The 55,926-nt window shown below is 62.1% G+C and carries 56 protein-coding genes, 1 tRNA gene, 1 pseudogene and 1 riboswitch (2 of these 59 only partly in view); of the genes and pseudogenes, 33 read left to right on the forward strand and 25 right to left on the reverse strand.

Annotated elements, in window-relative coordinates:
* The 3 genes from RX329_RS32870 to RX329_RS32880 form a co-directional block, all read right to left on the reverse strand.
* Positions 1–1,292 carry the 5' portion of a nucleotide sugar dehydrogenase gene (locus RX329_RS32870; protein ID WP_317244842.1) on the reverse strand. 46 nt of this gene lie to the left of the window's left edge, so 1,292 of the gene's 1,338 nt are visible here — the first part of the coding sequence; it begins with the start codon at positions 1,290–1,292; the stop codon falls past the left edge of the window.
* Positions 1,293–1,345: 53 nt separating this feature from the next.
* A complete protein-coding gene (locus RX329_RS32875; protein WP_317244843.1) occupies positions 1,346–2,323 on the reverse strand; it encodes an NAD-dependent epimerase/dehydratase family protein in 978 nt (325 codons plus the stop codon).
* Between the two features lie 106 nt (positions 2,324–2,429).
* Complete coding sequence (locus tag RX329_RS32880; RefSeq protein ID WP_317244844.1) at positions 2,430–3,194, reverse strand: isochorismatase family protein; 765 nt, start codon at positions 3,192–3,194, stop codon at positions 2,430–2,432.
* 288 nt (positions 3,195–3,482) lie between these two features.
* Here RX329_RS32880 and RX329_RS32885 point away from each other — a divergent pair, with 288 nt between their 5' ends.
* The 4 genes from RX329_RS32885 to RX329_RS32900 all read left to right on the forward strand — a co-directional run bounded on the left by RX329_RS32885 (position 3,483) and on the right by RX329_RS32900 (position 7,277).
* Complete coding sequence (locus RX329_RS32885) at positions 3,483–3,659, forward strand: hypothetical protein (protein WP_317244845.1); 177 nt, start codon at positions 3,483–3,485, stop codon at positions 3,657–3,659.
* Between the two features lie 81 nt (positions 3,660–3,740).
* Complete coding sequence (locus RX329_RS32890; protein ID WP_317244846.1) at positions 3,741–4,904, forward strand: aKG-HExxH-type peptide beta-hydroxylase; 1,164 nt, start codon at positions 3,741–3,743, stop codon at positions 4,902–4,904.
* Positions 4,894–6,030 carry a radical SAM protein gene (locus RX329_RS32895; protein ID WP_317244847.1) on the forward strand — a complete coding sequence of 379 codons (1,137 nt, stop codon included), beginning with the start codon at positions 4,894–4,896 and terminating at the stop codon, positions 6,028–6,030. Before RX329_RS32890 ends, RX329_RS32895 begins: the two co-directional genes overlap by 11 nt.
* Entirely contained in the window at positions 6,027–7,277 is a 1,251-nt protein-coding gene (locus RX329_RS32900) for a hypothetical protein (protein WP_317244848.1), read from the forward strand. Before RX329_RS32895 ends, RX329_RS32900 begins: the two co-directional genes overlap by 4 nt.
* Before the next feature lie 345 nt (positions 7,278–7,622).
* Here RX329_RS32900 and RX329_RS32905 read toward each other — a convergent pair whose 3' ends face one another.
* Together RX329_RS32905 and RX329_RS32910 are read right to left on the reverse strand one after the other, a co-directional pair.
* Positions 7,623–8,405 (reverse strand): hypothetical protein, encoded by a 783-nt coding sequence (locus RX329_RS32905; RefSeq protein WP_317244849.1) that lies wholly within the window; start codon positions 8,403–8,405, stop codon positions 7,623–7,625.
* A gap of 106 nt (positions 8,406–8,511) precedes the next feature.
* Positions 8,512–9,450, reverse strand: a complete 939-nt coding sequence (locus RX329_RS32910) for a hypothetical protein (protein WP_317244850.1) — start codon at positions 9,448–9,450, stop codon at positions 8,512–8,514.
* Between the two features lie 1,340 nt (positions 9,451–10,790).
* Here RX329_RS32910 and RX329_RS32915 point away from each other — a divergent pair.
* Positions 10,791–11,033 (forward strand): hypothetical protein, encoded by a 243-nt coding sequence (locus tag RX329_RS32915; protein ID WP_317244851.1) that lies wholly within the window; start codon positions 10,791–10,793, stop codon positions 11,031–11,033.
* Here the strand turns inward: RX329_RS32915 and RX329_RS32920 are convergent.
* On the reverse strand, positions 11,028–13,004 hold the full coding sequence (locus tag RX329_RS32920; RefSeq protein ID WP_317244852.1) for a hypothetical protein: 1,977 nt from the start codon (positions 13,002–13,004) through the stop codon (positions 11,028–11,030). The two genes, RX329_RS32915 and RX329_RS32920, sit on opposite strands and share 6 nt — an antisense overlap.
* 96 nt (positions 13,005–13,100) lie before the next feature.
* A tRNA-Gln gene (locus RX329_RS32925) sits at positions 13,101–13,175 on the reverse strand.
* Positions 13,176–13,433: 258 nt separating this feature from the next.
* On the opposite strand from RX329_RS32925, the gene RX329_RS32930 reads away from it, so the two are divergent.
* On the forward strand, positions 13,434–15,212 hold the full coding sequence (locus tag RX329_RS32930; RefSeq protein WP_317244853.1) for an acyl-CoA dehydrogenase: 1,779 nt from the start codon (positions 13,434–13,436) through the stop codon (positions 15,210–15,212).
* A 91-nt stretch (positions 15,213–15,303) separates the two neighbouring features.
* Here RX329_RS32930 and RX329_RS32935 read toward each other — a convergent pair whose 3' ends face one another.
* Positions 15,304–16,545 (reverse strand): MFS transporter, encoded by a 1,242-nt coding sequence (locus tag RX329_RS32935; RefSeq protein WP_085352688.1) that lies wholly within the window; start codon positions 16,543–16,545, stop codon positions 15,304–15,306.
* A gap of 245 nt (positions 16,546–16,790) precedes the next feature.
* Here RX329_RS32935 and RX329_RS32940 point away from each other — a divergent pair, with 245 nt between their 5' ends.
* The 9 genes and pseudogenes from RX329_RS32940 to RX329_RS32980 all read left to right on the forward strand — a co-directional run bounded on the left by RX329_RS32940 (position 16,791) and on the right by RX329_RS32980 (position 25,914).
* Positions 16,791–17,549 (forward strand): enoyl-CoA hydratase-related protein, encoded by a 759-nt coding sequence (locus RX329_RS32940; RefSeq protein ID WP_018456264.1) that lies wholly within the window; start codon positions 16,791–16,793, stop codon positions 17,547–17,549.
* A gap of 200 nt (positions 17,550–17,749) precedes the next feature.
* Positions 17,750–19,410 (forward strand): annotated as a pseudogene (locus RX329_RS32945) (bifunctional metallophosphatase/5'-nucleotidase).
* Between the two features lie 133 nt (positions 19,411–19,543).
* On the forward strand, positions 19,544–20,473 hold the full coding sequence (locus RX329_RS32950) for a histone deacetylase family protein (RefSeq protein WP_018456262.1): 930 nt from the start codon (positions 19,544–19,546) through the stop codon (positions 20,471–20,473).
* Between the two features lie 73 nt (positions 20,474–20,546).
* Complete coding sequence (locus RX329_RS32955; protein WP_007594646.1) at positions 20,547–20,798, forward strand: exodeoxyribonuclease VII small subunit; 252 nt, start codon at positions 20,547–20,549, stop codon at positions 20,796–20,798.
* Positions 20,799–21,020: 222 nt separating this feature from the next.
* Entirely contained in the window at positions 21,021–21,221 is a 201-nt protein-coding gene (locus RX329_RS32960) for a hypothetical protein (protein WP_085361378.1), read from the forward strand.
* Positions 21,222–21,396: 175 nt separating this feature from the next.
* Entirely contained in the window at positions 21,397–23,325 is a 1,929-nt protein-coding gene (dxs, locus tag RX329_RS32965; RefSeq protein WP_026233122.1) for a 1-deoxy-D-xylulose-5-phosphate synthase, read from the forward strand.
* A gap of 33 nt (positions 23,326–23,358) precedes the next feature.
* Complete coding sequence (locus RX329_RS32970) at positions 23,359–23,913, forward strand: nucleoside 2-deoxyribosyltransferase (protein WP_247391570.1); 555 nt, start codon at positions 23,359–23,361, stop codon at positions 23,911–23,913.
* A gap of 26 nt (positions 23,914–23,939) precedes the next feature.
* Positions 23,940–24,674 (forward strand): TlyA family RNA methyltransferase, encoded by a 735-nt coding sequence (locus tag RX329_RS32975; RefSeq protein ID WP_085384123.1) that lies wholly within the window; start codon positions 23,940–23,942, stop codon positions 24,672–24,674.
* The gene (locus RX329_RS32980) at positions 24,667–25,914 is read left to right on the forward strand and encodes a class I SAM-dependent RNA methyltransferase (RefSeq protein ID WP_204513896.1); all 1,248 of its coding nucleotides are present in this window, start codon (positions 24,667–24,669) and stop codon (positions 25,912–25,914) included. Before RX329_RS32975 ends, RX329_RS32980 begins: the two co-directional genes overlap by 8 nt.
* Here the strand turns inward: RX329_RS32980 and RX329_RS32985 are convergent, their stop codons facing one another.
* Positions 25,915–26,517: a hypothetical protein gene (locus tag RX329_RS32985; RefSeq protein WP_317244854.1), complete on the reverse strand. Its 603-nt coding sequence runs from the start codon at positions 26,515–26,517 to the stop codon at positions 25,915–25,917.
* A gap of 168 nt (positions 26,518–26,685) precedes the next feature.
* On the opposite strand from RX329_RS32985, the gene RX329_RS32990 reads away from it, so the two are divergent.
* The 3 genes from RX329_RS32990 (at position 26,686) to RX329_RS33000 (ending at position 28,530) form a co-directional block, all read left to right on the forward strand.
* Entirely contained in the window at positions 26,686–27,744 is a 1,059-nt protein-coding gene (locus RX329_RS32990; RefSeq protein WP_317244855.1) for a class I SAM-dependent methyltransferase, read from the forward strand.
* Positions 27,745–28,012: 268 nt separating this feature from the next.
* A complete protein-coding gene (locus RX329_RS32995; RefSeq protein WP_317244856.1) occupies positions 28,013–28,390 on the forward strand; it encodes a hypothetical protein in 378 nt (125 codons plus the stop codon).
* The gene (locus tag RX329_RS33000; protein ID WP_018456253.1) at positions 28,366–28,530 is read left to right on the forward strand and encodes a hypothetical protein; all 165 of its coding nucleotides are present in this window, start codon (positions 28,366–28,368) and stop codon (positions 28,528–28,530) included. Before RX329_RS32995 ends, RX329_RS33000 begins: the two co-directional genes overlap by 25 nt.
* A gap of 4 nt (positions 28,531–28,534) precedes the next feature.
* Here RX329_RS33000 and RX329_RS33005 read toward each other — a convergent pair whose 3' ends face one another.
* Together RX329_RS33005 and RX329_RS33010 are read right to left on the reverse strand one after the other, a co-directional pair.
* The gene (locus tag RX329_RS33005; RefSeq protein WP_018456252.1) at positions 28,535–29,167 is read right to left on the reverse strand and encodes a hypothetical protein; all 633 of its coding nucleotides are present in this window, start codon (positions 29,165–29,167) and stop codon (positions 28,535–28,537) included.
* Between the two features lie 175 nt (positions 29,168–29,342).
* Positions 29,343–30,227: a DUF1194 domain-containing protein gene (locus RX329_RS33010; protein ID WP_018456251.1), complete on the reverse strand. Its 885-nt coding sequence runs from the start codon at positions 30,225–30,227 to the stop codon at positions 29,343–29,345.
* Between the two features lie 285 nt (positions 30,228–30,512).
* A riboswitch (Fluoride riboswitch) is annotated at positions 30,513–30,590 on the forward strand.
* Between the two features lie 123 nt (positions 30,591–30,713).
* Here RX329_RS33010 and RX329_RS33015 point away from each other — a divergent pair.
* The 8 genes from RX329_RS33015 to RX329_RS33050 all read left to right on the forward strand — a co-directional run bounded on the left by RX329_RS33015 (position 30,714) and on the right by RX329_RS33050 (position 35,505).
* Complete coding sequence (locus RX329_RS33015) at positions 30,714–31,925, forward strand: MFS transporter (RefSeq protein WP_247565635.1); 1,212 nt, start codon at positions 30,714–30,716, stop codon at positions 31,923–31,925.
* A gap of 40 nt (positions 31,926–31,965) precedes the next feature.
* On the forward strand, positions 31,966–32,331 hold the full coding sequence (gene crcB / locus RX329_RS33020) for a fluoride efflux transporter CrcB (protein WP_035969403.1): 366 nt from the start codon (positions 31,966–31,968) through the stop codon (positions 32,329–32,331).
* Between the two features lie 6 nt (positions 32,332–32,337).
* Positions 32,338–32,766 (forward strand): fluoride efflux transporter CrcB, encoded by a 429-nt coding sequence (gene crcB / locus RX329_RS33025; protein WP_247565637.1) that lies wholly within the window; start codon positions 32,338–32,340, stop codon positions 32,764–32,766.
* A gap of 2 nt (positions 32,767–32,768) precedes the next feature.
* Positions 32,769–33,110, forward strand: coding sequence for a DUF190 domain-containing protein (locus tag RX329_RS33030; protein ID WP_317244857.1), 342 nt, complete (start codon positions 32,769–32,771; stop codon positions 33,108–33,110).
* Between the two features lie 45 nt (positions 33,111–33,155).
* Positions 33,156–33,461, forward strand: a complete 306-nt coding sequence (clpS, locus tag RX329_RS33035) for an ATP-dependent Clp protease adapter ClpS (RefSeq protein ID WP_007594672.1) — start codon at positions 33,156–33,158, stop codon at positions 33,459–33,461.
* Positions 33,462–33,639: 178 nt separating this feature from the next.
* On the forward strand, positions 33,640–33,834 hold the full coding sequence (locus tag RX329_RS33040) for a hypothetical protein (RefSeq protein ID WP_219678576.1): 195 nt from the start codon (positions 33,640–33,642) through the stop codon (positions 33,832–33,834).
* Between the two features lie 189 nt (positions 33,835–34,023).
* Positions 34,024–34,275 carry a hypothetical protein gene (locus tag RX329_RS33045; RefSeq protein WP_247565638.1) on the forward strand — a complete coding sequence of 84 codons (252 nt, stop codon included), beginning with the start codon at positions 34,024–34,026 and terminating at the stop codon, positions 34,273–34,275.
* 60 nt (positions 34,276–34,335) lie between these two features.
* Positions 34,336–35,505, forward strand: a complete 1,170-nt coding sequence (locus RX329_RS33050) for a sensor histidine kinase (RefSeq protein WP_410706135.1) — start codon at positions 34,336–34,338, stop codon at positions 35,503–35,505.
* Positions 35,506–35,546: 41 nt separating this feature from the next.
* Here RX329_RS33050 and RX329_RS33055 read toward each other — a convergent pair whose 3' ends face one another.
* From RX329_RS33055 to fabI, 6 genes are all read right to left on the reverse strand, one after another.
* Positions 35,547–36,737, reverse strand: coding sequence for an adenylate/guanylate cyclase domain-containing protein (locus RX329_RS33055; RefSeq protein WP_085361370.1), 1,191 nt, complete (start codon positions 36,735–36,737; stop codon positions 35,547–35,549).
* An 80-nt stretch (positions 36,738–36,817) separates the two neighbouring features.
* On the reverse strand, positions 36,818–37,906 hold the full coding sequence (aroC, locus tag RX329_RS33060; RefSeq protein WP_018456243.1) for a chorismate synthase: 1,089 nt from the start codon (positions 37,904–37,906) through the stop codon (positions 36,818–36,820).
* Between the two features lie 37 nt (positions 37,907–37,943).
* Entirely contained in the window at positions 37,944–38,231 is a 288-nt protein-coding gene (locus RX329_RS33065) for an HU family DNA-binding protein (protein WP_085361385.1), read from the reverse strand.
* Between the two features lie 503 nt (positions 38,232–38,734).
* Positions 38,735–39,151, reverse strand: coding sequence for a hypothetical protein (locus RX329_RS33070; protein ID WP_317244859.1), 417 nt, complete (start codon positions 39,149–39,151; stop codon positions 38,735–38,737).
* 402 nt (positions 39,152–39,553) lie between these two features.
* Positions 39,554–40,153 carry a histidine phosphatase family protein gene (locus tag RX329_RS33075; protein WP_317244860.1) on the reverse strand — a complete coding sequence of 200 codons (600 nt, stop codon included), beginning with the start codon at positions 40,151–40,153 and terminating at the stop codon, positions 39,554–39,556.
* A gap of 14 nt (positions 40,154–40,167) precedes the next feature.
* Positions 40,168–40,983, reverse strand: coding sequence for an enoyl-ACP reductase FabI (gene fabI / locus RX329_RS33080; RefSeq protein ID WP_085361367.1), 816 nt, complete (start codon positions 40,981–40,983; stop codon positions 40,168–40,170).
* 173 nt (positions 40,984–41,156) lie between these two features.
* On the opposite strand from fabI, the gene RX329_RS33085 reads away from it, so the two are divergent.
* Together RX329_RS33085 and RX329_RS33090 are read left to right on the forward strand one after the other, a co-directional pair.
* Positions 41,157–41,645, forward strand: coding sequence for a sigma-70 family RNA polymerase sigma factor (locus RX329_RS33085; protein ID WP_007594679.1), 489 nt, complete (start codon positions 41,157–41,159; stop codon positions 41,643–41,645).
* Between the two features lie 106 nt (positions 41,646–41,751).
* Positions 41,752–42,522, forward strand: a complete 771-nt coding sequence (locus RX329_RS33090) for an anti-sigma factor family protein (RefSeq protein WP_247369231.1) — start codon at positions 41,752–41,754, stop codon at positions 42,520–42,522.
* Positions 42,523–42,851: 329 nt separating this feature from the next.
* Here the strand turns inward: RX329_RS33090 and RX329_RS33095 are convergent, their stop codons facing one another.
* Both RX329_RS33095 and RX329_RS33100 read right to left on the reverse strand, forming a co-directional pair.
* Positions 42,852–43,817, reverse strand: a complete 966-nt coding sequence (locus RX329_RS33095; protein WP_247369232.1) for a DnaJ C-terminal domain-containing protein — start codon at positions 43,815–43,817, stop codon at positions 42,852–42,854.
* Positions 43,818–43,926: 109 nt separating this feature from the next.
* On the reverse strand, positions 43,927–44,328 hold the full coding sequence (locus tag RX329_RS33100; protein ID WP_247290981.1) for an RT0821/Lpp0805 family surface protein: 402 nt from the start codon (positions 44,326–44,328) through the stop codon (positions 43,927–43,929).
* Positions 44,329–44,441: 113 nt separating this feature from the next.
* Here RX329_RS33100 and pdxH point away from each other — a divergent pair, with 113 nt between their 5' ends.
* Entirely contained in the window at positions 44,442–45,083 is a 642-nt protein-coding gene (gene pdxH, locus RX329_RS33105; protein ID WP_317244861.1) for a pyridoxamine 5'-phosphate oxidase, read from the forward strand.
* A 72-nt stretch (positions 45,084–45,155) separates the two neighbouring features.
* Entirely contained in the window at positions 45,156–45,908 is a 753-nt protein-coding gene (locus RX329_RS33110; RefSeq protein WP_007607375.1) for an SDR family NAD(P)-dependent oxidoreductase, read from the forward strand.
* A 205-nt stretch (positions 45,909–46,113) separates the two neighbouring features.
* Here RX329_RS33110 and RX329_RS33115 read toward each other — a convergent pair whose 3' ends face one another.
* Together RX329_RS33115 and RX329_RS33120 are read right to left on the reverse strand one after the other, a co-directional pair.
* Positions 46,114–46,332: a hypothetical protein gene (locus tag RX329_RS33115; RefSeq protein ID WP_026233114.1), complete on the reverse strand. Its 219-nt coding sequence runs from the start codon at positions 46,330–46,332 to the stop codon at positions 46,114–46,116.
* A 186-nt stretch (positions 46,333–46,518) separates the two neighbouring features.
* The gene (locus RX329_RS33120) at positions 46,519–47,496 is read right to left on the reverse strand and encodes a magnesium transporter CorA family protein (protein ID WP_018456234.1); all 978 of its coding nucleotides are present in this window, start codon (positions 47,494–47,496) and stop codon (positions 46,519–46,521) included.
* Positions 47,497–47,832: 336 nt separating this feature from the next.
* Here RX329_RS33120 and RX329_RS33125 point away from each other — a divergent pair, with 336 nt between their 5' ends.
* Entirely contained in the window at positions 47,833–48,519 is a 687-nt protein-coding gene (locus tag RX329_RS33125) for a L,D-transpeptidase (RefSeq protein ID WP_018456233.1), read from the forward strand.
* A 37-nt stretch (positions 48,520–48,556) separates the two neighbouring features.
* On the opposite strand, the gene RX329_RS33130 is transcribed toward RX329_RS33125, so the two are convergent.
* On the reverse strand, positions 48,557–49,678 hold the full coding sequence (locus RX329_RS33130) for an extensin family protein (protein WP_317244862.1): 1,122 nt from the start codon (positions 49,676–49,678) through the stop codon (positions 48,557–48,559).
* A 65-nt stretch (positions 49,679–49,743) separates the two neighbouring features.
* On the opposite strand from RX329_RS33130, the gene RX329_RS33135 reads away from it, so the two are divergent.
* Positions 49,744–51,372 (forward strand): fatty-acid--CoA ligase, encoded by a 1,629-nt coding sequence (locus tag RX329_RS33135; RefSeq protein WP_085352551.1) that lies wholly within the window; start codon positions 49,744–49,746, stop codon positions 51,370–51,372.
* A gap of 242 nt (positions 51,373–51,614) precedes the next feature.
* A complete protein-coding gene (locus RX329_RS33140; protein ID WP_085352553.1) occupies positions 51,615–52,469 on the forward strand; it encodes a DUF1499 domain-containing protein in 855 nt (284 codons plus the stop codon).
* A 7-nt stretch (positions 52,470–52,476) separates the two neighbouring features.
* Here RX329_RS33140 and RX329_RS33145 read toward each other — a convergent pair whose 3' ends face one another.
* The 3 genes from RX329_RS33145 to ribB all read right to left on the reverse strand — a co-directional run.
* Positions 52,477–53,400, reverse strand: coding sequence for an MBL fold metallo-hydrolase (locus RX329_RS33145; protein ID WP_085352554.1), 924 nt, complete (start codon positions 53,398–53,400; stop codon positions 52,477–52,479).
* A gap of 149 nt (positions 53,401–53,549) precedes the next feature.
* Complete coding sequence (locus tag RX329_RS33150; protein ID WP_317244863.1) at positions 53,550–54,764, reverse strand: acyl-CoA dehydrogenase; 1,215 nt, start codon at positions 54,762–54,764, stop codon at positions 53,550–53,552.
* Positions 54,765–54,924: 160 nt separating this feature from the next.
* Positions 54,925–55,926, reverse strand: the 3' portion of a protein-coding gene (ribB, locus tag RX329_RS33155; protein WP_317244864.1) for a 3,4-dihydroxy-2-butanone-4-phosphate synthase. Its footprint extends 75 nt past the window's final position; only the last 1,002 of its 1,077 coding nucleotides appear in the window; its start codon lies beyond the right edge, outside the window — the gene reads right to left on this strand; its stop codon occupies positions 54,925–54,927.

Genomic DNA, 55,926 nt, shown 5'->3' on the forward strand with positions numbered 1-55,926 from the left:
CCGAAACCGAGCACGATGTGCTCAACCGACGACGGCAGTTCGCCGAATTTGAAGACACGCCATGGATCGATAACGGTAATATTTTGTTTGTCTCGCATGAAATTGGCCATCGGGATATTACGAAACTGCGGCCACTGAGTCATGATCGCCACGACGTCGGCGCGCGCGACCGCCTCAGCAGCTGAAGCGACGGAAACGCCATGACCTAGTATGGCGGCCGCATTCTGCGCGGCAGCGGGATCGGCGATCAGGACATTAAACCCACCGTCGAACATAGCCTGCGCAAGTGCAATCCCCTGGCTCGCTTCAATCACGTCGGTCCCGGGCTTGTAGGACATACCCAGTATTGCAATCGTCGCTCCCGTTTGGGCTCTGGCCTCGATGACGGCGCAGAGGCGCTGAAGCTGGTGCCTGTTGGTGGCATCCGTGGCCGCGGCTAGTTCAAACTGAAGTCCAAGATCGCGCCCCATAAGAGTAAATGCAATGTTGTCCCGAGGAAAGCAGGGGCCGCCATATCCGACGGCACCACGAAGGTAATCATGACCTATTCGGCTGTCGGCGCCCGCCGCCCTCAAGACCACCTCCGCGTCTGCAGAGGGAAGATGATCGCATGCTTCCGCAATCATGTTTGCGAAGGAGATCTTCGTCGTCACAAAACTATTTACGGCAAGTTTGCAGATTTCAGCATTAACAAAATTCATGCGGTGTATTTCAGGCTTTGTCTCGATGATCGCGCGGTAGATGCCCAAAAGAAGATCACCGGCTGCGGCATCCGATTCGCCGATAAGGAGGAGATCAGGCCGCGACATGTCTCTGATTACCGAGCCCAGCGCAACGAACTCGGGACTGTAACATAAACCTAATCTATCTCCGACCTTTCGCCGCGCGGCTTTCTCCAGTGCGGGAGCGATGACTTCAGTCATCGATGTTGGCATCACGGTGCTGACGAGCACCACCAGATGGTAGCGATCGGTCGCGCGAAGGGCGTTTCCAATCTGCCGTATCGCAGCAATAACGCTATCGTTCCGAAAACGGCCATCCGGCCCGCTCGGTGTCGGAACAATTATGAAAGTGACGTCAGAGATAGCAATGGCTTGGTCGGATATCATCTCCAGGCGCAATCGCGACTCTGCATCCCGGATCAAGCTCTCCAACCCCAACTCTGATCCGCCAACCAAACCCGCGTTGATTCCGTCGATGCGGCGCCGATCAGCATCCAGACCGACAACCTCGAAGCCTCTAGTGGCTAATAGCGCAGCCAATGGCAAGCCAAGTTTGCCAAGCCCGACCACAGCAATCCTCGGTCGGACAGGTGGGTTTTGCGGGTACGGTTTGTGGGCGCGACTCACGGGGGGAAGGCTTCCACAGTTTGAATCTGCTGCTGGATCCATCCATAGGTCACGCTTAGACCCGCGCGAAGCGGTTCTGCCGGAGCCCAGCCCAACCGTTCCTTGATGAGACGGTTGTCGGACGTCCGCCCGCGGACGCCGATCGGTCCCGACACGTGTTTCAGCTCCAGCTGCTTACCGGCGATTTCCATGAGCATCGCCGCCAAGCCGTTAATGCTAACCATCTCATCCGATCCGATGTTGAATGGGCCGGAAAACTCGGAGCGCGTCAGCCTCAACGTTCCCTCGATGCATTCATCGATGAACAGAAATGAACGGGTCTGACGACCATCGCCCCAGATCTCTATCGCACCACCGTTCGGTGCTTCCGCAACTTTACGTGCAATTGCCGCGGGAGCTTTCTCCCTGCCACCTCTCCATGTGCCCTCCGGTCCGAAAATGTTGTGATAACGAGCGATGCGACAGGCCATGCCGAAATTCCGAGCGAAGCTCAGGTACAAGCGCTCCGAGAATAATTTCTCCCAGCCATATTCCGAATCCGGCGCCGCAGGGTAAGCGCTGCTCTCGCTCGTTATCGGATGATCGATCCTCTCTTGGTTGTGCAGCGGGTAAATGCAAGCCGACGAAGCGTAAAAAATGCGCCTAACACCCGCTTGCCGGCACGCATGAAGCACATTGAGATTGATCGCGGCGGAATTGCTCATGATATCGGCGTCATGATCGCCCGTGAAGATATAGCCCGCTCCGCCCATGTCTGCTGCCAACTGGTACACCTCGTCGAATGGCCGGTCGACAACCGCGAGGCACTCCTTCCGATCACGAAGATCCGCTAACACAAATTCATCAGCTACCGTCGCCGAAAATTCGGGAAATTTCAAATCCACGCCCCGTAACCAAAATCCATCCGCCTTCAGACGCTTGACTAGGCGACTGCCAATGAACCCGCCTGCGCCGCAAACCAATGCCGTTCTCATATGGTCTCCGAAACTCAACAGCAGCAATAAGGTTTGCAATCGAGGTCCTCGGCCGCAAACACAATTCCATCAACCCTTATAGCAAATCGGACGTAATCGATCTTGACTACTGATTTTGAGCAGCCTTGAACGCGGAAATCAGGTCGGCGCTGACAATTGTGGAACACCAATACTGCTCGATGTATTCTATTATCATTTCAGCGGCTCGCGCCCGAGAAACGTATGGCCATTTCCTAGGGCTGTAGATGGCGTCCGTCAGATCTCGGACTAACGTGCAGTTCATGCCGAAATTGACCATCTGCCGAATCCCGAAACTTCGATCCAGAATACATTTGTTCGAGTGAACCCCAACGTACAGAATATCGCGGATGCTACGCTGGGAAAGAAAGCCATAGATTTCATTTCCATCGTCTGAGATGATGTCATCCCCTGCAATGGTTATGTTTATGTTTTGCCGCGTCACCAGACGGTCGCCAATCTCAAAGACCTCGTCAGAATCGTCGATCGGAACCCGCACCGATTGCAGATTTACCTCTACCGGCAACAAGACGTGCGAGCTGTTCTGCGCGCGCCGTCGTTCTGGGTAATCTTTATAGAAGGGCATGCAGCTTGACGGCGCATGGATAATTTGAACGCCCGCCGAGCGCGCGAAGCCCAAGACGGCTTCTATCCGCGGAACGAGCGAATGCATCCGGATCGCGGCTCGCGCACACCAGTGCCTGTCCCACATATCGCAGATCAAGAGTGCGGTTCGGATGGCTGGCAGCTGCTTGCGAAATTCGATTTGCTGCCACCCGTCAGGCGTGCGCGAGCGCCGCCGCAAAGAAAGTGAAAGGGCATCGTTGGATTGCGCAGACGCCGCTGTCATCATCGCCCACTCATAGTTCTCCGCGAGCTTTCGACTCTAGCATGAGACAGAGATGCGCGGCGGGAATTGGTTCAACGAATGCCCGCCTTGTCCAGTCGGACCACTCTGGCGCAAGTCGACGCTCCTCCCCGAAAGAAGCCTATAACTTTAGCGCCAGATTTATAACCGCGCTATTGACAACCTGACCGGGAGCGTGACACGATCTGCTCGTGACGTAAACTGTCGTTTCCCTGGTACCTAAGCTGCCAATGCTCGATCGGCGTTGCTTTACCTCGACCAAGGAGTTTTGGAATGACACACGATCATCAACAATTTGAGCGCGAAAGAGAAGAAGCGACGACGATTGAAGCTGAAGCAGCCGTCGCTTCCACGAAGCCCACGAGCCTGAAAGGCAACATCCTAAAGAGGCTCAAGGAAGATATCGATCGCGGCCCGACTGAATACAATTTCGGCTCATATTCGAAGTAACGAGACAGACGGAGGCAGATCTGCGGGACCTCGTTTCGACGGGGAACGCTGATTGTATCTTTCTACTGCCTCGAATACAGCATGGTCGAGGTTTGCAAAGAGTTTCGCGGCTTCTCCTGTCCGTTTGAACGGCTGGACGATGCAGCCCTTGATTGGGCTGTTTCGGAATATGCAGCTTGTCTGTTGGATGTATTTCTAGAGGAATTTTCGGCTTCGCTGCAAGGTGAAGGCGTAGTTCAAGGATTAACTGCGCTGCGCAACAGCGCACCGCAAATTCATTCAATTTGGTCGCGAGCGCTCGGAGCTTCACTGGAAGCGCTGCAGATGGATTCCATCCCCATCGCGCAGCATGCGGCGGCAATGCTTTTGATACAGCGACTTGCCGCGGGACACCCAAGCTCATGGTCGCTGCAATTCCTAGAGCCGATATCCCTGCTGTACGATTGCTGGCTGTTCGAAGGATGCGAACGCATCGAGGTCAAGAGCTCTGGCTCTCATACGGAGATCATCACTTTTTCGCAGGGACGCACCCAACATCAGAGGCTTGACTATGGATCATCCGTCGAGAAGTCGGCAGCGGATGGGCCCGAGAGGCTTCCTAAGGTTGTCAGCGACAACGGGCCAATCATTATTCTGCCAGCCCGGGCGGTGAGCTCCCCGTCCGCAAGCCAGCTTTCATTGAACCTCTGCGCGAACATCGACGGGGCAGACTTCGGTGCGCTAGAAGAATGCTTTCGTCAAATGAAAGCATGGTCGCCTGAGTATTATCGCTGGGTATCCCGGGTTGTGCGCAGCGTTGCCCTTGTTGAAGCGCCGCAGAACAGCCTCCGAAGCGCCAGCGCGAACGAGTCGTGCAGCATGCTGTATATTTCCAACAACCATGACCCGCTTCTGTTGGGCGAGATGCTCGTCCATGAGGCTTCGCATCAATACTACTTTATCGCGACACGGCATGGTCCGGTTGTCGACCCAAGCGACGAGCAGCAGTTCTACTCACCTTTTGCCTCGCGGTTTCGTCCGCTGGAACGGATCGTGCTAGGATTTCACGCCTTTGCCAATGTATATCTCTATTATTCGATGATGCTGAAATCCGGCGCAGGCCGACAGGATTTCTGTGCCGAACAGATGGCGAAGTGCCATCGCGACCTTTCGCAGGTCGCAACGTTGATCAAGGAAACGGATAAGCTCACTGAAATCGGCCGCTCGATTGCGCATCCACTGCTGGGAGCGCTGGATGAACTATAGTCGTAAGTTGTCCTCAGGACGGGTGCGCCGGCTCGTCATAAAGACCGTCGAGCGCTGCAATCTGAACTGCACCTATTGCTATATGTATCACCATGCCGACCAGAGTTACCTTCATCGTCCACCGGTGATGTCCGAGCAGATATTCGACTGTGTCTTGGACCGCGCTGCTGAGTATTGCCAATCACGTCCAGGCCATACGATGGCTCTCCACTTTCATGGGGGTGAGCCGATGCTGATGAGACCCGAACAGTTCGATGGAATGGCGCGGCGCGCGACCCAGCGCCTAGGCGAGCACCTAGAAGGGTTTTCCCTGCAAACGAACGCCACCTTGGTTAACTCAAAATGGATCGCCGTTCTTCAGCGGCATCACGTGGCGGTCAGCGTGAGCATGGATGGCCCGGCCGAAGTACACGATCGGTCACGCGTCGATCATTTCAGGCAGGGATCGTACGAACGGGTCGTCGATGGCCTCAAGCATTTGACGGAAAGCGGTCTCGCCCCGAAAGTGCTCTGCGTGATCGATCCAAGCGCATCCGGATCACAGGTATACAGACACCTGAGATCTCTTGGCGTTCGCGTGATGAATTTTCTGCTGCCTGACGCAACGCATGACTCCTGGCCGGCTTTGTACCGCGAGGTGAAGTCTCTGGCTCTGTCGGAGTTTCTTAGTTCTGCGTTTGACGCTTGGTATACCGAAGACAATCCGGACATTCATGTAATTCTGTTTGAGGAACTGCTTCGAACCCTCGCTGGTGGTGTTCCCATCACAGACGCTATCGGCAGCCCGATTCCCGACTATCTGGTCATCGACACTGACGGTTCGATCCAGTCCAATGATGTCTTCAAGGTTTGCGACGAAGGTGTCGCCGAAAGCGGACTGACGGTGCTGAATCGTGGTTTCGACGACGATCACGGCGCCAACGAGACGTTCCAGGCGCTTATTTCCGGTCAGATGGGACTACCGACGGCGTGCAAGGGCTGCCCGGAAGAAAAGATTTGCGGTGGCGGCTATCTTCCGCACAGATATTCGCGCGCCAACGGCTTCAACAATCCGTCCGTATGGTGCGCCGACTTGCTGGCCTGGATCGGCCACGTTCGCGACATCATGAAGCAAGATGCCGCATGACGATAGACGACGAGAGCCGCCTCGGTTTGAGGGTGATTTCGGTCGAATTGCTCGCCGAGTTCGTCAAGCCTCCGTTCCCATACCAACCGATAGAAGATTTTCCGGGTTGGGCCGAACCGGGCATCTTTCGGCCATCCGTCAAAGATCGGCCGTCCGATCAAATACGTCCGCGATTGCGCAATGACGTCATTTACACGCCATACAGAGATGGAGTGCTGTTCAGAAGCGACCGCCAGGGATTCTTCTTGCGGGGTCCGCGCCTCTATCAGTTGATCAGCTATTTGGCTCCGTGGCTCACCGGCGAGTTTTCGCTATCGGAGATCGCTTCTCCACTTGACCCGGTTTCGCAAACGAAGCTCGATGCAATTATCAGGCTGTTGATCGAGGGCGGCATCTTGAGCGCGGATGCGCCCGCACTCGATTCAGGGACAGATGCCAAACTCAGGGCGCAATTCCGCAAGTCACTTGAGGTCATAGATGCGATCGGCGGTGATGGTTCGGGACGATTTATCAGGTTTCGCAGCAGCCGCGTGCTTCTTGTCGGCTCTGGCATTTCGTTTGGAACATGTGCCGCATCGCTCCTGCGCGCCGGAACTAAACAACTGTACGTCATAAATACCGAAGGCAACGGCGAGGATTTGACACCCGCAATCCGCCAAGCCGAAACTTTCACCGCAAACGGCATCGACGTCTCGATCGTTACGTTACACGATATTTCCGCGCTGGGCGGCCCGCGATTGGGCCAGTTTGACATCGTCGCTTATTGCTCGGATTGTGGAACTTTCAACGATGCTCGTTTCCTCAGTCGCGCCGCCTGCCAAGAGGGCCGGGCCTTTCTTCCCGGCCTCGTGGTCGGATCTCGGAGCTATATGGGTCCGACTATCCAGCCATGGGCATGTGGATGCTGGCCCTGCACCGTCCTCAGGGTTGCGGACGACAGCAAGGGCGACAACCGCTTGGACTCTCGCTCCTTCATGACCGCTCATTTTGCCAACCCGGCCAGAGCGAATGACACCATAGCGACTGCGCTCGGCAAGGACGTGGCGTTCGAATTATTGAAGATACTGAGTGGCCCACTTCGGCATCAAACAGACCATGGTCTGGTGATGCAGACGCTTCGCCACGACGACCATATTAAGGTCGAAGTAGTGCCGAACGCCCTGTTTCCATGTTTCAATTTCTGCAGCCAGTTGATCGATCCGGCTGCTGATTCCACGCGCACTCGTATCTTGCGCTCAAGGAATTGAACAGACGAACCTTCCACGCCATGAGGATTTCAGTGCCCTCACGTCTTACGGATACGGAGATTGTCCAGACGTCAAGAAACTTCTTCGAGTCCGCGATTTCGATCGAAGCCAGACAGCTCCTATTTCGCTTGGCAACCGATGGCTGGGGCAGGCGTGATGGGCGCGTGAGAATATCGCGTCCTTGCCGGCTTTTCGCTCATGCGCGACGCAAAAGCGCGGCACCGACCGGAGGAACTGGAGCGCGAGGTTTGCTTCTGCATGGTTCGGCAGGCAATCTGCCAGACGCGCGATGGCAACCCGATCCCGGTTCCGCTGCGGCACGATGATATTTTGAAAAGCCGAAAGCTAATCGAGATCGGGGTTACAGACGCACACCGGATCACACGAGCGACATCGAACTTTTAGACCAGCAGAGGTTAGCGCGTGCGTCGATTCAGTCGTCGTAAAAAATCTTGATCCAGCCATCAACTCGCGATTACGCTGGGATTCGAGGCCTCCGAGCGCGCCCTTCGCGTGCTCGTGATTTTGATGAACCGCCAGGACAACGGCGGTCGCATCAATCGTGGCCGCCTTTTGCAGGCGCGCTGCATACGGTAGCCAATTGTCCCAGTGAAGGCGTCCAATGGCAAAAGGAGGGATGTAATCCCACAGTCCCCTCGGATAGACGAAATAGTCGATACCCGCGTATAGTTCGCCGGTCCGATGCGCCAGTTGGCGGAGCCGCCCCTCCCAGTTCTCATCGAATATCAGGGGCTCGTTGACGAAAACGTCAACTCTCTGACCCACCATCAAGAAGCGCTTCTTCATCGAGGCAAGTCTCAGAAACGCCTCCATGAAATCATTCATGAGTATGATGTCGGAATTGACATAGCAGAGATACGGCGACGTTGCGAGTTTGTCCGCCTGGTGGAAGAGATCGTCCAGAAGCGGCGTTCCGTACTCGTTTCTTGCGACGTCTGCGTGGTGACGGACAGAGCACCGCGTGGCCGCCCTAGCGGTGCCATGCTCATCGCCAAACAGGATAATCTCGGGAGACGGCCTCATGCTCTTCCAGCTCTTGATGGCGTTCGTCTGAATGACCTTGAAGTGGCCCTTGAAATCCTTGGGGATCGAGAAAACCGTCAGCATCGCGGCGTCGCTCCGTACTGTTTATGACGTCACTATCGCAATTATCGAAGTCAATTTCGACGGCTCCGGGCACAGATAGTCGGGCACGTTGGTACCCTGCGCCAGACTAGAACTCGCTTTCTCCTCTCGAATTCCGCAAGCGCCTTCGCTGCCATCGAAACCATTCCCTTATCTCCGGTTCCGTAAGTTGCGGATCGTTTTTGACGCTATGAATAATGCCATATCCGCGGTCAACCAAGTCTTGAGGGGCGTAGGCTAGTCCGGAGGACTGCGTTCCGAACACCTGTTCGCGATCCGAAAAATCGCACGGTTGGAGGCCACAAAGCGCACAGTATAGTCCCATCATTCGATCTTCAGAGTATGGGAATTGGGACCACATCTCGCGGTCGGCAAACAGTTCGAGAGATGCCATGCGATTGATCATCGTGGCGGACACGGCATAGGCGCCTCCATTACAATGCTTGCCGATGAAACGTGCCCCCGCAAGCTGCTCAAAGCGCTTGCAAAACTGCCTTAGCCCGGCAACAGTTCTTCGCGCTCCTGACGGCCATCGCCTCAGCAATTGCTCTGCCGCAGCATCATCACAACTGCCCATCTTCAGCAGCTCCTCCATGAACCCTTTGAGTTCATCTTGCGCGTGGAACGAGCTTCGTGATCGATTGCAGGAGTTGCTGAGCAAGCCAAGCATCCCGGCGTCGGGCTGCCCGCCCAGTCTCGTTGCGATTCTTGCCGAGAACGGCGAGATCACCAACGCATCACTGTCGAGTTTTACTATGAATTGCACCGGAAGCGAACTTTTGATATATTCAAGACCCATCAGCACGTTGCGGCCGAGCGACAAGAAGTCGCGACTAGAATTAGGATTTCGTAGAAACACAACTTCACACCCGTCCGGTACGCGGATTTGCGTTTTCAGGCGAGAACCAGAGTCTGAGTCGTCAGCCACGATGATCGCGGCGACGTGCGGCTCATAAGTACAGAGGCTGTCAATGAGATCCAGAAATCGGGCCCCATCGTCTGGATGTGGCCCAATCAACGTCAACACGCAAAATCGACTATCAAAACAAGTCATGCGGCCGACCTGCCTCCCCGCAAAATAGAACGCGCGTATCAACACATAACATAGCGATTCAATGAAGCGCGCGGAAAAGAGCGAACACGACCTCGCCGAGGCAATTTCTCCCGCGCTCCCCTTAACAAAGTACGCGGATTATCGATGGGATCCAATTTTGCGTCCCGTTCTGGATCCCACCACCAAGTCGCAGGAAATCCCGAGTCTCCATATTTTGGCAACAAGTTTGGACGGCCGAAATAATTCCACAATAATACGCGGACTGCTTTGCTTGGCTGGGTGTTTGCTCCTTTATACGTCGCCTTCTCTTCTATAGGTCGCGCCGCGAAGCGCCTGCTCGCGCGTCGTCCTGAAGGTGTGTTCGTTAATGCCTTCGAGCGTGGCGAGCTTGGGCCTGATCTGTTTCGAGCTGCCCGCACATTGGGGCTGGAAGGGCTGGTGTCTAAGCGTCGAGACCCGCCCTATCAGGCTGGCCGCAACATTCCTGAGACGTGGCGCGGGATGTTATGGTTGCCGGGCTTCACGACGCTACCTACACATACCGTGCTTCTCCTTTCCAACCGTACGGCTTCCGTTTGGCTCACTGTCGAGCCTGATGACTGTGCATCCACGCAGACCGCTGTAGCGCGCTCCCAGAGCTGATGGGTACCGGTGGTCTCAAGAATGCATTTGACGAGCGTTTCGCTTCAGCTATCGCGGATATCATAGGGAGTCGTGGCGAAACACTTGCCGAGCGGGGATGTAATCAATCTCTTCCGAAAATACCTTGCTCTCGCTCAGGTGAGCTGAAGGTCAGTCACGGGCCATGATCGGAAGCCGTAACTCAATCAGAGAGATATTGGCAAACCAGATCACTAGCGGGTGATTTGTTTTCAAAATTTCCTCGGCTGCAAGCCGTCGCGTCAAGGAATGACTTGATGACAATCTAAACAATACGTGTCATGAATTGACCACTTAAAGCGCCTCCCGTGCTTTGCCTTGGGAGATACTCAGTGAAAGCATTTTTGGTAGCCTTTTTATGTTTGTTTATGGTCGCCTTGAACGCACGGGCGGACACAACGAACTTTTCTTTCGCAAAAAATTTTACGCGATCCGCGCAAAATACCTGCACGCCTGCAGCTGGAGAGGCTTGCGCAAATACGAATGCAGCCTGCGGAGCGACATGTCGTCAGAAAAATCCTGACGGTGGATTAGGTTTAAAGACCTGCTACACGTTTTGTTGTCACGACTGGGTCCATTGCTTGGTTACCCACTTCTGCGACGCTAGTAGCATTAATTGCAATTCATTCTGATCTTAAAAGTGGAGTATTCATATGTTGGTGCGAAAGCACCCCTTTGCAGTGGTTTCAATGCTGGCTCTGTTTTCGATGCTCTTTCTTTCGAAAGAAGCGAGCGCCGGGGGTGCCGGAAGCAAAGCTAATGCAGAAGATGACCGGAGTGTGCGGATCGATATCAAGGGGCGTCTCGCCGCGCTCTGCGACAACCCGGCCCTGTTCCCGAATACTGCTATGTTGGTAGCGGGAGAGGTACTCGACCCCCCGACCCAAGGATTATGATTCCTTTGCTCTCTTAGTTTGCCTCCTAGGACGAGCCGACGGGCGTGCACTCTTCTTCAGAGTGTCTCGCCGGAGACAAATCTCCCTCGTTTCAATTCCCCCGGTCACTATGGGGAGCTTCTGAAGCGCCTCAAGCATCTGATGCAGCTTAGCAGTACTGGCGTATCGTTCTTCGGTAATGTTCTCGCCGCCATGCCCAAGAATATCGGCTCTCAATTCAGAGACAACACCGGCGTGCTTCAGATCTGCCCCGCCTGCCTTTCTGAATGAATGAAAAACCTTGCGTTCTTCGGCGGCTCTCGGGACCGCCGCATCTTGAATTTTGATCCAATCACCATAGAAGACATCACCCAAGGGTGTGCGATCACTCGCCGCGCGAAGCTCGGGGAACAGCAGTTTGTAGCCAAGAGCTTTAATCTCCCCGTGGTAGCGGAGAAATCCGAGGCGGGCCACTTCGCCAATCAGCGGAATTTTTCGTTTGGACTGCGGGTTCTTCAAGGTCCGATGTTCGTTTGGACGAATAAAGATGTAGTGAATCCCATCCTCTTCCAGCACATCTTCAACATCGAGCCCGCAGAGTTCCTCTCGGCGTCCTAACGTGTATCTTGCAAGGTAAGGCACGACCGACAGAGCGTCGTGATAAATCATTGGCCCCGAGACCACCCGTTTTTCGAGACTTTGGCATCCCGTCCATGGCGGTTGACGGAAAATTGCAGCGAGATCTTCCGGAGAAAATGGATTGCGCTCGTCGCGAGCCCGGCCCTTCTTCTTCGACAACAGCTTTGAAACGCCAGAAAACTCGGGAATCCTATGACCGCACGCCTCGATGTAGACGAGCACCTCCTGAAGCTGCGTGAGATGACGATTGAGCGTGCCTGACTCGCGTCCAACTTTATTGTCTGGCAACCCTTTCGCTCGTTCGAGCCAGACCGAAAGCGGAGTCTTCCGGTCATTCTGGCCCTTGCCGTAGGTTCGCGGCAGAGCAAGCAGGAGCGAGCGATATTCAGCAATGCGGCTCTGGGCGAGCGATCGCACATGATCGTTGCCGATCATCTCGACGAAGGTCGCGACAAGAGAGCGAACTTGTCGCTGGGTTTTGGTATTCCACTCTCCGAGCTTGGCCTTCTCGTTGATGAGTTTTTCGGCCAGTTCGGTAATTGAAGCCTCTTGATGAGCTGAGGCTAGAGCTACAGGAGTATCGTCCCGCAGCGTCGCTAGCGTTACAGCCTCTTGTGCGCCCGGTGTAGGGCGCTCCTGCGGAATTTGGCGCGCGGTTGCTATGGCAATCGAAGCGGTCTCATTGGCCGACAGAAGCTGTTCGACCAGATTGTCGTCTTCCCGATATTCGCCTGACCATCGCCGGTTGACCGACAGCAAGGCCGCCGCCTGTCCGCGGTAGTAGATCCGTTCGGCCTGCTGGATATCGCCCTGGCCCTGGGGCGCTCCGCAATCTTCCAACAACGCGATGAGTTTCTGACGCGGAAAAGTGCCCCGCGAGCTCTTCCGCAGCAGATCGAGCGTCCAATCGACCTCTTCGATTTCCTGCTCGGTCAGGCCGTTAGTGGTGAGGATGCCGCGTTCAGCCGGTCCGACCCTTGCCGCGATGCCTTGGGACGCCTGAAGGCGCCTGGCCCAACCCATGACGCGATCCGATGCGCGACCGTCGTCCGGAGTGATGCCGTCGGCCGTCTCCAATGCGGCCAGCCGATCGAGCTTCGCCAAGTGGGCGCGCGCAACGGACTCCAGCATCGATCGAACCTGCACAGGCGATAGCACGTCCCATCCCTCCTGGCGCAAGATGCCATCGCTCGCCACGGCCAGATGGGCAGCAATGGTACGCGCCTTGGAAAGGTCACGCGTTCTCAAGCTGATCGCAACGGGTGCGAGTTCTCTCTCCCCGGTTTTCTTGAGAAGCCGTCGCCGCCACCAATAGACGGCCCCGCGTCGGAAGACATACTGAACCACGCGCACACTGATCTCCTGTGCTACAGGCGCGTGATACAGTCGCCGACCAACTCCCCAGCCAATGCTGGGAGGTCAAATCTTCTCAATGGGTTAGGCGTCCACTGGCTGGGGCGGGAGGGATCGAACCTCCGAATGGCGGAATCAAAATCCGCTGCCTTACCGCTTGGCTACGCCCCATCAGGCTGACCACGGAACGGGGCGGAAGAACTGGCTACCGCAGATTCCCGTGGTCGCAGCCGGTCTATAGGGAGCGAAGCGGCATTTCAACCGCCTGGAGACGCAAAATACCAGGCCGCCAGCTGGGGCGTGCCAAACTTTATTTTGGCCTATGGCAACAGCCCGTTCCGGCCCAGCGCGTTCCCTTTATCCCCACGGTTGAGACCTCCCCCGTTTCATGGGAATACGGCGGCCAAGAACTGTCCCCGGGAGTGAGCCATGACCTACCGCGCGCCGATCTCTGACATGCTGCTGTCGCTCAACCACGGCGCCGGCCTGAAGGCTGCCATGGAGGCCGGCCATTACGGCGATTTCGACGGCGATATCGTGAGCGCCGTGCTGGAAGAAGCCGGCAAGTTCGCAACCGACGTGCTGGCGCCGCTGAACAAGGTCGGCGACGAGCACGGCATCAAGCTCAGCGACGGCAAGGTCACGACCGCGCCGGGCTGGCCGGATGCCTACAAACGCTGGACCGAGGGCGGCTGGAACGCGGTCTCCGGCCCCGAGGATTTTGGCGGCCAAGGCCTGCCGCTCGCGATCAACGCCGCCTGCACCGAGATCTGGAGCGCCGCCAACGTCGCCTTCGGCCTCTGCCCGCTGCTGACGGCGTCGGCGATGGAGGCGCTGGACGCGCATGGCAGCGACGAGCTGAAGAAAATCTATCTCGAGAAGCTCGTCTCCGGCGAATGGACCGGCACGATGCAGCTGACCGAGCCGCAGGCCGGCTCCGACGTGGGCGCACTGCGCACCCGCGCCGAGAAGCAGGCCGACGGCACCTATCGCATCAAGGGGACGAAGATCTTCATCACCTATGGCGAGCACGACATGACCGACAACATCGTGCATTTCGTGCTGGCGCGTCTGCCAGACGCGCCCGCCGGGACCAAGGGGATATCGCTATTTCTCGTTCCCAAATTCATGGTCAACGAAGACGGCTCGCTGGGTGCGCGCAACGACATTTTTGCCTCTGGCGTCGAGCACAAGCTCGGCATGCATGCCTCCCCCACCTGCACCATGACCATGGGCGACCATGGCGGCGCGATCGGCTTCCTGGTCGGCGAAGAGAACCAGGGCATGCGCTGCATGTTCACGATGATGAACCAGGCCCGCCTCGGCGTCGGCCTCGAAGGCGTCGGTGTCGCCGATCGCGCCTATCAGCAGGCATTGTCGTACGCACGAGAGCGCAAGCAGGGCCGCGCCCTCGGCAAGAAGGGTGACGGCTCCGATGCGATCTTCGTGCATCCCGACGTCAAGCGCATGCTGATGCGGATGCGGGCGCAGACCGCGGCGGCGCGTACCATCTGCTACGCGACCGCGGTGGCGATCGACGTCTCGACGCGCGCCAGCGATCCGAAGGTCCGCGCCGACGCTGCCGCGCGCGCGGCGCTGCTGACGCCGATGGCCAAGGGCTATTCCACCGATATCGGCAACGAGGTCGCCTATCTCGGCGTGCAGGTGCATGGCGGCATGGGCTTCATCGAGGAGACCGGCGCGGCGCAGCACTATCGCGACGCCCGCATCACCGCGATCTACGAGGGCACCAACGGCATCCAGGCCATCGACCTCGTCACGCGAAAACTCGCGGCCAACGGCGGCGCCTCGGTGTGGGCGCTGCTCGACGAGCTCTCGGCCATCGTGAAGCAGGTCGAAGCCTCCAACGATCCCGCCTTCGGCACCACGGGCGTGAAATTGCGTGAGGCACTGGAGGCGCTGACGCGCACCAGCAAATGGCTGCTGGAGCGGCTTCCTTCCGCGCCGAACGAGGCGCTGGCCGGCGCGACGCCGTATCTGCAACAGTTCGGCGCCACGCTCGGCGGCTGCATGCTGGCGTCTGAAGCGCTCGCCGCGAAATCCGACGGCATCGCGGACGCCGGGCGCTACGTCTCGCTGGCGCGCTTCTTCGCCGAGAACATCGCCGTGCAGGCCGGCGCGCTCGAGCGCACCGTGACGGAGAGTGCGGAGTCGGTCGCGGCAGCGGATGCGGTGCTGTTGGGGTAGCTGGGACGCGTAGCCCGGATGGAGCGCAGCGCAATCCGGGGCCATCATTGCTGGTGACACGAATTCCGGATTGCGCTGCGCTCCATCCGGGCTACGAAGCCGCAAGCTTCGTACGTCGCCCCGGCCGCCATAGTACGACGCTCGCCGCCACCACGTCGAGCACCACGCACATCGCAAACGCGCTCGTGTAGTCGCCGGTTACGCTGCGCACGAGACCGACGATGCCGGGGCCGAAGGCGCTGACGATGCCGCTGATCGAGGTGCCCAGCCCCATCGCAGCGGCGAAGGCGCTCGCGCCGATCTCCCGCTGGATGATCAAGGGCGGAAACGTGATCATGTTGCCGATCGAGAAACCGTAGACGGCGCAGCACACGAGCAGCACGGTCGGATTCGTGCTTTGCAGAAGCACGAACAGCGCCGCCGCCTGGCTCGTCATCGATGCCGCGCAGGCGAGCCGCGGATCGAGCCGGTCCACGAACAGGCCGAGCGAGAGGCGCCCGACCACCGCCATCGCCGCCATGACGGTGACGGCAAGGCCCGCACTGGCGCGGCCGATCAGCGGTTCGAGGAACGTCACCTGATGGATGATGAATCCCATCTGCGCCAGCAGCGCGACCGCGATCGGCAGCACCATGGTCCAGAACGCCGCGTTGGCGAGCAGCGTCTTGCGTGAGTGAACCGAAGGCAAGGCAGTGCCGCCAGTGGATGAATTCCCACCCGACGTCGGCGGCATTTCGGTTCGCCACCCGGTGAAGATGACCACCACCGGCAGCACCAGCACCACCATCGCCAGCGTGGCCGCCAGCATCGCGGAACGAAAGCCGATGCTGCCGCTCAGCGACAGCAGCAGCGGCACGAGCACGATGCCCCCGCAGGTCGCGCCGTTGTAGGCGAGGCTGAGCGCGAGCCCGCGGCGCCGTTCGAACCAGGAGTTCAGCACGGTCGCGATCACCACCGTGCCCATGCCGGTCCAGCCGACCGACATCAGCGCATAAGCGAGATAGAGCTGCCACGGCGTCTGCAGCAGCGCCAGCAGCACCGTCGAAGCGCCGAGCGCCGACAGGCCGCACAGGATCAGCGACCGCAGCCCGATGCGGGCGAGCAGATCGTCGGTGAAGATGACGAGGACGGCAGTCAGGAGAAAGGAGAAGGTGCTGGCCGCGGAGACCAGCGTGCCCGGCCAGCCATGGGCGCGCTGCAGTTCCGCGAGATAGACGCCCTGACCGTACAGGCCGAAGCCGAACATGAAGAAAGCCATCAGGAAGCAGGCCAGCACGACGCGCCAGCCGCGATAGTGCAGCGAGGATTCGTCAACACGAGTGGCGGCAATCATCAATCGGGCAATCGGCCAAATGGAACGGCGCGAGGCGATCGTGCACCACAACCAGTGGTTTTTCAATCGAAAATGGCGGTTGATCATTGCAACGCGGAACACGGCGGCGAGCGTGATGCGCCCGTCTCGGGCGAATTCGGTCTCCAAAAGGTCGCGCTAGCGCATTGGCACGCCTGCAAGATGATGTAGGCTGACGTTTCGCGAGTCTAGCAATGTCAGTATCGCGGCGACCGTAGGGGCCCCTCATGCCGAATGGCAATATCGTCGTCAGCGAAGAGCGCGGAACGCGCGTGATCACCCTGCGCCGCCCGAGCAAGAAGAACGCGATCACGCAGGACATGTATCGGGAGATGAGCCGCGCGATCGACACCGCGCAGAACAATCCCGACATCCGCTGCATGATCATCACCGGGGGCTCCGGCGTGTTCACCGCCGGCGACGACATCGACGATTTCATGCACGCCGACACGTCGCGCCCCGAGACGCTGTCCGACGGCGCCAAGTTTCTCTATTCGCTAGCTCTCAACGCCAAGCCGGTGATCGCGGCCGTGGACGGCGCGTCGATCGGCATGGGCACCGTGATGCTGTTCCATTGCGACTATGTGCTGGCCTCGAACGCGGCGACCTTCTCCGCGCCCTACATCCATCTCGGGCTCGTGCCGGTCGGCGCGTCCAGCCTCTTGATGCCGAACACGATGGGCTACCAGCGCGCCTTCGCCATGCTGGTGATGGGACGGACTTTTACGGCCGCGGAAGCGCATGCCGCCGGCTTCGTCAACACCGTGGTCTCGCCGGGTCATACCGAGGTCGAGGCACGCAAGGTGGCGCGCGATATCTGCCGGCTTCCCGCCGAAGCGGTCGCGATCTCGCGCAAACTGCTCCGCGTCGCATCCGAGGAGCTCACCCGCCGCATCGATCAGGAGGCCCATCTGTTCGGCGAGCGGCTGAAGTCGGAAGAAGCCACCGCCGCGTTCAACGCGTTTATGAATAGGAAGAAGCGGTAGGCTGTCTTCCCTCTCCCATGGCGGGAGAGCCTGGCTCGCCGCAAAGCGGCGAGACGGGTGACGGGTTCTATCCGCGAGTCGAACTCACATTTGAATTTGCGGAGACACCCCCTCATCCGGCGCTTCGCGACACCTTCTCCAGAAGGGGAGAAGGAAGAAAGCTTCGTGAAATCTTCGTGCGGAACGACTAGTCTGGTTTCATGCAACATGTTCTCCGGCTGACCGTCTTCTCGCTCGCGCTCGCCGCCCTGCCCGCGTCCGCCCAAACCGCCGCACCCGTCGAGCTGCGCATCCTGGCGATCAACGATTTCCACGGCAATCTGCGCCCGCCGCCGGGCGGCATCCGGATCAGCGATCCCGAGGACAAGGCCAGGAAGGTGATGGTGGCGGCCGGCGGTGCCGAATACATGGCGACGCTGGTGAAGCAGCTGCGCGAGGGCCACAAGAACACGATCTTCGTCGCCGCCGGCGACCTGATCGGCGCGAGCCCGTTCCTGTCGGCCATGTTCCACGACGAACCTTCGATCGAGTCGCTCTCGATGATGGGGCTCGCGATCAGCTCGGTCGGCAATCACGAATTCGACGAAGGCAAGACCGAGCTCCTGCGGATGCAGAACGGGGGCTGTCATCCCGTCGACGGCTGTCAGGGGCCGCATTCCTTTACGGGGGCGCCAGATTCCGCTATCTAGCGGCGTCCACCATCGAGACGGCGACGGGCAAGAGCGTGCTGCCGCCTTACGAGATCAGGGAATTCGAAGGCATCCCCATCGCCTTCATCGGGCTGACCTTGAAGGAGACCGCGGGCATCGTCTCGCCATCGGGCGTCACGGGCCTCGAATTCCGCGACGAAGCCGAGACGGTGAATGCGCTGGTGCCGCAGCTGAAGGCGCGCGGGGTCGAGGCGATCGTGGTGCTGATCCACCAGGGCGGCGAGCCGGCTGGCGACTACAACGAATGCCCTGCCATCACGGGGCCGATTGTCGACATCGTGAAAAAATTCGATCCCGCCGTCGACGTCGTCGTCAGCCGCCACACCCATCGTGCTTATGTCTGCGATATCGACGGGCGGCTCGTCACCAGCGGCGACAAATACGGTACCCTGGTCACCGCGATCGACCTCAAGCTCGATCCGGCAACGCGCGACATCGTCAGCGCCAGGGCCGAGAACGTCCTCGTCGCCAATGCCTCGCTGCCTAGGGATCCCGAGCAGACCGCATTGATCGACGCTTACGACAGGCTTTCGGCGCCGATCGCCAATCGCCCGGCTGGATCGGTGACGCAGACGCTGTCACGCGTGCCGAACGAGGCCGGCGAAAGCCCGCTCGGTGACGTCATTGCGGACGCGCAGCTGGCCGCGACCAGGGACGCCAAGGACGGCAGCGCCGTCATCGCGCTCACCAATCCCGGCGGCATCCGCACCGACATCGTGCCAAAGGAGAACGGCGCGATCACCTTCGGCGACGTTTTCGCCAGCCAGCCGTTCCGCAACCGGCTCGTCACCATGACGCTCACGGGCAGCCAGCTCAAGGACATGCTGGAGCAGCAATGGCTCGATCCGAAGCGGCCGAGGATTCTCCAGGTCTCGAACGGGTTCAGTTACGCCTGGGATGCGGCGAAGCCATACGGCGAGCGCGTGATCAACGAGAAGATGACGCTCAATGGCAGGCTGATCGAAGCCGGAAGCGGCTACCGCGTCACCCTCAACGATTACCTCGCAGTCGGGGGCGACGGGTTTACGGTCGCCAAACAAGGCACGGGGCCGCAATATGGCGGCTACGACGCTGACGCGCTGTTCGCGTTCTTCCGGGCGCACGGACCGATCGGACCGCTGCCGCTGAGCCGCATCCTGCGCGTGAATTGATCCGGATCAAACAGGCCGCTCCGGGACACCCTTTGCCATTCCCGGGGGAACGCATAGATTGGGTTTTGCATTTGCGTTTTGGCGCCGGATGCGCCAAGCGGCGTCGAGAGCCCGCATCCCATGAGGCCGACTGATGAGTACGCTTCTCCTCTCCCACAAGGCCTGCCTCGACCACGTCACGCCGCCGGGACACCCTGAAAGGCCGGACCGCCTGCGCGCGGTGGAGGAGGCGCTGTCGCATGAGCGCTTCCAGTTCCTGGTGCGCGACCAGGCGCCGGAGGGCGATCTCGATCTCGTCACGCTCTGCCACAACGAGCACTACGTCACGGAGCTGCGCCACATCGCGCCGACCAGCGGACAGGTCTATATCGATGGCGACACCTCGATGTCGCCGGGCACGTGGGAAGCGGTGATGCGCGGCGTCGGCGGCGCGGTCGCAGCAACCGAAGCGGTGATGGCGGGCGAGCATCGCAACGCCTTCGTCGCGGTGCGCCCGCCCGGGCACCACGCCGAGATCGGCAAGCCGATGGGTTTCTGCTTCTTCGACAACGTCGCCATCGCCGCGCGCCACGCGCAGCGTAAATACGGCATCAAGCGCGCGGCCATCGTCGATTTCGACGTGCATCACGGCAACGGCACGCAGGATATTTTCTGGTCGGACCCGACCGTGATGTACTGCTCGACGCACCAGATGCCGCTGTTTCCGGGCACCGGTGCCAAGAGCGAGCGCGGCGACCACGACACCATCGTCAACGCACCGCTCGCCTCCGAGGACGGCGGGCCGGAATTCCGCATCGCGTTCGAGAATCTGATCCTGCCGCAGCTCGAAAAATTCAGCCCGGAGCTGCTCGTCATCTCTGCCGGCTTCGACGCGCATTATCGCGATCCGCTGGCGTCGCTGAATTTGCGCGCGGAGGATTATGCCTGGGTGACGCGTAAGTTGATGGACCTCGCTGACAAGACCGCCGGAGGGCGCGTTGTTTCTGTGCTCGAGGGCGGCTACGACCTGCAAGGACTGAAAGAATCTGTTACGGCGCATGTCGGCGCCCTGATGGGCGCCTGACACACCCGCCACATTGCGCCCGCAAAACTTTGCTTTCTCCGACGTGAAGCGAATCGGGCAATCGGAAACTTATATGGCCGAAAATACCCAAATCGACATCTCCAGGCTGACCTTCGAACGCGCCATCGAGGAGCTCGAAACGATCGTGAAACGGCTCGAGGACGGCAAGGTGCCGCTCGAGGAATCCGTGACGATCTACGAGCGCGGCGAGGCCCTGAAGCGCCGCTGCGAGGAGTTGCTGCGCCAGGCCGAGGCGCGCGTCGACAAGATCACCACCGATGCCAGCGGCCAGGCGACCGGCACCGCGCCGCTCGACGTCCAGTAAGGGCCGCCTTCAAAGCCGCCTATCTCACGCAGCGCGCACCGGCAATTTTTCATGATCGCACGCCGCCGTCGGCGTTGCTGCTGCTTGATTCCAGGGAACCGGCGCTCCGGAGATTATGGAACCTCCCTCAGAGCGCCCCTCGTCCTCCTGAATCCGGCCTAAAAATAGCTTCCCCACGCGAAAAACCTTGCCGAGGAACCGGGCTAGCTTGGAACCCTTCCGATGGCGCCAGGATTAACCACTCTGGCCCGCGGGTTGCAGGTGCATGCCCGTAATCGGGCCCAGCGGGTTGGCTTTGGCCCAAGCTTTGGTGTAAAGCTGCGCGGAGTGTGGCTTTTTGTAAGCCTTGCGTGGGCACTGATTACCGACGACAAGCGCTTCAAACTGCTGATGAATTGGCTGGGATGGACGAAGCCGATCTAAGTGACAGGGATCACAGAGACTGAACCGGAGAGCACTTAAGCTCACCTAAGCTTGAAGACGGGGCTTTGCCCCATGCAGGTGGCTCCGACGGTTTAAGGACTCGCGCTGCGCCGATATTGAGCAAACCCATCGCGCGCCGGAACGATCTTCCGGCGCTGACAAATTGGAAATCGCCGTGAACGCATATAGTAAAACGCCGCTTCTCGACACCATCCGGACGCCGGACGACCTGCGCAAACTCAAGGTCGAGCAGGTTCGCCAGGTCGCCGACGAGCTGCGTCAGGAGACCATCGATGCCGTCTCGGTGACCGGCGGTCACTTCGGCGCAGGCCTCGGTGTGGTCGAGCTCACCACTGCAATCCATTACGTCTTCGACACCCCGCGCGACCGGCTGATCTGGGACGTCGGCCACCAGGCCTATCCGCACAAGATCCTCACCGGCCGGCGCGATCGCATCCGCACGCTGCGCACCGGCGGCGGCCTGTCCGGCTTCACCAAGCGCAGCGAGAGCGATTACGATCCGTTCGGCGCCGCGCATTCCTCGACCTCGATCTCCGCCGGCCTCGGCATGGCGGTCGCGCGCGACCTCTCCGGCGGCAAGAACAACGTTATCGCCGTCATCGGTGACGGCGCGATGTCGGCGGGCATGGCCTATGAGGCCATGAACAATGCGGGGGCGATGAACTCGCGCCTAATCGTCATCCTCAACGACAACGACATGTCGATCGCGCCGCCGGTCGGCGCGATGAGCGCCTATCTGTCGCGGCTCTACTCGGGCAAGACCTATCGCACGCTGCGCGATGTGGCCAAGCAGATCAACCAGCGCCTGCCCAAGATCCTCGCCAACCGAGCCAACCGCGTCGAGGAATATTCCCGCGGCTTCATGATGGATGGCGGCACGCTGTTCGAGGAGCTCGGCTTCTATTACGTGGGCCCGATCGACGGCCACAACCTCGACCATCTCCTGCCGGTGCTGAAGAACGTGCGCGACATGGAGACCGGCCCGATCCTGCTCCACGTCGTGACGCAGAAGGGCAAGGGCTACGGCCCGGCGGAAGCCTCCGCCGACAAGTACCACGCGGTCGTCAAGTTCGACGTCGCGACCGGCACCCAGGCCAAGTCCAAGCCGAACGCGCCGGCCTATCAGAACGTATTCGGCCAGAGCCTCGTCAAGGAAGCGGAGAAGGACGACAAGATCGTCGCCATCACCGCGGCCATGCCTTCCGGCACCGGCGTCGACATCTTCAATAAGGCGTTCCCGGACCGCACCTTCGACGTCGGCATCGCCGAGCAGCACGCAGTGACGTTCGCCGCCGGTCTCGCCACCGAGGGCTACAAGCCGTTCTGCGCGATCTACTCGACGTTCCTGCAGCGCGGCTACGACCAGATCGTGCATGACGTCGCGATCCAGAGCCTGCCGGTTCGCTTCGCCATCGACCGCGCCGGCCTCGTCGGCGCCGACGGCGCCACCCATGCCGGTTCGTTCGACAACGCCTATCTCGGTTGTCTGCCGAACATGGTGATCATGGCCGCGTCCGATGAAGCCGAGCTGGTGCACATGGTTGCAACCCAGGTCGCGATCAATGATCGTCCGAGCTCGCTGCGCTATCCGCGCGGCGAAGGCCGAGGCATCGAGATGCCCGAAGTCGGCATTCCGCTCGAGATCGGCAAGGGCCGCATCGTCCGCCAGGGCAGCAAGATCGCCCTGCTCTCCTTCGGCACGCGCCTCGCCGAATGCGAGAAGGCCGCCGACGAGCTTGCAGCCCACGGCCTTTCGACCACGATCGCTGATGCGCGCTTCATGAAACCGCTGGACACCGAGCTCGTGCTCAAGCTCGCGCGCGACCACGAGATCCTGATCACGATCGAGGAAGGCTCGGTCGGCGGTTTCGGCTCGCATGTCGCGCAATATCTGACCGATCAGGGCGCGCTCGACAGCGGCCTGGTGCGGTTCCGCACCATGGTGCTGCCCGACGTGTTCCAGGACCACGACACCCCGGCGGCGATGTACGGTCGTGCCGGTCTCGACGCCAAGGGCATCGTCGCCAAGGTGTTCGAGGCGCTCGGCAAGGACGTCAAGGCCGAGACGGTCAAGCTCGCCTGATAGCGAGCTTCGACCTTCCGCGAAGCAGCTGTGATGAAAATCTATCTGGCAGGCCCCGACGTGTTCCTGCCAGATGCGGTCGAGATCGGCCGGCACAAAGTCGCGGTCTGTGCCGCGCACGGCGTCACCGGCCTCTATCCCCTCGACAACGAAATCGACCTCGCCGCGCCCGACGCCTCGCGGCAGATCTTTCGCGGCAACGAGGCGATGATGGACGCGGCCGATGCGATCATCGCCAACCTCACGCCGTTCCGCGGCGCCGGCGCCGATCCCGGCACCGTCTACGAGCTCGGCTACATGGCCGGCCGCCGCAAGTTCTGCCTCGCCTATTCCAATGACGGTGCCGCCTATGCCGACCGTGTCAGTCGCTTCATGGACGTGACCTCCGAAGACGGACGGCTGGTCGACGTGCAGGGGCTGACGGTCGAGGATTTTGGCCTCGTCGACAATCTCATGATGATCCACGCGCTGGAGCTGCATGGCTGCCCGCTGGTTACGCCGGCGCAGATGCCGATCGACGTCTGGCACGATCTGGCCGCGTTCGAGGCTTGCGTCCGGATGGCGGCCGCGCGATTGATCGCTACATAAGCGCCTCAGGCGTCTTCGGAGAGATGATGTCCCCTGCCCGCAAGCGCGCGGATGTTCTGCTGGTCGAGCGCGGCCTGTTCGAGAGCCGGGCGCGGGCGCGCGCGGCGATCGAGGCCGGGCTCGTCACCGCCGACGACAAGCAGGTCGCAAAGCCGTCGGAGACCATCGCCGAGGACGCCGTGATCCAGGCCGAGCCCGCGCACCCCTACGTCTCCCGCGGCGGCGTCAAGCTCGCCGGCGCGCTGGAGCGCTACCCGATCGAGATCGAGGACCATGTCTGCCTCGACGTCGGCGCCTCCACCGGCGGATTCACCGAGGTACTGCTGGCGAATGGCGCGAGCCTCGTCTTTGCCGTCGATGTCGGCACCAGCCAGTTGCATCCCTCGCTGCGCGGTCACGCCAAGATCGTGTCGATGGAAGAGACCGACATCCGCGCCTATGACGGCAAGCGCCTGCCGGCGCGGCCCGATGTCGTCGTGATCGACGTCAGCTTCATCTCGCTCAAGACGGTGCTGCCCATCGCGCTGTCGCTGGCCGCCGCGCCGATGAGCCTGCTGGCGCTGATCAAGCCGCAATTCGAGGCGGACCGGAAGCACAACAAGAAGGGCATCGTCCGCGACGCCGCCGTGCACCGCGAGATCTGCGACGACATCGCCGCCTTTGCTGCCTCGCTCGGCTGCACCGGTATCGAGGTGTTCCCGTCGACGATCACCGGCGGCGACGGCAACATCGAATTCTTCCTGGGCGCGCGCCGTGGTTGAGCGCGTGACGATCGATCACGTCGGCCATCGCGGCGACGGCGTCTCGCTCGACGCTGGCGATGCCATCTATGTGCCCTACACGCTCGGCGGCGAGACCGTCGAAGTCGATCATGTCGTCGGCAATCATCCCGACCGCCGCAAGCTGCTGGTAGTGGACGTCGCCAGTCCCGAGCGCGTCGCGCCGTTCTGTCCGCATTTCGGCGTCTGCGGCGGCTGCGCGATCCAGCACTGGGCGACTGAACCGTATCACGCCTGGAAGCGCGGCATCGTGGTCGAGACCCTGGCCCAGGCCGGCATCGACTGCGAGGTGACGCCGCTGGTCGACGCTCACGGCGCGGGGCGCAGGCGCATCACGCTGCACGGCCGGTTCGGCACCCATGACATCCTCAAGGTCGGCTTTTCGGCTGCCAGCGCGCACGACGTCATCCCGATTGATCGCTGCCCGATCCTCGATCCCGGGCTCGAGGGTGCACTCGATGCCGGTTGGGCGCTCGCCGAGCTGCTGACGTCCAAAATGCCGGTGACGAAACCGCTGGACATCCAGGTCACCGCGACCGCCAACGGTCTCGATGTCGACGTGCGCGGCTCCGGCCCGCTGCCCACGTCGCTCGTGACGGCGCTGTCGCGCGTCGCCGAGCAGCACCGCCTGGCGCGGCTGACACGGCACGGCGAACTGGTGCTGCAACGCCTGCCACCGACCCTGCAGATGGGCCGCGCCGAGGTGACGCTGCCGCCGGGCTCGTTCCTGCAGGCGACCGTCGCCGGCGAAGAGACGCTCGCGTCGCTGGTCGCCGAGCGCATCGGCAAGGCGAAGAACGTTCTCGATCTCTTCTGCGGCGTCGGGCCGTTTGCATTGCGGCTCGCCGAGAAGGCCCGCGTCACCGCCCATGACAACGACGCCGGCGCCATTGCAGCGCTCGCAAAGGCCGCGCGCACGCCGGGTCTCAAGCCGATCAAGGCCGAGCCGCGCGATCTGTTTCGCCGTCCCCTGGTGGCGCCGGAGCTGCGCGATTTCGACGCCGTCGTGTTCGACCCGCCGCGCCAGGGCGCGCAGGCGCAGGCCTTGAAGCTCGTCGCGAGCAAGGTGCCGGTGGTGGTCGCGGTCTCCTGCAATGTCGCGACCTTTGCCCGCGACGCGCGGCTGCTGATCGATGGCGGGTACAAGATCGACGTAGTCGTGCCGGTGGATCAGTTCCGCCACACGCCGCATGTCGAGCTCGTTGCGAAGTTCACGCGCTAGTTAGCGTCGAAGGCCATTCAACGCCGGCGACTCGCCGGGCAGCATGTTCGATCTGAGATCGCTATCCATGCGGCCCGAGTCCTGCTGGGTGAACCCGGCCCCAAACGACAGGCTGAGGTTGGAGGTCGGCTTGAGCTCGACACCCGCAAATGCGCCGTAGCCGGGCGAGGCGCTGGAGGTGAGCGGCGCAAGCGAGCTGCCAATGCCGCCGCCGTATTTCGGGGTGTCGAACCCGGCAAAGAACGTGACGGGCATGCCGCCCGCGGTCTTGGTGTTGTAGCCGAACTGCGTGCTGTCGTAGGAGAGCGCGCTGAAATTGCCGCTCAGTCCGGCCGGGCTGAGGCCGCTCCAATTGAGATTGCCATGCTGGCTGCCGACAAAGAAGCCGTTCGCAGAATTGCTGCGGCCGCTTGCGTCGCCGCCATTGAAGCTCGGGAAAATGCCGTAGCTATCGGCGCTCTGGCCGGCAACACCGCCGAAGCCGAAAGTTCCGCCGGGGATCCAATATTGCAGGGGTGCGGCTTGCGCATGAGCCGGCGCTTCGCCGAGGCAGAGCAGGGCAAGAAAAACCGCTAGACCGCAAGAGGGTGTAAGCCTGAACATTCAAATAACCGTCGAAAAGCCTGCGAATTATACCCACCAGACATCATGAATGCCAGCATAGCGACACCATTCTTCCCCTGAGTTCCGGGATCACGTTTTTCTGCCAATTTGAACTTCCCCCATGCCAGATTGACCCACCTAAGGGGGCGCGTCAGCACGGAGGCTGTCATGGAGGTCAATTCCGACAAGTTGAATGCCTTTATGGGCAAGATGGTCACCGAATTCGGGGCGGCGATGAATGCGTCGCTGGTCCTGCTCGGGGACAAGCTCGGTCTCTACCGTACCCTTGCCGCCAAGGGACCGATGAACTCGTCCGAGCTCGCAAGCGCCACCGGGACGGCGGAGCGCTACGTCCGCGAATGGCTCGCGAGTCAGGCGGCGTCCGGCTACATCGAATACGATTCCGCTTCGGCAAAATTCTCGATGCTACCGGAGCAGGCGATGGCGCTTGCCGATGAGGACAGTCCGGTGTTCCTCGGCGCGTTCGGGAATGTCATTGCCTCGGCGTTTCTCGACGAGCCGAAGATCTCGGACGCATTCAAATCCGGCAAGGGCGTCGGCTGGAACCGGCGCAGCGAGTGCCTGTTCTGCGGCACCGCCCGCTTCTTCCGGACCGGGTACATGCATCATCTGGTGCAGGAATGGCTGCCCGCGCTCGACGGCGTCGTGGACAAGCTGAAGCGCGGCGCCAAGGTCGCCGATGTCGGCTGCGGGCACGGCGTCTCGACACGGCTGATGGCGGAAGCCTTCCCGAACTCCCGCTTCTACGGCTTCGACTATCACGAGGGTTCGATCGAGGCCGCGCGAAAGGCGGCCACCGAAGCCGGATTGGGCGACCGGGTCAGGTTCGCTGTTCATTCCGCCAAGACCTATCCGGCCGAGGGCTATGATCTCGTCTGCTTCTTCGATTGCCTGCATGACATGGGCGATCCCGTCGGCGCCATCGGCCACGTGCGCGAGACCATGGCAAAGGACGGCACCTGCATGCTGGTCGAGCCGTTCGCAGGCGACCGCCTCGAGGACAATCTCAACCCGGTCGGGCGGGTCTATTATGCGGCGTCGACCATGATCTGCACGCCGGCCTCGCTCGACCAGGAGGTGGGCCTCGCACTGGGCGCGCAAGCGGGCGAGGCAAGGCTGCGCAAGGTCGCGCGAGAGGGCGGACTGACGCGCTTCCGCCGCGCCGCTGAAACGCCCTTCAATCTGATTCTGGAGGCGCGGATCTGATCTTCCGATTCCGGCGCGTGGCCGCGGCATATGCCATGCCGATGCTGCAGCCACGCCCGGCGCCGACACCCTCCCTCGCTCGCGCCGCAACGTAAGCTGGCGATCGGACAAGGCGACGCGAGTCCGTCATGACGGGAGGACGACGAAGCCGCTCTCCATGAATTTGCGATGGCGCTGAATGGGGGCCGTGGATCATCGGAGGTGCCTGGCTGTCCGTTGGCGGACAAAGGGTCGACCTGCTCTATCGCAACGCCGACGCTGTGTCGTCATGGAATCCTGTCGGGCCGGCATCATCACCATGGACTACCAGCCCGGCCATCCACACGGCTTCTGCTCGGCGATCTGGATGGGCGAGATCGCCTATTGCCAACCACTGCGCGATCCGCAAGACCTGATCAACCGGTTGAAATCGATCGCGCTGCCCTACCCGCAACCGTTGCGGGATGCTCTGATCCGGCGCTTCCAATGGGAAATCCTCTTCGGCATCGAGAATGCGGAGCTTGCGGCCGCACGTAACGAGCAGACCCATATCGCCGGATGCGTCTACCGGTCGCTGGCCTGCGTTGCGCAGATCGTGTTCGCACTGAACGAGCGCTATCTCATCAACGAGAAGGGTGCGCTATGGAAGCAGCGCGGTTACCGCTGACAATTCCGCATCTGGACGAGCAGGCGACGGAGATCTGGCGACTGATCGGCAATGGCGCTTTGGCGACCGCCTGCGACGTCTTGCGTCAGATCGACCGGCAATTGAAGGCGCTGACGCGGTCCAGCGAGCAGCAGCCGTGATCTGCTACGCCGTCCTGTCCACCGAGGACGACGTATCCGACGGCGGATATTTGGTCACGGGCACCACGAAGGACTTGTTGCGGACCTGGTAGATGATCTTGCCATTCTGCCCGTCGTCGGTCGCAATCTGCGCCTGGCCGAACATGATGACGTTCTTGTAGACGGTGCCGGTGCCCTGACGGGTGACGCCATCTGTGGTGACGCTGACCTGCGCTTCGTTGCCGTTGACAGCGAGCACCCTGAAGCTCGCGCTCTTGCCATTGTCACTGGAATAGCCGCCCCAGCTTCCCATCAGGCGGCTGTCGGAGGCCGGCGGCGCCTGCTTCTCGAGAGTCGCGGTCTGCTTGCCCGCGCCTGCAGATGACAACAGCACCAGACTCTTGCCGTCCTTGGTGCCGACCGTGACCGTGCCGAAGGTGAGAAGCGAACCGGCGACCTCGCCAAAGCCGCGCTCGGTGCGCCCGTTATGGGTGTACTCGACTTGCGCCCGAGCCCCGCGGATGTTCACGACCTTGAAGCTGACGGGCTGGTTGTTGCCAGCCCAATTGCCCTTCCACTCACCGAGCAGGGAGCTCTGGTGATACACTCGCTCGAGAGCGGGAGAAATCTGGCTGGTGCTCGAGGTGACGATGGCCATTGGGTTGCTCGGCGGATGTGTCTGACAGGCCCGCTTCTTTCGCGCCCCGACAGCAACGTCAGAACCTTATCCGGAAACAAATGAAAGCAGCCGATTAGGGCCACGCAACGGTTAACGCATGGTTAAAATTCCATCGCCGGCAAATAGGGCAAAAGGTCTCGTCCGGTGGCCGCGCTCAGCGACCCCAGCGGTCCGACCAGATCTTCTCGCCGATCATGCAGTTCACACGCGGCTCCTTGTCCTTCTCCGCAACCCGCATCACGGGACGCTCCGGCATACGGCCCGCAACCTCCATCAAGAGCTTGGTGCGGATGGCTTCCTTGAACTTATCGCGGTCCTTGATCGTGATGACGAAGGAACCGGGGCCGCCGATGACGCAATCCTCATAGTAGAAGTCGAGATTGTCGATATCCATGGTCGAATAGGACGGCTCCTTGACCATGATCGGCAGGCCGTTGATGACGATACCCTTCTCGATCGCTGCGTCGCGCGCAATCGTGACCGGAGTGCCATTGTTGTTGGGACCGTCGCCGGAAATGTCGATCACGCGGCGCAAGCCCCGATAGGGATCCTCGTCGAACAGCGGCATCGCGAAACTGATCGCGCCGGAGATCGAGGTGCGCGAGGCACGCCGGATCGGCGTCTTCAGGATTTCGGCGGCGACGGCATCGGCGGTCTCCGGTCCGTCGACCAGCCGCCACGGAATGATGATCTTCTGGTCGGTCGAAGCGGCCCACTCGAAATAGGTCACCGCGATCCGGCCGTTCGGGCCCAGCTTCAGCGCCTGCAGGAATTCCTTCGACTGGATCGCCTGCGCATAGCCTTCACGCTGGACCGCGAGCTCGTCCATGTCCATGGAGTAGGAGACGTCGACGGCGAGGATCAGCTCGACATCGACCGTCTGCGCGTCTCTGTCGGCTGCTTGCCGCTGCGGCTGATTTTTGAGTAGCGCCAGTCTGGGCGACTCAAACTTGGGTCCTGGTGCCGCGATGCCCGCGACGTCCCCTCCGGCGAACATGCCGGTCACCAGCACAGCCCCGATCGAGAACAGCAAGCGCATCGCAGCCTCCCGTCGTATGACCTGATGGTGACATGCAATCGCCTTGCCGCAAAGTCCGAAGATCGCTCGCGCTTCACATTCCGGTTAGGCATTTGCCAGTTAGGCATTTGCAGGCGGGAATTGCGAAGCAGTACGCAAAGCGGCCGCGATGTTGCCGCGCTCGCGCCGCTGGACTGCGCGATCGCCAGCACCGGCATGCACTAGTGCGGTGCGCTCCCGGACTGACGGGCCACTGGACAGAGCACCTCGCCCACTTGTCCGGCGCGATTTCCATGTTAGGCTGGCCGGACAGATGGGGATGGAGTCCCCCGACAACCGCCCGGCGGCCTGTGACCGTAGTGGGCTGATGACTCCTGCTTGAGGAGGGGCAATTTGGGGCCTCTGCCTTCGGCGGGAGCATGGACGAACCCGCCGCCGGCGGGTTTTTTGTTGCCTGGACGCGAAGGCAAGGAGCGGCCGAGGAGAGGCCGAGGAGAAGTCCTGGACGTGACGACGACAACACCGAATGCTGCGCGTGCGGGGCTGCCCAGGGGAATCTGGGTGCTCGGTTTCGTCTCGATGCTGATGGACGTCTCTTCCGAGATGATCCACGCACTGCTGCCGGTCTATCTCGTCACCGTGCTCGGCGCCTCCACGCTCACCGTCGGCTTCATCGAGGGCATTGCCGAGGCGACCGCCTCGATCACGAAGATCTTCTCCGGCGCGTTGTCCGACTGGCTCGGCCGGCGCAAATTGCTCGCCGCGCTCGGCTACGGGCTGGCCGCGCTGACAAAACCGCTGTTCCCGCTTGCCCCCAGCGTCGAATGGCTGGTTGCCGCGCGCTTCATCGACCGCGTCGGCAAGGGCATCCGCGGCGCGCCGCGCGATGCACTGATCGCCGATATCGCACCTATCGGTTTGCGCGGCGCGAGCTTCGGCCTGCGTCAGTCGCTCGACACTATCGGTGCGTTCGTCGGGCCGCTCATGGCGATCGGCCTGATGTGGTGGACGGCGGACAATTTTACGGCGGTGTTCTGGGTGGCGGTGCTGCCGGCGTTCCTGTCTTTCGGGCTGATCGCGTTCGCGGTGAGCGAGCCGGAGCCGGACCCTGGCCGGGAGCCGTCAAGGAATCCACTGAATACCGCCGCGATGCGCCAGCTCGGGTCCGTGTACTGGCGCGTGGTCGCGGTTGGCGTCGTGTTCACGCTGGCGCGTTTCAGCGAAGCCTTCCTCATCCTGCGCGCGCAGAACATCGGGCTCAATGCCATGTGGGTGCCGGCCGTGCTGGTGCTGATGAACATAGTCTATGCGTTGTCGGCCTATCCGGCCGGCGTGCTCTCGGACCGGATCAACCGCACCGGCTTGCTCGCGCTCGGCCTCGTCTTCCTCGCCGGCGCCGATCTCGCGCTCGCACTGCTGCCAAACCTTGGCGGCCTCGCCCTCGGCGTCGTGCTGTGGGGACTGCATATGGGATTGACGCAAGGCCTGCTCTCGGCCCTCGTCGCCGACGCAGCGCCACCGAGCTTGCGCGGCACCGCGTTCGGCTATTTCAACCTGTTCACCGGCCTTGCCATGCTGGCCGCAAGCGTGATCGCCGGAGCGCTGTGGGATAGCTATGGTCCGGCCGGCACGTTCCTGGCCGGGCTCGGCTTCGCGCTGGTCGCGCTCATGGGACTGTTCGCCGTCGGCAACGGGCTGGCAACGGAGGAGAAACGATGACGGGGGGCTGTTCGACGTGCTGAGCGGAGCGCTTACGATCATGATCGGCAGCGTGCTCGGCGGCTGCGCGCGCTATTTCATCTCCGGCGCGATCGCCCGGCGGCTGGGCGAGACGTTTCCGTGGGGCACCGTGACCATCAACGTCACCGGCGCCTTTCTGATCGGCATTTTTGGCGCATTGGCGACCCATCCCGGCTCGGCCTTCGCCGCGCCCGATCCATGGCTGTTCGCGGTCACCGGCTTTCTTGGCTGCTACACCACGGTGTCCTCGTTCAGCCTGCAAACGCTGACGCTGGCGCGCAACGGCGAGGCGATGCACGCGCTCGGAAATGTCGCGGTCTCCGTCGTGCTCTGCCTCGCCGCCGTCAGTTGCGGCTTCCTCCTCGCGGACACTCTGGGAGGCTAGAGGCAGATGAAGTCCCCCTCCTCTGCGGATCGCTGGCGCACCGCGACGCTCTATGCCTGGGTTGCCGCCGGCAGCATGGTCGGCGGGCTGACGCGCTATCTGGTCGGGCTTGCGCTCGACACCGGCCCCGGCTTCCCGGTCGCGACGCTGTTCATCAACGCCACGGGCTCACTGATCATCGGCTTCTACGCGACGCTGACCGGGCCCGACGGCCGCGTGCTGGCGCGGCCCGAGCACCGGCAGTTCGTCATGACCGGGTTCTGCGGCGGCTACACGACCTTTTCAACCTTCAGCCTGGAGACCTTCCGCCTGTTCCACGGCGGCATGAAATATACGGCGCTCGCCTATATCGCGGCATCCGTCATTTGCTGGCTGGTGTCGGTATGGGCAGGCCATATGATAGCCAGCGGCGCCAACCGCTTGCGAAGGAGCTAATCTTGCAAATCCCCAATCAGGCAGTTTCGCTCCGGATCTTCATTGGCGAGAACGACCATTTCGACGGCAAGCCGCTCTATGAAGCGATCGTGATGACGGCGCGCGAGCGGCATGTGGCCGGCGCTACCGTGCTGCGCGGCCCGATGGGCTTCGGCAAGTCGAGCCGGCTCCACACGTCGAAGATTCTGCGGCTCTCGGAAGACCTGCCGCTGTTGATCGAGATCGTCGACAGCGAGGACAACATCAATGCATTCCTGCCCATCCTGGATGGCATGATGTCGAGCGGCCTGATCACCTTGGAGAAGGTGCAGGTCCTGCAATATGGTGAGAAGGCCGCGCGCTGAGCGCGCGCCGGCAGGAACCCGAGCCCGCCATATCCGGGAGGCGGAATGAACGACACTGTTGCCAAACCTAAAACCAGGACGAAGACCAAGGTCGAGCGGCCGAAGCTGCATAAGGTCATCCTGATCAACGACGACTTTACGCCCCGCGAATTCGTCACGATGATCCTCAAAGCCGAGTTCCGCATGACCGAGGATCAGGCCTACAAGGTCATGATCACGGCCCATAAGCTCGGCGCCTGCGTGGTCGCCGTGTTCACCAAGGACGTCGCAGAGACCAAGGCTACCCGCGCAACGGATGCCGGCCGCACCAAGGGCTATCCCCTGCTGTTCACGACGGAGCCGGAGGAATAGTGGCCCCGGCCCGGCTTTGGTGCTTTTGCGCCTTCTTTCGGATTCAGCGCCGAATCCGCTCTGCCGAATAATGTATCTATTGGCCGTCAACAGGCGCATGGTGAGCCATCACCGGCCCATCACGGCGTCCATCGGTGACTGAGAGAGTCTTTGCGCTCCCGCCAATGCGGAGCGTCCCATGCAAGACACCACCAAGCGCACCATCCCGCTGAGCAATCGCCTTGCCCAATTGGCCGCCGAGGCCCGCCGTCGCGCGGAGATAGCCCCGCCCGGCGTTCAGCGGGAATCGCTGCTCAAAGCGGCGCGATTGAGCGAAACGGCCTCGCACATTCATGATTGGCTGAGTTCGCCAGGCCTGAAGGCGCCGCGCTAGTCGCCAATGCAGCATCGGCCTGCTGACGGAGCGGAAGCCCAAGGCAGCAGTGCCAGTTGAGCGCCGACGCCGCATTGCCGGCAACCGAACTCAAATATAAGTTGTACGTGGTGAACGATATCTTGTTTTGATTGTTGAGATAGCGTTCCCCGAACGCAGCGGGAGCAGCCAACAGCAAAGCAGCCCCCGATGATGAAATCTCTTATCGCCTTCGCGATGTTCGCGCTCCTCGGAGTGTCCGTGATGCTGTTGCCCGGTTTTGCTCCGCAAGTGAAGGCGCGCGAGACAGTCGCTTTGGCGAAGTCGGACCGGCTGGCGAGCCATCCGGTGGCCAGGAATTGCCTGGGCCAGGTCTGGCCGGACTTCGAAGCATCGTGTCTGCGCCGAGGTGAATCCGATGTCAGGATTCATGAAGCTCGTTTGGTCACTGCGCGCCGCTAGACCATCAATCTCAAAGCGCCGGCCGAGCTTGTCGGATGAGCCAGAAAGTGTCGTGCACAGATGTCAACACCTCCAACCTCCTTGCCGAACGTTCTCGTCGTCGAAGACGAGATGATCCTGCGCATGCGCGCGGTCGATATCGTGGAGGATGCAGGCTTCTGCCCTGTGGAGGCCGTCAACGCCGACGAAGCAATCTCGATCCTCGAGTCGCGGTCGGACATCTCGCTTCTGTTCAGCGACATCCAGATGCCCGGCACCATGGACGGGTTGAAGCTCGCCCACGCGGTGCACGATCGCTGGCCTGCCATCAAGATCGTGCTGGTTTCCGGTCAGGTAAAGCCGTCTGAAACCGAAACGCCGGCGGACAGTCGCTTCTTTCGCAAGCCGCTCGCCGTCGACGAAATGATCTCGCAGTTGCAGACGATGATCGGAGCGGGCGCGCTCAAAATCCTTCCGAACACAACGACGGATCCTGGGGAAAACCTCGAGGTTGCGCGATCGCCACAGGAATCGGTCCTGGTCGCGGAGAACGACAATCTGCGCCTGTTGCTGGAACAGGCCGACACCGACGCCAAGGTCCTGCTCGCTCAAGCCGGCATCGAAGCCCACGAACGCGAGGCTGCCGACAAGTTGCAAAAGCTGATCCTCGGAGAGCTGCATCATCGCATCAAGAATACGCTTGCGACGGTGAGCGCGATCGCAGCCCAGAGCTTTCGGGCCGCAATCAATCTCGAGCAAGGCCAAAAGGCCATGGATGGCCGCTTGCTGGCGTTGGGGCGCGCCCACGACCTGTTGATACAGGTCAGCTGGTCAAATGCGAGCCTCACTCACACCCTGAGCGGCGCCACCGATCCTTTTGACAGTCAGGGGGGTCGACGATTCCATTTCAATGGGCCGGATCTCCGGATCACGTCCGGTGCCGTGATAGCGCTCGCGATGACGTTCAACGAGCTCTGCACCAACACCACGAAGTTCGGCGCGCTGTCCAGTTCCTCCGGCCATGTCGAGATCGCATGGACGGTGGACGAGATCGAGCAAAGGCTGCGCCTGAAGTGGAGCGAAAGCGGCGGCCCTGCGGTGGCGCCGCCAACACGGCGAAGCTACGGCACCCGGATGATCGAATCGCTCGGCCAGCAACTGAACGGGCAGGTGCGGCTGGCCTATGAACCGTCCGGATTCGTCTATCAGCTGGATGTCCCGCTGAGGTCGGTGATCGCGTCGAACGCCTGAATTCTGCTTACCGGCTTGGCGGCGGTCATCCGAGGACGACCTCAGGCCATCGCCACCGGCGTCTCCTCCGTCAGCCCGTACACGCGTTGCGCCTTTGAAAAGCCTGCGATCGGGAATTCGCCGAGCTCGTGCCAGTCGTGCCGGCAGACATTGGCGAACATTTCCGAGGCGACGACGGTCCGCCCCAGGCGACCCGTGATCTTCTCGAGCCTGGCGGCAAGGTTCACGGCGGGGCCGATGCAGGTGAAGTCGAGGCGGTTGCCGCCTCCAATATTGCCGTAGAGGATGTTGCCGACGTGGAGCGCCACGCCGAAGCGGAAGCGCTCGACGACGTCGCCGACAGGATACGCGAGCGCCTCGACGCTGGCGCGGGATTCGCGCGCCGCTTCCAGCACGCGCGTGCAGACATGCGCGGCATCGCCGACATATTCGTCGATCGGGAATACCGCGAGCAGGCCGTCGCCCATGAATTTCAGCACCTCGCCGCCATGACCGCGGATCGCGGCGACCTGGCAGTCGAAATAATGGTTGAGGATCTCGACCACGGTCTCGGCCGGCAGCCGGTCCGACAGTGCGGTGAAGCCACGCAGATCGGAGAGCCAGATCGCAGCCTGCATGGTGTCGTTGTGGCCGCGGCGGATCTGACCGCCGAGGATGCGCGCGCCGGCACGATTGCCGACATAGGTGTCGAGAAGCATCTCGGCGGTGCGGCGCAGGCTGATGATCTCGGTGATGCGCGCCAGCGGCTTGATGATGGCGTGAATCGCCGCGATGTGGTCATCGGTGAAGCCGCCTGGATGGCGCGTGGTCCAGCTGGTCGCGTGGACCGAGCCGTCGAGAAACTGCATTGGCGTCGCGACGTAGTCGGTGACGCCTTCGGCACGCATGTCGTCGAAAAAAGGGAAATGCTTGCTGCGGGGATCCTCCATGCGTCCCCGCACCTCAAGTCCCTGCTCGAACACGACCCGCAGCGGACTTCTGGCGAATTCCGGCGTCTCCAGGATCTCGAAATCGACCGTGCCGATCTCGACCTCCTCGCCCTCCCGCCAGATGAAGTTGCGACCGAAAATTTCGGGATGCAGCGTGCGGATGAAGATGCCGAACCGCCATAGCGGCAGACCGGCTGCGACCATCCGTTCGCAGGCTTCCGCCGTCATCTCGGCCGGGGCCTTCGACGACCAGGCGCCGTCGATCAGCCAGCTGGTGATACGTTGGAGCTCGGAGCTTTCCATGCGCGCATTTGCGGACGAAGTTGTGGGATCGTCAAGCTGCGCGGTGGGCTAGTGGCGCGGTACAAGCGCCTCGCGCAACGCTACCGCCCGACCTGGCCGCGGTCGCGCAGGAAATGATCCGCCAGCACGCAGGCCATCATGGCTTCGCCGACGGGGACGGCGCGGATGCCGACGCAGGGATCGTGGCGGCCCTTGGTCATGATCTCGGTGTCGGCGCCGTTGCGATCGACGGTGAGACGCGGCTGCAGGATCGACGAGGTCGGTTTGACCGCGAAACGCACCACCACCGGCTGCCCCGTGGAGATGCCGCCCAGCACGCCGCCGGCGTGATTGGAGAGAAAACGCGTGCCGTCATTGCCGGTGCGCATCTCGTCGGCGTTCTCTTCCCCGGTGAGTTCGGCCGCGCCGAAGCCGGCGCCGATCTCGACGCCCTTCACGGCATTGATGCTCATCATTGCGGCGGCGAGCTCGGCATCGAGCTTGGCGTAGATCGGGGCGCCAAGGCCGGCCGGCACACCTTCGGCGACGACCTCGATCACAGCGCCGATCGAGGAGCCGCTCTTGCGGATGCCGTCGAGATAGGTCTCGAAGAACGCGGCCTTGTCCTTGTCGGGACAGAAGAACGGGTTTTTCGCAATCTCGTCCCAGTCCCACTTCGCGCGGTCGATCTTGTGCGGGCCCATCTGCACCAGCGCGCCGCGTACCTTCACGTCGGGCAGCACTTTTCGCGCGATCGCGCCGGCGGCGACGCGCGTCGCAGTCTCGCGCGCCGACGAGCGACCGCCGCCGCGATAGTCGCGCAGGCCGTACTTCGCTTCATAGGTGAAGTCGGCATGACCAGGGCGAAACTTGTCCTTGATCTCGGAATAGTCCTTCGAGCGCTGGTCGGTGTTCTCGATCAGGAGCCCGATCGGCGTGCCCGTCGTCACCTGCACGCCGGTCTCCGGATGCGCCATCACGCCGGAGAGGATCTTGACCTGGTCCGGCTCCTGACGCTGGGTCGTGAAGCGCGACTGGCCGGGCCGGCGGCGATCAAGATCACCCTGGATGTCGGCCTCGACGAGCGGAATCATGGGCGGGCAGCCATCGACCACGCAGCCGATCGCCACCCCATGGCTCTCGCCGAAGGTCGTGACGCGGAACATGTGGCCGAAGGTGTTGAAGGACATTCGTATCTCACTAATTCGGGAATAAGGCTCGATCGGTCTATGCCGAATCTCTCGTAGCCTTGACGGGACGGGCGCGAACAATCTTCCGGGCCGGCTTGGCCTTGAACATCATTTCCTCACCCGTAAAGGGGTTTGTACCCTTGCGCGCCTTGGTCGCAGGCTTCTTGACGACCACGAACTTGGCGAAGCCCGGTACCAGGAACAAGCCATTCTTCTTCAGCTCTTTGTGGCCAACATCCGTCAGCGTCTCCATAACGCTCTTAACGTCGCGCTTGGAGAGCTCGGTGGCAGTTGCAATCTTCTCGATGAGAGCCGACTTGGACATTTGCGTGTGCGAGCTGTGCTGGGACACAGCCGGACTTGGTGCCTTGCGTCTGAGCTCCGGCACGTACTTCTCTGCAACAGCATGACGTCTGTCGTCCGGCAGACGGCGACCGAGCGTCAGTTCGCTCTCGCTCAGCTTACGCTTTGCTGCCTGGAGGATCGACGAACTTGCCTTGGCTACGGCAGAAGGCACGTCCTCAGATGAATCATTGAGCGCATCATTCAAAGCTGCGAATATTTTGGGATCAATATGATCCTTGAAGACGGCGCCAAAATCGGATGGTTTCACTCTATCCCAAACGGTCGCCGCTTTGAGTTGCAGAGCGATCCGAATGACATCATCGAGCTCGACTTCGTGGGGGTCCTTGAGATCGGCTAAATACCTCACAAAGGTCGCAACAACTCCGGCAAGCGCGTCGTCTCGATCCGACCGACCTCTTATCGCTTCTATGTCGCTCGGCCGCAAACGATGCAGTCTATCGAGAGATACCGACGTTGCAGCTTTCACGTTCTATTCCTCGCCATCGTCGGGATGAACACGTCCTGCAGCTTGATACCGTATCGGGCAAACTCCTTTGCCGCATTTGCCAAGTGATCAGGAGTGCGGCCGGGACGCGTGCCATATCGGCCGGAACCATTCGTGATGCACCAGGCAGCAGATGGCTTATAATGAAGATCGAATAGAATTTCTCCACCAATCCTTCCCGGACCGGCTTCGATGAGGGCGGGGTGGCTAAGCTTTTGCGTACCTTCCGCAGTTCGGAAATACCGCGCTCGTGGAAAGATGTATTCTCGCGTCGTCGCGTTCACGACTTCCTCGATAGAAAACCAGAACTTGCCTACACTATCCACGACCCACAGGATCGGCAATTCGGAGTAGACATAGCGCGTAACACCGAGACCTTTCTCGGTCACCACCATCAGTTGCTTCAACAGCCGAGCTGTATCGCGCGAAAGTCTGTGAAGACTCTGCGGTCGAAGTTCTCCTTCCAATGGGTCAACCCTGTCGGGAGCTAGTGCTTCTCCAAAAGTCTCGTCCAGGGCAAGAATAAGCGTAGGCCCCCCCTTCCCAGGCATCAATTCTCCATCGTCGCTGACAGTATTGGTTCGTTCAGGCCTATACACGCTCCCCTACAGTCAATCGACAGGAAAAGGGAACCCCGCAACCTTCGCGCGAAATTCCTCAAAGGTTATGAAGCGACTCGATTACTTTCTCGAGAGATTTAGTGACAGCCGACTGATCATTCAACCCATTGACGTTGTTGCAAAATTGGGAACATGTCGACGGCCTCCATCAATCGAGAAATACGCGCTGATGCAAAATTAAACGTACTTCTCCAGCCGCCCGTCCCGGAACACGTAGACGGCGCCCTGCTCGATGTAGAGTTCGGCGGCGGTCGCCGGCGTCTCCAGGCCGAGTGAAACCATCAGGGCCCGGCAGGTCCCGCCATGGGCGACCGCGACGGTGTCGGTCCGGAGCTGGTCGTACCAGGCGCGCACGCGGACCTGGACATCGGCGTAGGTCTCCCCGCCCGCGGGGCCCACCGTCCATTTGTCGGCGAGGCGCCGGGCGTAGATGTCGGGATCGGAGGCCTCACCCTCGGCTAGCGTCAGCCCCTCCCAGGTGCCGTAGCCGATCTCGCGCAGGCGATCGTCGAGCGTATAGTCCGCAGTCGGCAGGTCGAGCGTGCTCCGCGCCAGTTCCATAGTCACTTGCGCGCGGCCAAGCGGACTCGACACGTAGGGTAATGCAGCCTTGTCGCGGCCCTCGCGCTTGAACAAATCGGCGAGAATGCCGCCGGCCTGCACGGCCTGATCGCGACCGCGCGCGTTCAGCGGAATGTCCTTGATGCCCTGAAGCCTCCCGAGCGCATTCCACTCGGTCTCGCCGTGGCGAAGGTAATAGATCGTGGGCACGGGCATTGCTGGGTGAAAAGTTAGTCCTTCCCGCCAAACGAAATGTCCGGCGCCTCCGGGCGCTTCATGCCGAGCACGTGATAGCCGGAATCGACGTGGTGCACCTCGCCGGTGACGCCGCGCGAGAGGTCGGAGAGGAAATACAGCGCGCTGCCGCCGACGTCTTCCGTGGAGACGTTGCGCCGCAGCGGTGCGTTGGCCTCGTTCCACTTCAGGATATAGCGGAAATCGCCGATGCCGGACGCCGCGAGGGTTTTGATCGGCCCCGCGGAGATCGCGTTGACGCGGATGTTCTTCTCGCCGAGATCGGCGGCGAGATAACGCACGCTCGCTTCGAGCGCCGCTTTCGCAACGCCCATGACGTTGTAATGCGGCATCCACTTCTCGGCGCCGTAATAGCTGAGCGTGATGAGCGAGCCGCCGTCGGTCATCAGCTTCTCGGCGCGTTGCGCCACGGCTGTGAACGAGTAGCAGGAGATCAGCATGGACTTCGAAAAATTCTCCTGCGTGGTGTCGACGTAGCGGCCGTCGAGCTGCTCGCCATAGGCGATCGCATGCACGAGGAAGTCGATCTTGCCCCACTTCTCCTTCAGCACCGCGAAGGCCGCATCGATGGTCGCGGCATCGGTGACGTCGCAATGGCCGAGCACGAGCCCGCCGATCTCGGCGGCGAGCGGCTCGACGCGCTTCTTCAGCGCATCGCCCTGATAGGTGAAGGCGAGCTCGGCGCCGGCCGCGTGGCATGCCTTGGCAATGCCCCAGGCGATCGAGCGGTTGTTGGCAACGCCGAGGACCACGCCTCGCTTGCCCTGCATCAGACCTGAATTCTGCGCCATTTTGCTAACGTCCCGTCGAGCTCCCGGTGAGGTTTGGAGGTACACCAGCCCTCCGTTGCGGTACAGTCCTAATACGCGGCGTTAACGCTGTTTCAAGGGCCGGAATAGCCGTTCCGCTCGGGTGTTATGATCGTTGTGGCGCTCGCGCCGAACATCAGGACGTCAAGACCGCAATGAGTGCGTTTCGCCAGAGTGTTGAAGCCATGATCCCGGCGTTGCGCCGCTACGCCCGCGCGCTCACGCGCGAGGCGGATGCGGCCGATGATCTGGTGCAGGATACGCTGGTGCGAGCGCTGCGTTCGGAGCGCCTGTTTCTCGGGGGCGACGTCAGGAGCTGGCTCTATACGATCCTGACCAACCTCAACAAGAACCGGCGGCGCTCGCTGGCACGGCGGCCGCAATTCATGCAGCTGACGGAGAACAACCCGGATGCCAGCGGGACCGAAGCCGAAGGGCGCGATATCGAGAGGGCGCTGGCGACGCTCGTCGAGGAGCAACGCTCGGTGCTGCTCCTGGTCATGCTGGAGGGCATGAGTTACCGCGAGGTCGCCGACATCCAGGGCGTGCCGATCGGCACCGTGATGTCGCGCCTGGCACGCGCACGCGCCCACGTCAAAGCCTCGCTGGAGGGCGAGCGCCCGGCGCTCAGGCGGGTGAAATGATGGCAGGATTGATGCATCGCGCCGGTCGTTCCTCCTGCATGGCATGGGAAGCGGCGCAGTTGAACCACGAAGAACATTTTGGGCCGCAGAGCCAGAGACGATCGATATGAACGACCGCAAGATCCCAGTGACCGAGGACGAACTGCACGCCTATGTCGATGGCGAGCTGCCGGCCGAGCGCCGCGCCGATGTCGAGGCCTGGCTTGCCGCGCAGCCCGAGGATGGCGAGCGCGTGCAGTCCTGGCGCGCCATGGCCGAGATGCTGCACGCCCGCTACGATTCCGTCGCCCAGGAGCCGGTGCCGGCGCGGCTCGAGCTCGAACGGCTGGAGCGCCGCCCGCGGCACTGGCTCTATGGCGCCGCCGCGGCCGTGCTGGTGGCCTTCGTCGCCGGCGGCACCGCCGGCTGGCTGGGGCATGGCGCCGCCAACGCGCCGTCGACCTTCCAGAGTTTTACGACTGACGCGCTCGACGCCCACCGCCTCTATGTCGTCGAGGTTCGCCATCCCGTCGAGGTCGGCGGCAACGAGCGCGACCACCTCCAGGCCTGGCTGACCAGACGTTGCGGCTGGACCGTGTTTGCACCGAACCTAGAGGGGAGTGGACTGAAGCTCGTCGGTGGCCGGCTCTTGCCGGGGCCGAACGGGCCAGCGTCGTTCCTGATGTATGAGGGCGCCTCGGGCGAGCGGTACACGATCTACACCGCCAAGACCGAGAATGGCGCGACGCAGATGCGCTACGCCAGAACGGACAAGGACGGGGCGCTGTTCTGGTCGGAGCGCGGCGTCGGCTACGTCGTCAGCGGTGGCGGCGACCGGGATCGGCTCACCAAAGTGGCGCAGGCGGTCTACGACCAGGCAGAGAAAAGCGGCACCTAGACAACCACGCCAACGCGGTGCCTCGATTCCGACATTGAAAATTTGGAATGAAGACATCGGCGCGTCTCATTATCGCACCGGATGATCACGCGAAAATGAGCAGCGTTCGATCCGCCGATCGACGCGGGCGGCCTCGATTGGGGTTTTTGGTACCGCGCTGGTCCCCCTCTCGAGGCCGCACCTTTTTATCGGCTGCCCCGCCGGACAGCCGACACATCGAGCATGTGGACCAAGAAGGGCTACCACGCCTCAAGCATATGATGAGCATCATCTCGACGGACGACGCTCTCAGTCTTTAGGAGAACCCCTTCATATTTTCCGGATCACGCTTAGCCAAACCCGCTACGTGGATTGTAGGGGTGCTGGTCCCGCCACTTCTGCATCAATGCTTCCAGCTCGGCGTCGTTCCCGTCCGGTAGCATAATCCTGACGGTGACGAAGAGATCCCCGGTTCCGCCAGCTTTTGGCAGTCCCTTGCCCTTGAGGCGGAAGGTCCGGCCGCTGGAGGTGTTTTGCGGGACCGAAAGCTCCACGGCATTGCCGAGGGTGGGCACGCGGACCTTGCCGCCAAGCACCGCCTCGTAGAGCGTGACCGGCAGGTCGATCCTGAGATCGGCGCCCTCGATCTTGAAGAACGGATGCTGCGCGATGCTGATCGTGATCAGGAGATCGCCGGGCGGATGGCCCTGAGCGCTCTCGCCCTGCCCCCGCAACCGGATCTGCTGGCCTTCGGTGACGCCGGCCGGAATCTTGACGTTGAGTTCCTTGCCATTCGGCAGCCGGACGCGCTTCTCGCCGCCCTTCACCGCCTCCTCCAGAGAGACGGTCATGGCGACATTGACGTCGAGATCGAGCCCGATCCCGCCGGTGTCGAATTCGAACTGGGCACCGCCGCCGGCCCCGGGCCGCGGACGCGGCCCACCGCCAAACATGCTGTTGAGGATGTCCTCGAACGCGCCGCCGCCCGGACCAGGGCCCGCGCCGCCGCCGCGGAACGTATAGCTCTCGAACCCGCCAGGACCCGCGCGCCCGCGCGGCCCACCGCCGCCGCCCGGAAAACCCTGGAAGCGCGGCTTGCCGTCGGCGTCGATCTCGCCGCGGTCGAATTGCTTGCGCTTATCCTCGTCGCCGAGGATCTCGTTGGCCGTATTGAGCTCAGCGAAGCGCTCGGCCGCCTTCGGGTCGTTCTTGTTGCTGTCGGGATGGTGCTTCTTGGCAAGCTTGCGATAGGCGCTCTTGATCGCGGCAGCGTTGGCGCTCCGCGGCACCCCCAAGACCTCATAGGGGTCGCGCATCCGTCACGTCTCCTTCAAGAAATCGAATTGTTCAAAGGGCTCCCCGCCCCAACTGAGCCTCATGTGGGGGGCGAGTGGTATTTTTGCAACTAGCCTGGCGAAGCGATTCCTAGCTCCGCCACGGCTTTAGCGTATGAATCTCCCAACTGCCACGGCTGCTTTGACAGCCCGCACCCTGGAGCCAGCTTTCGGTGCTGCCGTTGACGTAGCTCGCCAGGAAGTCGCGGCACTTGCGGCCGTCCTCGGCGGCATAGGATTGCGCGATCGGCGTGACCGAACCGCGCGCCCCGGTTTCCGGATTCTCCCAATGCTGGCTGGAATCCTTATCGTTCTTGCTGAGGACGTCGGAGGCAGCGTTGCGGGCGAAGGCGAGATCGGTGTCGGTCGGCGCCTTGGCCGGCATTGCGATCGAGCCGGTGAGGTCGCTGTCGTCGGCCTTGGCGTAGGCACTCTTGTCGTTGCGGGAGAAGCTGCAGCCGCCGGCGCCGAGCCCGATCAGAATGATCGTCATGACGAAGCCGGATGGCCGGATCGCCGATAGGCCAACGCGTCCCCATACCCTATATAGGGCGGTAGCAGACAACGACGCGTTTTGGACCGCAGGACGCAACTCGGACCCCAGACATGACCGACACGAGCTCGATGAAACACCAGACACCCTTAACATCCGGTGATTTCACCGCCGCCGACGAGCCCTTTGCGCTGTTCGAGGCCTGGCTGGACGAAGCCATCAAGAGCGAGCCGAACGATCCGAACGCCATGGCGCTCGCCACCGTCGATCCCGATGGCCTGCCGGACGTGCGCATGGTGCTGATGAAGGGCTTCGATACTGATGGTTTCGTCTTCTACAGCCACATCGCCAGCCAGAAGGGCCGCGAACTCGCCGCAAATCCTAAGGCGGCGTTACTTTTTCACTGGAAGTCGCTGCGCCGTCAGGTCCGCATCCGCGGCAACGTGACGCCGGTGACCGAAGCCGAGGCCGACGCCTATTTCGCGACCCGGCCGAAGCAGGCGCAGATCGGCGCCTGGGCGAGCAAGCAGTCGCAGGAGCTCGAGAGCCGCTTCGCCTTCGAGCAGGCGATCGCCAAGGTCGCCGCCAAGCACATGATCGGGGAGGTGCCACGGCCGCCGGGCTGGAGCGGCTGGCGTATCACGCCGTCGCGTATCGAGTTCTGGCATGACCGCCCATTCCGCCTGCACGACCGCATCGAATTTCGCCGTGACGCGGCCGGCCAGAAATGGTCCAAGACGCGGATGTATCCCTAGTGTTTTGTTCGAGCATGATCCTTTCGGAAAGCCCCTCCGGGTCCGGATCATGCTCCAACCTGAAAGACCTTCATGCCGCAGCCTTCCAATGCGCCGCGCCGTACGCTGCTCCTGACCGGAGCGAGCCGCGGCATCGGCCATGCCACCGTGATCCGTTTCTCCTCGGCCGGCTGGCGCGTGATCACCTGCTCGCGGCATCCGTTCCCGGAGGATTGTCCGTGGGACGCGGGCCCTGAGGACCATATCCAGGTCGACCTCGCCACCCCCGCAGATACCACGCGCGCGATCTCCGACATCCGCGACCGTCTCGAAGGCGGCATGCTGCATGCGCTGGTCAACAACGCCGCGATCTCGCCGAAGGGGGCCGGCGGCTCCAGGCTCGGCTCGATCGACACGGACCTCGACACCTGGACGCACGTGTTCAATGTCAACTTCTTCGCGCCGATCATGATGGCGCGCGGGCTGATCGAGGAACTGAAAACGGCCAAGGGCTCTGTCGTGAACGTCACCTCGATCGCGGGCTCGCGCGTGCATCCCTTCGCGGGCGCGGCCTACGCCACCTCGAAGGCCGCGCTGGCGTCCCTGACGCGCGAAATGGCCTCCGACTTCGGCCGCGTCGGCGTGCGCGTCAACGCGATCGCGCCGGGCGAGATCGACACCTCGATCCTGTCGCCGGGCACCGAGAAGATCGTCGACCAGCAGATCCCGATGCACCGGCTCGGCACACCGGACGAGGTCGCCAAGATCATCTACGTGCTGTGCACGGACACCAGTTCTTACGTCAACGGCGCCGAGATCCACATCAACGGCGGCCAGCACGTGTAGGCTACCGCGTCATTGCAAGCGCAAGCGAAGCAATCCAGACTGCCTCGGTGAGGACAGTCTGGATTGCCTCGTCGCTTCAGTGCAAAATTGCTTCGCAATTTTGTCGCGAGGTCCTCGCAATGATGATGTTGGAAGTAACGCCGGAGAAGCAAGGCGATCCAGACAACGCCGCCGCAAGACCTGGATCGCCCTTAGCTTCCGTTCCTCAATCGAGTCGAATCCGACGTGACCTCTCGCGTGGCTGCGGAGCGGCCGTGCTGATTGCAGTCGAGCAATCGTCGTCGTTCTCGCCGTCGAGCAGCGGAGCACCACAGTGCCGGCACATGCGTGCCGACATCGACGACGCCTTGCCGCTCGTCGCGACGTGGCGATAGCTCGCCAGATCGATGACGTTGGGGGGCGTCGTTATGTGTTTTTCAACCATGGCTGTTCCTCGCGGCTTACCTGCTCCTTATCGCAGACAAGTTTCGCGCAAACGTTCAGCCCACCGCTCAAATTTTACCGGAGGAATTGGGGCGGCGAGCACACATCGCCGTGCGGCCGCAATCCCGCTCTATTCTGCGACACCAGACGCTGTGTCTCTGCGTCCGGCGTAAGGTCTCGGTCACTATTACAGCCACTTCTTCCACTTGAAGATCCAGTACGGAACGATCGCCGCAATCAGCATCAGCACCAGCGCGAACGGATAACCGTGCACCCATTCGAGTTCCGGCATCGACTTGAAGTTCATGCCGTAGATCGAGGCGATCAGCGTCGGCGGCATCAGGACAACCGCCATGACCGAAAACAGCTTGATGATGTTGTTCTGCTCGAGATTGACGACGCCGAGCATGGCGTCGAGCACAAAGGTGATCTTGCTGGAGAGATAGGAGGCGTGATCGGTCAGCGAGACGACGTCACGCTGCATGGTCTTGAGCTGCTCGCGCATGTCCTTCGACCATTTCACGCCCTCCACCACCGCGGAAAGGAAGGCGACGACGCGGCCGATCGAGACCAGGCTCTCGCGAACCTTGGAGGTCAGATCGCCCTTGCGGCCGATCGAGATCAGGATTTGCGAATATTGCTTGGCGTGACCGTGGCGCTCGCTCTCCGGCTCGAAAATGTCATGGGAGACCTGATCGATCTCGGCGCCGCAGCGCTCCAGGATGTCGGCGCAGCGGTCGATCACGGCATCGAGCAGCTCCATCAGCACCATCTCGCCGGTGATGGCCGGTGTGCAGGAACGGGCCAGCTTGGCCTCGACCAGCGCAAAGGGCTTGGGCTGGTCATAGCGCACCGTTACCAGGCGGTGGTCGCCCAGAATGAACGTGACCGCCGTGGTCCTCGGCATATCGGTATCGGATTGGCACATCAGCGTCGCGGTCATGTAGCGCGCGCCGTTCTCCATATAGAGGCGGCTCGAGATCTCGATCTCCTGCATGTCCTCCCGGGTCGGGATTGCGATCCCCGAGAGCTTCTCGACGGCTTTGTCCTCGGCCGCGGTGGGGTTGACCAGGTCGATCCAGACCGCATGCTCCGGGACTGCTGCGAGATCCTCGATGACGGCCTTCTTGAGGGAGGACTCGAAGGGAACGAACACAGAAAACATGCACAACTCCAGCAGGGGCCTGCGACAGACTGACAGCGCTTAGCGCGATTCTGACAAGTTGATGATGACAAGCACATTAACGGAGCGTTTGCATTTGTGGCGACGCCATGGCCCAACTGTGGCACGGAATCGACACTTACGACCGTTTTGCCCAGAAATCGGCTCTGGCCCGCAAAACTTGCGGCAGAAAAGCCACAGGTAAGGTCTTGCAGCGCGGGAGAAGCGTCGTGAGGCTGGAATTGTGGCAGATTTCAACGATAATGGGGCCAACGGAATCGTGGAATTGGGCTTACTCAAGCTCCACGAAAGCTTGTTGTTGTCGATTGGAACCAAATCATGTCGTCGCTGAAAGTTACGCTGGGTATTTTGGCCGCTGGCCTGATGCTGTCGGGCTGCATGCAGGCCACGCATTTTGAAGCGACCGACACCAAGGCCTTCAAGCCGAAGGACAAGGAACTCCTTGCCAAGGTTCGGTACGAGAACACCCCGGTCGCAGAGCCGTTCCGCCGCGCCATCGTTGAGTACCACCGCAAGGAATCGCCGGGCTCGATCGTGGTCGATTCCGACAACCATTACCTCTACTACGTTCTGGATGGCGGCAAGGCGATCCGCTACGGCATCACCGTCGGTGAAGAAGCCATGGCTTGGTCGGGCATCGCCAAGGTGGGCAGCAAGACCGAGTGGCCGGCCTGGCACCCCACCCCCGGCGAAATTTCGCGCCTGGGCGTGCCCACCTTCGTCGCCCCCGGTCCGGACAATCCAATGGGCTCCCGCGCGATGTATCTCTACTCCGGCGGCAAGGACACATTGTTCCGCATTCACGGCACCAACCAGCCGGAATATATCGGCGCGTCGATCTCGTCGGGCTGCATCCGCCTGACCAACGAGGACGCGATCGACCTCTATGATCGCGTCAAGGTCGGCACCCTCGTTGTGGTGCTCGAGCCCAAGCATGGCGACTCGCCCTACAATTCACGGCTTGCGCTCGGCGGCAGCCAAACTGGCCAGGCGGGCAGCTACTGATCAGGTACCTGATCTCTGACATTCAAAAGCGCCGGTTTCACCGGCGCTTTTTTGTTGCCGGCTTGTGCGGCCGGGCTTTTTGGCCGTCGGCCGCCGGCTTGTCCGGGGAGGCAGCCGACTTCTCCGCCGCCTCGTCGTCAATTCCTTGCTTCGTCTCGGGCTTGGCCTCGGGCTTCGCTTCGGGTTTGGCCGCGACCTCACGCGGCGGCGCCTCCTCGGGCCGTTCCGCCGGCAGCAGCGGGGCAACCTGCGGCAGCGGATCCCAGACGTTCCACTGGCAGATCCGGTAGTCGTTGCGCCGCTGCGCGAGATCGAGATGGATATGGTCCTCGTGGTACCAATCCGAGCCGGGGCCGAGCACAGTCGAAAAGCGCGAGCAGACCGAATGCAGCACGCGCTCGCGCACCTCGCGCGGCATGGTGCGGTCGGTCAGGCCGATCGACTGCCCATTAGCGAGCTTGATGGCGCGCACATCGATCGCATTGGCCTTGCCGTGCTCGGACAGCATGGCGCCGACGACGCGGTTGCGGCCACGACACTCGAAGCTGTCGAAATTGTCGAGATCGCTGATGGTCGAGCCGAGGCTCGCGGCCAGCGGCACCACGTCCTTGCGCACCCAATCGGCGATTGCGGATGCCATGGTGCAGCGGAGGATCGCCGCCGGCTTGACCGCCACGTTGCGCTTGTCCGGCAGCACGATGGCCTCGAGCCGCACCAGATCCTCGCCGCCACAGGCGCCGGGGCCGCGGATATCCGGGATCGAAGGCGCGATCGCGATCTCCTCGGTCAGCGCGAGGCGGCACGCCGAGGCCTGCTTCTCGGGCGGCGGCGCGGCTTCGGCGGGCTGGGCGGCGCCAGGTTTGTCCGCGGAAGGCTTGTCTTCGGTCTCCGCAGGAGCCTCGTCCGATGCCTTGGCCGACCCCTTGGGGGCCTCCTCGGGGCGAGGTCTTGGGAGCGGGATCCTGCCAGAGATATTGGCAGAATGAACCGTGGCGCGCGGCCGTGGTGCCGCAATACCAAAGATGTCCAGCGGGGACCCATATTTGCGCGCCTCTGCCCGATCCGCGAGCCCGAGCGCGACGGTAACCATTGCCGCGCCGACGGACATATAGCCGCGATAAGACCATTTGCGGCGAAAGGCGGGCAGGCTAAAACTCATGACAATTCTTTGGCCCAACGCTGAGAGCGACAATCCGCCCAGCGGCTTCTCGGAGGAACGACGGAATGCTTGGTTTGATGCAAGACTGGCCCCTGCTCTGCCACAGGATCATCGAACACGCCGCCAAGATTCATGGCAAGCAGGAGGTCGTGACGCGCTCGGTCGAGGGACCGATCCATCGCACCACCTATGCCGATATCCACAAGCGCGCGCTCAAGGTCTCGCAGATGCTGGAGCGCGACGGCATCAAGCTCGGCGACCGTGTCGCAACGATCGCCTGGAACACCTGGCGCCATCTTGAGGTCTGGTACGGCATCATGGGGATCGGCGCCATCTGCCATACCGTCAATCCCCGCCTTTTCCCCGAGCAGATCGCCTGGATCATCAACCATGCGCAGGACCGCATCGTGATGACCGATATCACGTTCATTCCGGTCCTGGAGAAGATCGCCGACAAGCTGACAAGCGTGGAACGCTATGTCGTGCTCACCGACAAGGCGCACATGCCGCAGACGACGCTGAAGAACGTGGTCGCCTACGAGGACTGGATTGCGGAGGCCGACGGCAAGTTTAAATGGAAGGACTTTGACGAGAACACGGCGGCCGCGATGTGCTACACATCGGGCACCACCGGCGATCCCAAAGGCGTGCTGTATTCGCATCGCTCCAACGTGCTGCACGCGCTGATGGCCAACAATGTCGACGCGCTCGGTACCAGCGCCTCCGAAACCATGCTTCCCGTGGTGCCGCTCTTCCACGCCAACAGCTGGGGCATCGCCTTCTCCGCGCCGTCGCAGGGCACCAAGCTCGTCATGCCCGGCGCCAAGCTCGACGGCGCCTCGGTCTATGAGCTGCTCTCGACCGAGAGGGTGACGCATACCGCCGGCGTGCCCACGGTGTGGCTGATGCTGCTCCAGCACATGACCGCCAACAATCTGAAGCTGCCGGACCTGAAGATGGTGATCTGCGGCGGCTCGGCGATGCCGCGTTCGATGATCAAGGCCTTCCTCGACATGGGCTCGAACGTCCGTCACGCCTGGGGCATGACCGAGATGAGCCCGATCGGCAGCGTCGCGGCGCTGAAGCCGCCGTTCCAGAATGCGACCGGCGAGGCGCGGCTCGACGTGCTCCAGATGCAGGGCTACGCGCCGTTCGCCGTCGAGATGAAGATCACCGACGATGCCGGCAAGGAACTGCCGTGGGACGGCACGACCTTCGGCCGCCTCAAGGTCGCCGGCCCGGCCGTCGCCAAGGCCTATTACCGGGTCGACGCCAACATTCTCGACGAGGACGGCTTCTTCGACACCGGCGACGTCGCGACCATCGACGAAGCCGGCTACATGCGGATCACCGACCGCTCCAAGGACGTGATCAAGTCCGGCGGCGAGTGGATTTCCTCGATCGAGCTGGAGAACCTCGCAGTCGGCCATCCCGCGGTGGCGGAAGCCGCCGTGATCGGCGTGTTCCATCCCAAATGGGACGAGCGTCCGCTGCTGATCGTGCAGCTGAAGCAGGGCCAGCAGGCCAGCCGCGAGGACATCCTGAAGTTCATGGATGGCAAGATCGCCAAATGGTGGATGCCCGACGACGTTGCCTTCGTCGACGGTATCCCCCACACGGCGACGGGCAAGATCCTGAAGACCGCGCTGCGCGATCAGTTTAGGGAATACCGCTTCCCGAACGCGGCGGCGTAGGCCATCTCGGACGTCGTGCCCGGGCTTCGTCCCGCCTGCGGGGCCAAAGCCCCTTCGGCGCGGCGACGGCCCGGACATCCGCGTCCTCATGGCAAAAAGACGTGAATGGCCGGTCAAGCCCGGCCATGACGATGCAGCCTTCTGCGGAACTCTTGAATTTGCCCGCGGGCCGTGGTCTCAACGGCCCATCGTCGTGCCAGATCGGCCGGCACCGTCCCCAAGATCCCGGCAGAGCTCACCCGATGGCCCGCAGGTTTTCCGCTCCCTATCAGTCGGAGCCCGTGTCCAGCCTCGCGAGCTGGGCGCGCAATCTGGCCGTGTTCGCCGTGGTGGCGGTGGTGGTCTCGATCATCATCGTCCGGTTCGGCTTCCTGGAGATGAAGCCGGCGCTCGCGACCTTCTTCGGCGGGCTCGGGATCGCCGCGCTCTCGATCCTGTTCGGGCTCGCCGGCTTTGCCGCGATCTGGCAGAACGGCTCGCGCGGCATGGCGCGCATCCTGCTTGCGTTCCTGATCGACGGCGCGATCCTCGCCTATCCCGCTTATCTCGGCCTGCAATACCGCAAGCTGCCGGCGATCCACGACATCACCACCGACCCGATCGACCCGCCGCGCTTCGACGCACTGGCTCGCCTGCGCACTGGGGATGGTGCCAATACCGCTGTGTATGCCGGCCTCTATTCGGCCGAGCAGCAGCGTCAATTCTATCCCGATATCGAGCCGATCGAGCTCGAGATTTCAGTCGACCGCGCCTATGCGATCGCGCTTCAGCTGGTCAACAAGCGCAAATGGTTGATCATCGACGAGCGCGCGCCGCAGCCGCCGCGCCGCATCGGTCGCATCGAGGCGGTGGCGCGCTCCCCGATCATGGGTTTCCGCGAGGACATCGCCATCCGGGTCGTGCCCGATGGCGAGGATTCCCGCGTCGATATCCGCTCCGCCTCGCGCTACTTCGAGAGCGACCTCGGCAGCAACGCAGCGCGCGTGAAGAAATTCATCGACGATCTCAACACCGCCGCCGATGCCGACGCACTCAAGCCGGTGAAGAAGACGCCGGTGGCGCCGCCGAAGGCGCCGGCGAAGACGGTGAAGAAGTGACGGAAGGCTAAGCGTTCGCCATCCGATAGGTCCCGCCGATCACGGGATCGCCGTCCGTCGCCACCACGCCGCGGGCGACCAGGTCTTCCAGATGCGCCAGCACGGAATAGCCCGCCGCGGTGGTGAGCCTCGGATCGATGCCGATATAGATCGCCCGGACCATGGTCGGGATGTCGGTCTCGCCCTTGGCAAGGCGGTGCAGGATGGAGGCCTCGCGCGCCTTGCGGTGACGGATCAGGAAGCGCACGAAGCGCGGGCCTTCTGGAATTTCGGGGCCGTGACCGGAGAAATACACATCCTCCTCGCGCGCGGCGAGACGATCCAGCGATTCCATGTAGTCGATCATCGAGCCGTCGGGCGGGGCCACGATCGAGGTCGACCATCCCATCACGTGATCGCCGACGAAGTTGAATTTTCGCTCGGGCCAGGCAAAAGCGAGGTGGTTGGCGGTATGGCCGGGTGTCGCCACGGCCTCGAGCCGCCAGCCATCTCCTTCGACCACGTCGCCATGGCCGATCCTGATATCGGGCGCGAAGTCGCGGTCGGCGCCGGATTCCGGGTTGTGCTTCTCGCTCTCGAAGCGCGGGCGCGAGGCGCGGTGCGGGCCTTCGGCGTAAACTGGCGCGCCGGTCGACCGCTTGATCCGCGCGGTGTTCGGCGAATGGTCGCGGTGGGTGTGGGTGACGAAGATATGGCTCACCGTCTCGCCGCTGACGGCATCGAGCAGCGCCGCCGCATGCGCCTCGTCGTCCGGACCGGGATCGATGATCGCGACGTTGCCCCGGCCCACGATGTAGCTGACCGTGCCGGTGAAAGTGAACGGACTCGGATTGTTACAGAGCACGCGCCGCACGCCGGGGCGGACTTCCTCGACGATGCCGGGCTTCAGCGGAAAGTCGCGGTTGAACGGGACGTCGTCGTTGTCGGACATGGCTTGCTCGTACCTTGCTGACTTCGTCATGCCCGGCCTCGTGCCGGGCATCCACGTTCTTCGCGTGGTCTAAGACGTGGATGGCCGGGACAAGCCCGGCCATGACGCGATTGGAGAGTTCAGTCGCATCCCACACTGGGGCGGTTTGCTCAGAAAAACGCCTGAATGCCCGTGATCGCGCGGCCCAGGATCAGGGCGTGGACGTCGTGGGTGCCCTCGTAGGTGTTGACGGTCTCGAGGTTATGGACGTGGCGCATCACGTGATACTCGATCGAGATGCCGTTGCCGCCGTGCATGTCGCGCGCGACGCGGGCGATGTCGAGCGCCTTGCCGCAATTGTTGCGCTTCATGATCGAGATCATCTCGGGAGCGAACTTGCCGTCGTCCATCAGGCGACCGACGCGCAGCGAGCCCTGAAGGCCCAGCGCGATCTCGGTCTGCATGTCCGCGAGCTTCTTCTGCACGAGCTGGGTCGCGGCGAGCGGCTTGCCGAACTGCTTGCGGTCGAGCGTATACTGGCGGGCGCGGTGCATGCAGTCCTCGGCCGCGCCGAGCACGCCCCAGGAAATGCCGTAGCGGGCGCGGTTGAGGCAGCCGAACGGGCCTTTCAGGCCGGAGACGTTGGGCAGCAGCGCGTCTTCCGGAACCACGACACCGTCCATCACGACCTCGCCGGTGATGGAGGCGCGAAGCGACAGCTTGCCGCCGATCTTCGGTGCCGACAGGCCCTTCATGCCCTTCTCCAGCACGAAGCCGCGGATCTGGTTGTCGTGCGCGGCCGACTTGGCCCAGACCACGAACACGTCGGCGATCGGCGCGTTCGAGATCCACATCTTGCTGCCGGTCAGGCGATAGCCGTCCGACACCTTCTCGGCGCGCGTTTTCATGCCGGCCGGATCGGAGCCGGCATCAGGCTCGGTCAGCCCGAAGCAGCCGACCCACTCGCCGCTGGCGAGCTTCGGCAGGTACTTCTTGCGCTGGTTCTCGTCGCCATAGGCGTAGATCGGATACATCACCAGCGAGGACTGCACCGAGTTCATCGAGCGGTAGCCGGAATCGACCCGCTCGATCTCGCGCGCGACCAGACCATAGGCGACATAGCCTGCATTGGCACAGCCATATTCCTCCGGCAACGTGATGCCGATCAGGCCGAGTTCGCCCATCTCGTTGAAGATCTCGCGATCCGTCTTCTCTTCGAGATAGGCCTTGGCGACGCGCGGCAGCAGCTTGTCCTGGGCGTAGGCGCGCGCGGTGTCGCGCACCATGCGCTCGTCTTCGGTGAGCTGCTCGTCGAGCAGGAACGGATCGTCCCACTGGAAAGAAGCCGAAGCCGGCTTGTCCTTGGCCTGAGGGCGCGCGGTCATGAAACGTCCTTTCGTCTGGTTCCGTCAAAATTTGCCCGACAAAGTAAAGCGCCGCGGCAACAAGTGCAATTGCGTTGCAGATGTACGGGTCTGCGTGATTCCCGGGGACCCGCGAGGCGCGCCTCGGGGGATGCGCTTCGCGCACCCCTGGATGACAGCGCTAGCTTTCGAGTAGCTCGTTGGCGACGATCTCGATGCCGAAGCCCGAAAGGCCCTTGTAGTCGTGCACCGAGGAGGTGAGATGCCGGATCGAGGTGACGCCGAGATCGCGCAGGATCTGTGCACCGACGCCGACTTCGCGCCACTGGCGGTTGCGGTCGGCCTCGGTCGCGCTCTCATCGGGCAGCGGCGCCACAGGGACACCGGCCGCACCGTCGCGCAGATAGACCAGAACGCCACAGCCCGATTTCTTGAAGTGCTCGAGCACCGCCGCCATGCGCTTGTGGCCGGTGAAGATGTCCTTGACGATGTTCGGCTTGTGAAAGCGTGTCAGGACGTTCTTGCCGTCGCCGACGCCGTTGTAGACGAAGGCGACATGGGCGATGGAATCGAACGGCGAGCGGTAGGCATAGCCCTGCAGCGGCCCGATCGGGCTCTCGGTGACGAAGGTCGAGACCCGCTCGATCAGTTTCTCGCGCACCTGGCGGTAGGCGATCATGTCGGCGATGGTGACGTGCTTGAGCTTGTGCTGGGCGGCGAAGCGGGCGACCTGCTCGCCCTTCATCACGCTGCCGTCGTCGTTCATCAACTCGCTGATGACGCCGACCGGCGGCAGGCCGGAGAGCTTGCACAGGTCGACCGCGGCCTCGGTATGGCCGGAGCGCAGCAGCACGCCGCCGTCCTTGGCGATCAGCGGGAAGATGTGACCGGGACGGGCGAAGTCGTTGGCGCCGGCATTGGGATTGGACAGCGCGCGGCAGCACGAGGCGCGCTCCTCGGCCGAGATGCCGGTGCCGCCGTCGGGCTTGTAGTCGATCGAGACCGTGAATGCGGTGGTGTGCGCTGAGTCGTTGTGGGCCACCATCGGATCGAGCCGCAGGCGGCGCGCATCTTCGCTGGTGATCGGGGCGCAAACGATGCCGGAGGTGTGGCGGATGATGAACGCCATCTTCTCGGCGGTGCAGAACGAGGCGGCGACGATCAGATCGCCCTCGCCCTCGCG

Origin of the sequence: Bradyrhizobium sp. BWC-3-1 (assembly GCF_032917965.1) — a bacterium.
GTDB classification, from domain to species: Bacteria; Pseudomonadota; Alphaproteobacteria; order Rhizobiales; family Xanthobacteraceae; genus Bradyrhizobium; species Bradyrhizobium canariense_D.

What these genes read in the sequence shown, in the direction of transcription:
- RX329_RS32875 (WP_317244843.1), bottom strand. Translation starts at nt 2,323, where the DNA reads ATGAGAACGGCATTGGTTTGCGGCGCAGGCGGGTTCATTGGCAGTCGC.
- RX329_RS32880 (WP_317244844.1), bottom strand. Translation starts at nt 3,194, where the DNA reads ATGATGACAGCGGCGTCTGCGCAATCCAACGATGCCCTTTCACTTTCT.
- RX329_RS32885 (WP_317244845.1), top strand. Translation starts at nt 3,483, where the DNA reads ATGACACACGATCATCAACAATTTGAGCGCGAAAGAGAAGAAGCGACG.
- RX329_RS32890 (WP_317244846.1), top strand. Translation starts at nt 3,741, where the DNA reads ATGGTCGAGGTTTGCAAAGAGTTTCGCGGCTTCTCCTGTCCGTTTGAA.
- RX329_RS32895 (WP_317244847.1), top strand. Translation starts at nt 4,894, where the DNA reads ATGAACTATAGTCGTAAGTTGTCCTCAGGACGGGTGCGCCGGCTCGTC.
- RX329_RS32900 (WP_317244848.1), top strand. Translation starts at nt 6,027, where the DNA reads ATGACGATAGACGACGAGAGCCGCCTCGGTTTGAGGGTGATTTCGGTC.
- RX329_RS32905 (WP_317244849.1), bottom strand. Translation starts at nt 8,405, where the DNA reads ATGCTGACGGTTTTCTCGATCCCCAAGGATTTCAAGGGCCACTTCAAG.
- RX329_RS32915 (WP_317244851.1), top strand. Translation starts at nt 10,791, where the DNA reads ATGTTGGTGCGAAAGCACCCCTTTGCAGTGGTTTCAATGCTGGCTCTG.
- RX329_RS32930 (WP_317244853.1), top strand. Translation starts at nt 13,434, where the DNA reads ATGACCTACCGCGCGCCGATCTCTGACATGCTGCTGTCGCTCAACCAC.
- RX329_RS32935 (WP_085352688.1), bottom strand. Translation starts at nt 16,545, where the DNA reads ATGATTGCCGCCACTCGTGTTGACGAATCCTCGCTGCACTATCGCGGC.
- RX329_RS32940 (WP_018456264.1), top strand. Translation starts at nt 16,791, where the DNA reads ATGCCGAATGGCAATATCGTCGTCAGCGAAGAGCGCGGAACGCGCGTG.
- RX329_RS32950 (WP_018456262.1), top strand. Translation starts at nt 19,544, where the DNA reads ATGAGTACGCTTCTCCTCTCCCACAAGGCCTGCCTCGACCACGTCACG.
- RX329_RS32955 (WP_007594646.1), top strand. Translation starts at nt 20,547, where the DNA reads ATGGCCGAAAATACCCAAATCGACATCTCCAGGCTGACCTTCGAACGC.
- RX329_RS32960 (WP_085361378.1), top strand. Translation starts at nt 21,021, where the DNA reads ATGGCGCCAGGATTAACCACTCTGGCCCGCGGGTTGCAGGTGCATGCC.
- RX329_RS32970 (WP_247391570.1), top strand. Translation starts at nt 23,359, where the DNA reads ATGAAAATCTATCTGGCAGGCCCCGACGTGTTCCTGCCAGATGCGGTC.
- RX329_RS32975 (WP_085384123.1), top strand. Translation starts at nt 23,940, where the DNA reads ATGTCCCCTGCCCGCAAGCGCGCGGATGTTCTGCTGGTCGAGCGCGGC.
- RX329_RS32985 (WP_317244854.1), bottom strand. Translation starts at nt 26,517, where the DNA reads ATGTTCAGGCTTACACCCTCTTGCGGTCTAGCGGTTTTTCTTGCCCTG.
- RX329_RS32990 (WP_317244855.1), top strand. Translation starts at nt 26,686, where the DNA reads ATGGAGGTCAATTCCGACAAGTTGAATGCCTTTATGGGCAAGATGGTC.
- RX329_RS32995 (WP_317244856.1), top strand. Translation starts at nt 28,013, where the DNA reads ATGGAATCCTGTCGGGCCGGCATCATCACCATGGACTACCAGCCCGGC.
- RX329_RS33000 (WP_018456253.1), top strand. Translation starts at nt 28,366, where the DNA reads ATGGAAGCAGCGCGGTTACCGCTGACAATTCCGCATCTGGACGAGCAG.
- RX329_RS33005 (WP_018456252.1), bottom strand. Translation starts at nt 29,167, where the DNA reads ATGGCCATCGTCACCTCGAGCACCAGCCAGATTTCTCCCGCTCTCGAG.
- RX329_RS33010 (WP_018456251.1), bottom strand. Translation starts at nt 30,227, where the DNA reads ATGCGCTTGCTGTTCTCGATCGGGGCTGTGCTGGTGACCGGCATGTTC.
- crcB (WP_035969403.1), top strand. Translation starts at nt 31,966, where the DNA reads ATGATCGGCAGCGTGCTCGGCGGCTGCGCGCGCTATTTCATCTCCGGC.
- crcB (WP_247565637.1), top strand. Translation starts at nt 32,338, where the DNA reads ATGAAGTCCCCCTCCTCTGCGGATCGCTGGCGCACCGCGACGCTCTAT.
- clpS (WP_007594672.1), top strand. Translation starts at nt 33,156, where the DNA reads ATGAACGACACTGTTGCCAAACCTAAAACCAGGACGAAGACCAAGGTC.
- RX329_RS33040 (WP_219678576.1), top strand. Translation starts at nt 33,640, where the DNA reads ATGCAAGACACCACCAAGCGCACCATCCCGCTGAGCAATCGCCTTGCC.
- RX329_RS33045 (WP_247565638.1), top strand. Translation starts at nt 34,024, where the DNA reads ATGATGAAATCTCTTATCGCCTTCGCGATGTTCGCGCTCCTCGGAGTG.
- RX329_RS33050 (WP_410706135.1), top strand. Translation starts at nt 34,336, where the DNA reads ATGTCAACACCTCCAACCTCCTTGCCGAACGTTCTCGTCGTCGAAGAC.
- RX329_RS33055 (WP_085361370.1), bottom strand. Translation starts at nt 36,737, where the DNA reads ATGGAAAGCTCCGAGCTCCAACGTATCACCAGCTGGCTGATCGACGGC.
- aroC (WP_018456243.1), bottom strand. Translation starts at nt 37,906, where the DNA reads ATGTCCTTCAACACCTTCGGCCACATGTTCCGCGTCACGACCTTCGGC.
- RX329_RS33065 (WP_085361385.1), bottom strand. Translation starts at nt 38,231, where the DNA reads ATGTCCAAGTCGGCTCTCATCGAGAAGATTGCAACTGCCACCGAGCTC.
- RX329_RS33070 (WP_317244859.1), bottom strand. Translation starts at nt 39,151, where the DNA reads ATGGTGGTGACCGAGAAAGGTCTCGGTGTTACGCGCTATGTCTACTCC.
- RX329_RS33075 (WP_317244860.1), bottom strand. Translation starts at nt 40,153, where the DNA reads ATGCCCGTGCCCACGATCTATTACCTTCGCCACGGCGAGACCGAGTGG.
- fabI (WP_085361367.1), bottom strand. Translation starts at nt 40,983, where the DNA reads ATGGCGCAGAATTCAGGTCTGATGCAGGGCAAGCGAGGCGTGGTCCTC.
- RX329_RS33085 (WP_007594679.1), top strand. Translation starts at nt 41,157, where the DNA reads ATGAGTGCGTTTCGCCAGAGTGTTGAAGCCATGATCCCGGCGTTGCGC.
- RX329_RS33090 (WP_247369231.1), top strand. Translation starts at nt 41,752, where the DNA reads ATGAACGACCGCAAGATCCCAGTGACCGAGGACGAACTGCACGCCTAT.
- RX329_RS33095 (WP_247369232.1), bottom strand. Translation starts at nt 43,817, where the DNA reads ATGCGCGACCCCTATGAGGTCTTGGGGGTGCCGCGGAGCGCCAACGCT.
- RX329_RS33100 (WP_247290981.1), bottom strand. Translation starts at nt 44,328, where the DNA reads ATGACGATCATTCTGATCGGGCTCGGCGCCGGCGGCTGCAGCTTCTCC.
- pdxH (WP_317244861.1), top strand. Translation starts at nt 44,442, where the DNA reads ATGACCGACACGAGCTCGATGAAACACCAGACACCCTTAACATCCGGT.
- RX329_RS33110 (WP_007607375.1), top strand. Translation starts at nt 45,156, where the DNA reads ATGCCGCAGCCTTCCAATGCGCCGCGCCGTACGCTGCTCCTGACCGGA.
- RX329_RS33115 (WP_026233114.1), bottom strand. Translation starts at nt 46,332, where the DNA reads ATGGTTGAAAAACACATAACGACGCCCCCCAACGTCATCGATCTGGCG.
- RX329_RS33120 (WP_018456234.1), bottom strand. Translation starts at nt 47,496, where the DNA reads ATGTTTTCTGTGTTCGTTCCCTTCGAGTCCTCCCTCAAGAAGGCCGTC.
- RX329_RS33125 (WP_018456233.1), top strand. Translation starts at nt 47,833, where the DNA reads ATGTCGTCGCTGAAAGTTACGCTGGGTATTTTGGCCGCTGGCCTGATG.
- RX329_RS33130 (WP_317244862.1), bottom strand. Translation starts at nt 49,678, where the DNA reads ATGAGTTTTAGCCTGCCCGCCTTTCGCCGCAAATGGTCTTATCGCGGC.
- RX329_RS33135 (WP_085352551.1), top strand. Translation starts at nt 49,744, where the DNA reads ATGCTTGGTTTGATGCAAGACTGGCCCCTGCTCTGCCACAGGATCATC.
- RX329_RS33140 (WP_085352553.1), top strand. Translation starts at nt 51,615, where the DNA reads ATGGCCCGCAGGTTTTCCGCTCCCTATCAGTCGGAGCCCGTGTCCAGC.
- RX329_RS33145 (WP_085352554.1), bottom strand. Translation starts at nt 53,400, where the DNA reads ATGTCCGACAACGACGACGTCCCGTTCAACCGCGACTTTCCGCTGAAG.
- RX329_RS33150 (WP_317244863.1), bottom strand. Translation starts at nt 54,764, where the DNA reads ATGACCGCGCGCCCTCAGGCCAAGGACAAGCCGGCTTCGGCTTCTTTC.